Below are 57671 nucleotides of genomic sequence, written 5' to 3' on the forward strand. Positions count from 1 at the left end.
AGAACTGGCTGGTCGCGCTGTCTTTATCGGCAGTACGCGCCATCGCGATGGTGCCGCGCGTGTTGCGCAGGCCGTTGTCGGCTTCGTTTTTAATCGGAGGATTGGGTTTCTTCTGCTGCATCTGTTCAGTGAAGCCACCGCCCTGGACCATGAAGCCCGGAATCACGCGGTGAAACGTGGTGTTGTTATAGAAACCGTTGTTCACATAATCGACAAAGTTTTGCACTGAAACAGGCGCTTTTTGGCTATTCAGTTCCAGTTCAATATTACCTGCAGAGGTTGTCAGCAAAACGTGCGGATCCCCTTTTGCTGCCAACGCCGCGGGAGAGAGAGCAGAAAGGGCGAAAACAGCTGCAACAGCCGCCAGGGTCGATTTGAGCATGAGATTTCCTTTAGGAGAGCGGTAACAAAAGCCAGTGGTTCGATTCTAAAGAGCCTTCAGGGACAAGGCCATCCCTTTACCTAATTTTACGTACCAGAAACATCTGTAACTTTGATAGGTCGGCCAAGAATTGTGATGTTTATCACGCTAAAAATTGCAACACAGCCAGAAGTTGCCAATAAACATTTAAATACATCACTAAAACGCCTAAAATCTGCCCGCCCACAGCGCTGTCAACGCGCTTTACTTCCATTTACAGGCCAGTCATGACTAACAGCAATCGTATCAAGCTCACATGGATTAGCTTTCTCTCCTACGCCCTTACCGGTGCGTTGGTGATTGTCACCGGGATGGTGATGGGAAACATCGCAGAGTATTTCCATCTGCCGGTTTCCAGTATGAGTAACACTTTCACCTTCCTGAACGCCGGTATTTTGATCTCCATTTTCCTCAATGCCTGGCTGATGGAAATCATCCCGTTGAAAACGCAGCTGCGTTTTGGCTTCATCCTGATGGTGCTGGCCGTAGCAGGACTGATGTTCAGTCATAGCCTGGCCCTGTTCTCCGCCGCGATGTTTGTACTGGGGCTGGTCAGCGGGATCACGATGTCGATTGGTACGTTCCTGATTACACAGATGTATGAAGGCCGTCAGCGCGGCTCTCGTCTGCTGTTTACCGACTCCTTTTTCAGCATGGCTGGGATGATCTTCCCAATGGTTGCCGCGTTCCTGCTGGCGCGCAGCATCGAATGGTACTGGGTGTACGCCTGTATCGGACTGGTCTATGTCGTTATTTTCCTTCTGACCTTTGGCTGCGAATTCCCGCCGCTGGGCAAACACGCGCCACAGAGCGACACGCCGGCAGTGAAAGAAAAATGGGGCATCGGCGTCCTGTTCCTGTCCATTGCGGCGCTGTGTTACATCCTGGGCCAGTTGGGCTTCATCTCCTGGGTACCTGAGTACGCAAAAGGGCTGGGGATGAGTCTGAACGACGCCGGCACACTGGTCAGCGATTTCTGGATGTCGTACATGTTCGGGATGTGGGCCTTCAGCTTCATTCTGCGTTTTTTCGATTTGCAGCGCATTCTGACGGTGCTGGCCGCTCTGGCTACCGTGCTGATGTACCTGTTCATCACCGGTACGCCTGAGCATATGCCGTGGTTTATTCTGGCACTGGGCTTCTTCTCGAGCGCCATCTATACCACCATCATCACCCTGGGTTCGCAGCAGACCAAAGTGGCTTCGCCAAAACTGGTTAACTTCGTACTGACCTGCGGCACCATCGGCACCATGCTGACGTTTGTCGTCACCGGTCCTATCGTGGCGCACAGCGGCCCTCAGGCTGCCCTGCTTACCGCGAATGGCCTGTACGCCATTGTCTTCGTTATGTGCTTCATCCTCGGCTTTGTCACTCGTCATCGCCAGCATGGGATACCAGCAGCACAGTAATGTGATTAGCCGGATAACAACGCGTTGCGTCTTATCCGGCCTACGCAGGGCGATCGTTTTTGCCGGCCGGACTAGGCGCAGCCGCCATCCGGCATTTTATCGTTTGTCTCCCCTTCCCCGAACGGCGTAGGCCACCCAATCTCTAGTGGTAGTCCTCCCACGCTAAAAACCCCTCAATTTGTATGTTATTCATACAATCGCGAAAAGTCTGATATTTCCACAACTTAAGAAAATGCAGACAAATCAGCAATATACCCCTTAAGGAGTATATAAAGGTGAATTTGATTTGCATCAATAAGTGGGGTTGCTGAATCGTTAAGGTAAGCAGTAATAGAAAAGAAATCGAGGCAAAAATGAGCAAAGTCAGACTCGCTATTATCGGTAATGGTATGGTCGGCCATCGCTTTATTGAGGACCTTCTTGATAAATCCGATGCCAGCCTGTTCGATATTACTGTTTTCTGCGAAGAACCCCGCAAGGCATACGACCGTGTGCACCTTTCATCCTACTTCTCACATCACACCGCCGAAGAACTGTCTCTGGTCCGCGAAGGATTTTACGAGAAGCACGGCGTTAACGTGCTGGTCGGCGAACGCGCAATTACCATCAATCGCCAGGAAAAGGTTATTCACTCCAGCGCAGGTCGTACGGTTTACTACGACAAGCTGATCATGGCGACCGGTTCCTATCCGTGGATCCCGCCGATTAAAGGTTCCGAAACCCAGGACTGCTTTGTTTATCGCACCATTGAAGACCTCAACGCGATTGAATCCTGTGCCCGTCGAAGCCGTCGCGGTGCAGTCGTCGGCGGTGGTCTGTTAGGTCTGGAAGCGGCAGGCGCGCTGAAAAACCTCGGTGTGGAAACGCACGTGATCGAATTCGCCCCGATGTTGATGGCTGAACAGCTTGACCATATGGGCGGCGAACAGCTGCGTCGCAAGATTGAAAGCATGGGCGTGCGTGTGCACACCAGCAAAAACACCCAGGAGATCGTTCAGGAAGGCACCGAAGCGCGTAAAACCATGCGTTTTGCCGACGGTAGCGAGCTGGAAGTGGATTTCATCGTCTTCTCCACCGGCATTCGCCCACGCGACAAGCTGGCGACGCAGTGTGGTCTTGAGGTCGCACCACGCGGCGGGATCGTGATCAACGATGCCTGCCAGACGTCCGACCCGGATATCTACGCTATCGGTGAATGTGCCAGCTGGAATAACCGGGTGTACGGTCTGGTCGCACCGGGCTACAAAATGGCGCAGGTCGCCGTTGACCATATCCTCGAAAACGAAAACGCCTTCGAAGGCGCGGATCTGAGCGCTAAGCTGAAACTGCTGGGCGTTGATGTCGGCGGTATTGGCGACGCGCATGGCCGCACGCCGGGTGCCCGTAGCTACGTTTACCTCGACGAAAGCAAAGAGGTCTACAAACGCCTTATCGTAAGCTCTGATAACAAAACGCTGCTTGGCGCTGTACTGGTAGGGGATACCAGCGATTACGGCAACCTACTGCAACTGGTGCTGAACGCCATCGAACTGCCGGAAAACCCGGACTCACTGATCCTGCCCGCCCATGCTGGCAGCGGTAAACCGTCCATCGGCGTGGATAAACTACCGGACAGCGCGCAGATTTGCTCCTGTTTCGACGTCACCAAGGGCATGCTGGTCGCCGCCATCAACAAAGGTTGCCACACCGTTGCCGCGCTGAAGGCCGAAACCAAAGCCGGTACCGGCTGCGGCGGCTGTATCCCGCTGGTCACCCAGGTGCTGAACGCCGAACTGGCGAAACAGGGTATTGAAGTGAATAACAACCTGTGTGAGCACTTTGCGTACTCACGTCAGGAACTGTTCCACCTGATTCGCGTGGAAGGCATCAAAACCTTCGAGGAACTGCTGGCGAAACACGGTAAAGGTTACGGCTGCGAAGTGTGTAAACCGACCGTAGGTTCTCTGCTGGCCTCCTGCTGGAATGAGTACATCCTGAAACCGCAGCACACGCCGCTACAGGATACCAACGACAACTTCCTGGCAAATATCCAGAAAGACGGGACCTACTCCGTCATCCCACGCTCTGCCGGTGGTGAAATCACCCCGGAAGGCCTGGTCGCCGTGGGGCGTATCGCCCGTGAATTTAACCTGTACACCAAAATCACCGGTTCTCAACGTATCGGCCTGTTTGGTGCGCAGAAAGACGATCTGCCGGAAATCTGGCGTCAACTGATTGAAGCAGGTTTTGAAACCGGTCATGCCTATGCCAAAGCGCTGCGAATGGCAAAAACCTGCGTGGGCAGCACCTGGTGCCGTTACGGCGTAGGCGACAGCGTGGGCTTCGGCGTTGAGCTGGAAAACCGCTACAAAGGTATTCGTACCCCGCACAAAATGAAGTTCGGCGTCTCCGGCTGTACCCGTGAATGTGCGGAAGCGCAGGGGAAAGATGTGGGGATTATCGCGACCGAAAAAGGCTGGAACCTGTACGTCTGCGGTAACGGCGGGATGAAACCTCGTCATGCCGATCTGCTGGCGGCGGATATCGACAGTGAAACCCTGCTCAAATATCTCGACCGTTTCATGATGTTCTACATCCGTACGGCGGACAAACTGACCCGTACCGCTCCGTGGTTAGACAATCTGGAAGGTGGTATCGAGTATCTGAGATCCGTCATCATCGACGACAAGCTGGGTCTGAACGCCCATCTGGAAGAAGAGATGGCCCGTCTGCGCGAAGCCGTGGTCTGTGAGTGGACGGAAACCGTCAACACGCCGTCTGCCCAGACGCGTTTCAGACACTTCATCAACAGCGATAAACGCGATCCGAACGTCCAGGTGGTACCTGAACGTGAACAGCATCGTCCGGCCACACCGTACGAACGCATTCCGGTTACTCTGGTGGAGGAAAACGCATGAGCCAGTGGACAAACATCTGCCACATTGATGACATCCTGCCAGCAACCGGCGTCTGCGCGTTGTTAGGTGAGGAACAGGTCGCCATCTTTCGTCCGTATCACAGCGACCAGGTGTTTGCGATCAGCAACATCGACCCGTTCTTTGAGTCCAGCGTACTGTCCCGTGGGCTGATTGCGGAACATCAGGGTGAATTGTGGGTCGCCAGCCCATTGAAAAAACAGCGCTTCCGCCTGAGCGACGGCCTGTGCATGGAGGATGAAAGTCATTCCGTGGCGTGCTACGAGGCGCGGGTGAAAGACGGCATTGTGCAGTTGCGCAGCGAATGAATTATAGGGAGGCGCAACGCCTCCCTTTTTTGACGTAATGGGTAGACCTTTTTTTCACAGGACTGATAAGCGTAGCGCCATCCGGCAAATTGCATCAGCGCATTGCCGGATGTCGGCATAAATGCCTTATCCGGCCTACGGTTACGTTTTTATTTTTTCATTTCAAGGATAATCATGTTCACAGATACGATTAACAAATGTGCGGCTAACGCTGCGCGCATCGCACGCCTGTCGGCAAATAACCCGCTCGGCTTTTGGGTCAGCTCAGCGATGGCTGGAGCTTACGTTGGCCTGGGTATCATCCTGATTTTCACCCTTGGAAATTTACTCGACCCGTCCGTGCGTCCGCTGGTGATGGGCGCAACTTTTGGGATCGCCTTAACGCTGGTGATTATTGCCGGTTCCGAACTGTTTACCGGTCACACGATGTTCCTGACGCTTGGCGTCAAAGCGGGCACCATCAGCCAGGGGCAAATGTGGGCAATTTTGCCGCAGACCTGGTTGGGTAACCTGGTCGGTTCCGTGTTCGTCGCGCTGCTGTACAGTTGGGGCGGCGGCAGCCTGCTGCCGGTCGATACCAGCATCGTACATTCGGTCGCGCTGGCGAAAACCACGGCACCGGCAACCGTACTTTTCTTCAAAGGCGCGCTGTGTAACTGGCTGGTTTGTCTGGCAATCTGGATGGCAATCCGTACTGAAGGCGCCGCGAAATTTATCGCTATCTGGTGGTGTCTGCTGGCGTTTATCGCGTCCGGCTATGAACACTCGGTTGCCAACATGACGCTGTTTGCCCTCTCCTGGTTCGGTCACCACAGCGAAGCCTATACCCTGGCGGGGATTGGTCATAATCTGTTGTGGGTAACACTCGGCAATACTTTGTCCGGTGTCGTGTTCATGGGATTAGGTTATTGGTATGCTACGCCGAAATCGGAGCGACCTGCTCCGGCAAAAATCAACCAAACTGAGGCTGCTGCCAATAATTAAGGGGTAATGTCGTGGATCATTTGCCTATATTTTGTCAACTACGTGACCGTGACTGTCTTATTGTCGGCGGTGGTGATGTCGCAGAACGCAAAGCACGGTTACTGCTGGAAGCGGGCGCTCGTTTAACGGTTAATGCGCTGACGTTTATTCCGCAGTTCACCGTATGGGCAAATGAAAACATGTTAACGCTGGTGGAAGGGCCGTTTGATGAAACCCTTCTCGACCCGTGCTGGCTGGCGATTGCCGCGACCGATGATGACGCGGTGAATCAGCGCGTCAGCGATGCCGCACAATCCCGTCGCATCTTCTGTAACGTCGTGGATGCGCCAAAGGCTGCCAGTTTCATCATGCCATCGATTATCGACCGCTCGCCGCTGATGGTAGCGGTCTCCTCCGGCGGCACCTCACCGGTGTTGGCCCGTCTGCTGCGTGAAAAGCTGGAATCCGTATTACCTCAACATTTGGGCCAGGTCGCGCAGTTCGCCGGACAACTTCGTTCCCGGGTGAAAAAACAGTTTGCCACGATGGGCGAACGTCGCCGCTTCTGGGAAAAGCTGTTTGTTAACGACAGACTGGCGCAGTCGCTGGCGAATGCCGACCACAAAGCGGTGGAAGAAACCACTGAGCAGATGCTCCGCGAGCCGTTGGATCATCGCGGTGAAGTCGTGCTGGTGGGCGCGGGTCCTGGTGATGCCGGTCTTCTGACGCTGAAAGGGCTGCAGCAGATCCAGCAGGCCGATGTGGTGGTCTATGACCGCCTGGTTTCTGACGATATCATGAACCTTGTGCGTCGCGACGCCGACCGCGTATTTGTGGGTAAACGCGCGGGCTATCACTGTGTTCCGCAGGAAGAAATTAACCAAATTCTGCTGCGGGAAGCACAACAGGGCAAACGCGTCGTTCGTCTGAAAGGCGGTGATCCCTTTATCTTTGGTCGTGGTGGTGAAGAGCTGGAAACGCTGTGTCACGCTGGTATTCCATTCTCCGTGGTACCGGGGATTACGGCAGCTTCCGGTTGTTCCGCCTACTCCGGTATTCCGCTGACCCACCGGGACTACGCCCAGAGCGTACGTCTGGTTACCGGACACCTGAAAACCGGCGGCGAACTGGACTGGGAAAACCTGGCGGCAGAGAAACAGACGCTGGTGTTCTACATGGGGCTGAATCAGGCAGCCACTATCCAGCAAAAACTGATCGAATTTGGTATGCAGGCCGATATGCCGGTTGCACTGGTTGAGAACGGCACCTCGGTGAAACAGCGGGTCGTGAACGGCGAACTGTCGCAACTGGGTGAACTGGCAACGAAGGTGGCAAGTCCGGCGCTGATCATTGTTGGCCGGGTGGTCGGGCTGCGCGACAAGCTGAACTGGTATTCAAACCATTAATCAGCAACCGATATGACGGACAAAAAAGCCGGGAAAAATTTTCCCGGCTTTTTTATTTTTCGCAGCCGTTACGGCTTAGCGACAAAACCAATCGCTTCGTAGACCGCTTTCAGCGTAGCTGATGCGCGCGCGCTGGCTTTTTCCGCGCCGTCTTTCATCACCTGCTGCAGGAAGGCTTCGTCGTTGCGGAAACGATGATAACGCTCCTGCAGCTCGGTCAGCATGCCGGAAACCGCATCGGCGACTTCACCTTTCAGATGACCGTACATTTTGCCTTCGAAGCTCTGTTCCAGCTCAGGAATGCTCTTGCCGGTCACGGCAGAGAGAATATCCAGCAGGTTAGACACGCCGGGTTTCTCTTTAACGTCATAACGCACAACCGGCGGCTCTTCCGAGTCAGTCATGGCTCGCTTAAGTTTTTTAACCACCGATTTCGGATCTTCCAGCAGACCAATCACATTGTTGCGGTTATCGTCCGACTTGGACATCTTTTTCGTCGGCTCCAGCAGAGACATCACGCGGGCACCTGACTTAGGAATAAACGGTTCAGGAACTTTGAAGATCTCACCATACAGCGCGTTGAAACGCTGGGCGATATCGCGGCTCAGTTCCAGATGCTGTTTCTGGTCTTCACCCACCGGCACCAGGTTGGTCTGATACAGCAGGATATCTGCCGCCATCAGTACCGGATAGTCAAACAGACCGGCGTTGATGTTCTCAGCGTAACGCGCTGACTTATCTTTGAACTGGGTCATACGGCTCAGTTCGCCAAAGTAGGTGTAGCAGTTCAGCGCCCAGCTCAGTTGCGCATGTTCAGGCACGTGGGACTGAACGAAAATGGTGCTTTTTTCAGGATCGATACCGCACGCAAGATAGAGCGCCAGCGTATCCAGCGTCGCTTTACGCAGTTGCTGGGCATCCTGACGAACGGTGATGGCATGCTGGTCAACGATGCAATAGATGCAATGGTAGTCATCCTGCATGTTCACCCACTGACGCAGTGCACCCATGTAGTTGCCAATGGTCAATTCACCTGAGGGCTGTGCGCCACTAAAAACGATGGGCTTAGTCATTTTTCGATTCCTGATTTTCGCTATGCGGAAGCCCGAGAGCGGGCAGTAATTCACTAATGCGGTCGTACATGATGTCTGGCTGGCTCAGCGCGATCGGTTCGCCGTAGTTGTAGCCGTAGGTGAGGCCTACGGACGGGCAGCCAGCGGCTTTTGCCGCCTGAATATCATTACGCGAATCCCCAACGAAGAGCAATTGCTCTGGCGCAATGCCGAGCTTACTTGCCACCAACAGCAGTGGATCCGGATGAGGTTTTTTGTTCTGGACGTCGTCACCGCCGATGACCACGCTGAAATATTTGCCAATATCCAGCGCATCGAGCAATGGCGCAACAAACGGTGTCGGCTTGTTAGTCACCAGACCGAGCGGCAGCCCTTTGGCGTGCAGCGCGCCCAGCGTATCGGCGACATCAGGGAACAGGAACGTCCCCTCTTCAGCAACATCCCCGTAGTAGCGGTCAAACAGCTTACGCAGAATACGGACCTGCTCCTCGGCGGGAATATCATCATCGACCGGCGGTTTGCCCATCGTCTTACGCAATGTCGCGCGTTCCTGACGAGACCAGGTTAACGCACGCTCCATCAAGACATCAGCACCGTTACCAATCCAGGTAATGACGCGCTCTTCACCGGCAACCGGCAGCTCAAGCGCATACAGCGCCATGTCCACTGCGGCGCTCAATCCCGGCGCGCTATCCACCAGCGTACCGTCGAGGTCGAAGGCGACGCCCCGAATATCCTGCAATTTATCCATGACTTACCTTTGCCAGTTCGCTGCGCATGTCATCAATGACTTTTTTGTAGTCTGGCTGATCGAAGACAGCGGAACCGGCGACAAACATGTCAGCCCCGGCTGCGGCGATTTCACCGATGTTGCTCGCTTTCACGCCGCCATCCACTTCGAGGCGAATGTCGTAACCCGACGCGTCAATGCGACGACGGACTTCGCGCAGTTTGTCCAGCGTTTGCGCAATGAAAGACTGACCGCCAAAGCCCGGGTTGACGGACATCAGCAGGATCACATCCAGCTTGTCCATCACGTAGTCCAGATAGCTCAACGGCGTCGCCGGATTAAAAACCAGCCCGGCTTTACAGCCGTGCTCTTTAATCAGTTGCAGCGAGCGGTCAACGTGTTCGGAGGCTTCCGGGTGAAAGGTGATGATGCTGGCGCCTGCGGCGGCGAAATCCGGGATGATTCGGTCGACCGGTTTCACCATCAGATGCACATCGATGGGCGCCGTAATACCGTATTTACGCAGGGATTTCAGGACCATCGGCCCCATGGTCAGATTCGGTACATAGTGGTTGTCCATGACGTCAAAATGCACGACGTCGCCACCGGCAGCCAGTGCTTTCGCGGTGTCCTCACCCAGGCGAGCAAAATCAGCCGACAGGATTGAGGGGGCAATCAAATACTGTTTCATCCGCTTCTCCTTGAGAATTATTTATTCGCGGGTGAAACGACTCCTGGTTTGTACAGAGCCAGCAGTTCGTCCACCTTTTTACGTGTGCCGCCGTTGCTGCTTATACTGCGCCGCACTTTGACCTGAAAATGTTCCGCCGCTTTATACCATTCGCGCGTATCCGGGGTGTCATGGTTCGAAATTAACACTGGGATCCGCTTACTGACCAGCTTTTCGGCCATCTTCGCCAGATGGGCCTGCTCTTTCGGGCTGAAGCTGTTGGTATGATACGCGGTGAAATTCGCCGTCGCTGACAGCGGGGCGTAGGGCGGATCGCAATAGACAACCGAGTTTGAATCCGCACGATCCATACACTCATCATATGAGAGGCAATGGAACTCCGCATTCTGCGCTTTTTCCGCAAAGTGATACAACTCAGCTTCCGGGAAGTAAGGCTTTTTGTAACGTCCAAACGGCACGTTAAATTCGCCACGCAGATTATACCGGCACAGACCGTTGTATCCATATCGGTTCAAATACAGGAACAAGACCGCACGACGGAAAAGATCCTGACTGGCGTTGAACTCTTCACGGAACTGGTAGTAAACCTCAGCCTGATTGGTCTCTGGGCTAAACAGCTCACGGGAAGCCTGCACGTACTCGTCGGTACGGGTCTTCACGATCTTATAGAGACTGATGAGGTCGCTGTTGATGTCGGCAAGAATATAACGAGAAAAGTCGGTGTTAAGAAACACCGACCCTGCACCCACAAAGGGTTCGACCAGGCATTCACCCTGAGGTAAATGCCGTTTGATGTCATCAAGCAGGGGGTATTTCCCCCCTGCCCACTTCAGAAAAGCGCGATTTTTTTTCATGCTGACTAACTAATTACACCTTCTCCGGCTGTGGAGAAAGCTCCGACAGCATCCTGCGCTTTAACATTATTTCAGATCGGCCTGTACCTGATGCAACGGTTTGGCCCACGGATTTTTTGCCTGCACATCGGCTGGCAGCGTGGAAACCGCGCGTTTGGCATCTTCTTTCGAGGCGTACACGCCAGACACCAGAACATACCACGGTTGACCGTTACGCGTCGTCTGATACACCACATAGTTTTTCAGATTCTCTTTCTTCGCCCAACCGTTCAGGTTGTCGTAGTTAGAAGAGCTGCTGAGCTGCAGGGTGTAATGGCTGGACGGTGCTGACTTCAGCGATCCGACGTTACCGGCGCTTTTGCCTCCCGCCGCGCTACTTGTTGCCGCTGGCGCGGTCTGTACAGGCGCTGCCGTCTGTGCTGGCGCAGCCGTCTGTGCCGGTGCGGCGTTGGCCGTCGCTTTCGGTGCTGTGGTGGCAGCAGGCGCTACGGGTTCCGCTCGTTTAGGCTGGGTCGTCGGCTTCGGTTCCGCTGGCGTCGCTTTCGCGGTTGTCTGCGGTTTCTTCGGCTCAATCACAACCTGCTTACGTTCCGGACGCGTGGTGGCCGGGCGCTCGCTGCCAGGTGCCGCAGCCGTCTGGCTCGACGCATTACCATTACGCACTGGTGCAACGGTCGCCGGTTCAGTAGGCAGTGTGGAGTTCACCACCACATTATTCACCTGTTCCTGACCCTGCGGTTGCGTCAGAGCATTATTCAGATCGCCCTGCACTTCTACACGCTGCTGGCCTTCTGCGGTCGCAGGCGCTTGTCCTTGCGTCGGCGTGGAGGAAATTGGCGGCAGAGAAACATCCTGCGGCGTGTTGCCCGCAGTCTGTTCAGCGGAGGTACTTCCCGGAGCCGGTTGGGCACCGTTTGCCTGGTCAGCGGCATTGCCGGAGAGATCGATACTCTTCTCGCCAGACGCCGTTTGTGCGTTTGAAGACGGGGTGGAAGGCGCTTTCAGCGCGGAGCCAATACCGATGATCAACAGCAGCAGAACCAGCACGCCCACGCCCATCATCATGTACTGACGGGAAGCAGGTTTACCGGCGGCTTTTTTACGCTTACGCGGACGACGCTCTACGCGCTCTTCATCCACGAACGCTTCATCATCGGAATCGTAATCTTCTTCCCTCTCTTGCTCATCAAGGCGTTCTTTACGCCCGCGTGCAGGACGGCGATCGTCAGCATCCAGATCAACATCATCAAAGTTGATCTGCGGTTCACCGCGTTCTGAAGATTGACGAGAACGACCAGTACGACGATCGCTGGGATCGGGTTTCAGCTCGTCTTCTGGTTTGAATTCATCCATTTAACACCCCACTCAAAGGCTAATGCTTACGACGTTGCAACTAACCTGAATCTAAATGGCCGATACGTGAGCCGTATCAGTCCGACCTTTCTTGTTGTTACGCCTGCTGGCAATCAGCAATAGCGTTAAGAACGACTTCGTGCGACACACCGCCGCGTACTTCACTTTTCCCTATTGCCAGCGGAAGGACTAAGCGCATTTCTCCCGCTAACACTTTTTTATCACGCAACATATGCGGCAGATAAGCCTGCGCGGACATCTCGCGTGGTCCGTGAACCGGCAAACCGGCACGGTTGAGTAACGTGATGATGCGCTGCGTATCTTCTGGCGCAAACTGCCCCAGACGTTCCGACGTGCGCGCAGCCATTACCATACCTGCTGCGACCGCCTCACCATGTAACCAATTGCCATAACCCATTTCAGCTTCAATGGCATGACCGTATGTATGCCCAAGATTCAGTAAAGCACGTAAGCCGGTTTCGCGCTCGTCTGCGGCGACAACTTCGGCTTTCAGCTCACAACAACGACGAATACACCAGGCCATTGCCGGTCCGTCCAGACGCAATAGCGCATCCAGATTCTCTTCCAGCCAGCTAAAGAATTCGCCATCAAGAATAATGCCGTACTTGATCACTTCCGCCAGACCGGACGCCAGTTCGCGAGCAGGCAGCGTTTTCAGACAGTCGAGATCCACCACCACGGAGGCCGGCTGATAAAACGCGCCAATCATGTTTTTGCCGAGGGGATGGTTTACAGCGGTTTTACCGCCAACGGAGGAGTCGACCTGCGACAGAAGCGTCGTCGGGACCTGGATGAAGCGAACACCGCGCTGATAGCTGGCTGCGGCAAAACCGGTCAGGTCGCCAATGACACCGCCGCCAAGTGCGACCAGCGTCGTATCACGACCGTGTGGTTTTTGCAGTAAGGCGGTGAATACCGTATCCAGCACCGTCAGGCTCTTGTACTGCTCGCCGTCAGGCAGGATGACGCTATCAACATTCACCCCCGCTTGTTCAAGTACGCTGCGAATCTTATCAAGATAAAGGGGAGCCAGGGTTTCGTTGGTGACCAACATAACCTGATCGCCCGATTTCAGCGGTAAGAATGAAGCTGGTTCGTTAAACAAACCAGCCGCGATGGTGATAGGGTAACTACGTTCCCCGAGAGTGACGGTAATCCTCTCCATGACGCGACATCCACCTTAATGACTTATACCCGCTTACCGAGTGTGTATTAAGCCAGAATCAGTTGCTTTCCAGCATATGAATAATCTGGTTTGCAACGACTTTGGCGCTCTGATCATCGGTACGAATGGTTACGTCGGCAATCTCTTCATACAGCGGATTGCGTTCGTCGGCCAACGCTTCCAGAACTTCACGAGGCGGCGCTTCAACCTGCAACAGCGGACGTTTTTTATCGCGCTGTGTACGCGCAAGTTGTTTTTCGATGGTCGTTTCGAGATAAACCACGACGCCACGTGCGGAAAGACGATTACGGGTTTCACGCGATTTTACAGAGCCACCGCCGGTAGCCAGCACAATACCCTGTTTTTCCGTCAATTCGTTGATGACTTTCTCTTCACGATCGCGGAAGCCGTCTTCACCTTCTACGTCGAAGACCCAGCCCACATCAGCTCCGGTTCGTTTCTCAATCTCTTGATCAGAATCGTAAAATTCCATATTGAGTTGTTGAGCTAACTGGCGCCCAATAGTGCTTTTTCCGGCACCCATAGGCCCAACCAGAAAGATATTGCGTTTCTCTGCCATTTTTTCGGTACTACTAAGACTATTCGTTAATGATAAACCCGCGTCGCAGACACTGAGCGCAGCAGGACATGAACTGAAACCTCATAAGATATTGCGAGAGTCAGACTGAAAATTATCTCAATACTCAAGCAGGTTTGGCAACTGAATAAATCATCAAACCAGATTGTAGGCAATCCGAGTCGGCATTGCCGGACGGCGATGAGAAGTACCGACTCTCAAATCGGTACTCCTTGTATGCTAAATAGCTGCGTACGTCAAATCCCTGAAACGAGTTAAGTGCAAAAACAACGGTGTTTCATGCATAAATCATTCTGTCGAGACCAATCTGGGCGTAATAAATACCACCAGCTCGCGACGTTCATTTTCTTTCCCGTCATGACGAAAGAGTTGTCCAAACCAGGGAATGTCACCCAGCAACGGAATACTGTCTTTACCGGTTTTATTCTTGTTTGAAAAAATGCCGCCCAGCGCCAGCGTCTCTCCGCTTTTCACCTCGACCTGCGTTTCAATTTCCTGCTTATCGATAGCCAGCACTTCACCGTCAGCCTGTTGCAGCACCTGCCCCGGCATATTCTGGCTGATGCGCAACTTCAGGCGGATCCGCCCCTTAGGTAAGACCGTAGGGGTGACTTCCATCCCGAGAACGGCCTCTTTAAATTCAACCGACGTTGCGCCGCTTTCGCCGCTGGAAACCTGATAGGGGATCTCACTCCCCTGTTTGATGCTGGCAGGCTGTAGATGGGAAGCTAACAGACGCGGACTGGCGATAATATCGAGCTGCTGCTGTTGCTCCAGCGCGGACAGTTCCAGATCCAGCAGCCGACCATTAATACGACCAATATTAAATCCGATGCGAGTGGTAGCATTTGCGACAGAGAGATCGCTGGCTATCGTCGTCACTTGTCCCACGGCTCCAGCCTTCGTTGCTTCTGCCAGCGTCCATTTCACCCCCAGCTCACGCAGGCTTTTTTCATTGATGGTCACAATATGCGCCGCCAGCTCGACCTGTTCTATTGGCAGATCCATTTGCGCCACCCACTGTTCCACCAGCGCCAGCGTCGGCGGGTTGTCCCTGACCAGCAGTCGGTTGGTGCGCTTATCCACCGTGAGACTGCCTTTGGCACTCAGCAGTTTTCCTCCCGCTTTCGCCAGTTCAGTGGCATCGGCGTAATGCAGTGCAATGTGCCGATTCTCCAGCGGTAAACTCGCCTGGCGTCTCGCCATCTCCGCCTCCTGCCGCACCGCTTCTTCGCTCTGCCAGCTTTCAGAATGCACATGCAAAATCGGTCCTTCCTGACGTAACACCAGTCCGGCGCTCTTCACCACCGTCTGGAGCGCCAGTTTCCATGGGACGTCCGTCAGATGCAGCGACACCACGCCGCTGACATCCGGCGATACCACAAGATTTTTCCGTTCCTGTTCAGCCAGCGCCTGGAGTACCTGCGTGACGGGAACGTCATCCACCACCAGCGTCACGTTCTGAGTTTTTCCGGCCAGAACCGGCTGCATGGCGGCTACCAATAGCACCAGTATCCATTGCTTCATTAACCTCTCCTTGTCTTTGCCACTGCCACTGTGGCGGGTCACACTCTTTACCAGTACTCACGGTTAGCGTCAGAGCGGTGAGTTGCACGATTGTCCAGCCGTTATCCAGAACTTCATGGGGTTCGACACGCCGCCAGCGGTGCAGGCCGTCCTGCACCAGGCCAATGTTGCGCTCACCCCGGCTCACCATCCCCTGATACCGCCATTGGGCCAGCTCTGCCCCATGACAACGATCGTCTGGTTGGCGGAACGGATCGCGCATGCCGGTCAGCATTAGCAATGAAAAGGCCACCAGCAGTCCGTCCCTACCCTTCATGAAAAGACTCCAGAGTGAGCGTCAGCACCCGTTCGTCGTTTTCTGCCTTCAGCGAGAATCCACTCACGGACATCCCTCGCGTCGCCAGATAACCAAATAATGACACCACCGCCTCCCACGGGGCCTTCACCGCAAGTTCCCCCCCTTGCGCCGACGGTTGCCAGTGCAGCAACTGCACATTCGGCACCTGAAGCGAGAGGGGTGAAAATGGCGACGTTTGCGATGTCGATGAAACCTGCGACTCTGTCAGTGCGCCGGAGAGGCGGTACAACGTTGGCCTGAGCTGGCGGTTCGCCGCCCGTTGCAGGTTAAGCGCATCATCGTCCCCCCTTCCCGGAAAGTGCAGAAAAAACATAGCGAGCGCACTTAGCACAGCCACCCAACTTGCCCAGCAGACAACGCGGATGCGAGGAGAAAAGGCACACCAGACGTCAAAGAGGACGATCATGCGCTTCTCTCCATTTCAGCCGGTACTGAAACTGCCAGTATCCCTGCGCATCACGCTGGGTGGCGCCGGTGTGGTTTATCTCAAACAACGGCAAGTCGCGCAGAGCGGTTTCCAGCGCGCTAAGCGCAGAAAAGGTCAGTGCTTTTCCGCTGAGCGTCAGCGTGCTTTGCTGGTAGTCCATGTTGGTCAGCCAGGCCTGCGCGGGTATGCTCAACGCAAGGTTTTCCAGCGCCGACTGCCAGCGACGGGTCTGCTCCCGCAATCTGTCTCGTTGAATGGCCTGCTGCGCCTGACGTTGACGCGCCTCCAGTCGGGGTTTCACTGTCGCCAGAGCGGCTGCAAGCTGCTGCTCTGCCCGCAGTAAGACCACATTCACTCGCCCACTCATGCTGCGAACGGCGTATCCGCTCAGCATTAACGCCAACACAATCGCTGCTGATGCACTGAACAGCCCGCCCCACAAACGCAGACAGGCACTACGCCGCTGTTGTCGCCAGGGCAAAAAATTGACAGGGGATTGCATCAGCGCATTCCCCCTAACGCCAGCCCCAGCGCGACGGCGAAAGCATGACCTTCCACGGGCACGGGAGGTTGACGGATTGAAACCGCCTGCCAGGGGTCAAATCCCTCTTTTGCGCAGAGCGCCACCTCTTCGGGCTGGAGGGAAAGCGCAGCGGCCAGGTCGCAAATATGGCTTATTTCTGTCAGCGATTTTCGTCCCCAGGCGTCGCGCGTCGCCCACAACCACTGCGTGTCATCACGCCATGCCAGGCAGGACTGTTCCGGGGAAAGAAAAGGTAGCAGACGCTGCAATGCGCAGGCATCCGGCGTGATCGCGGTGACATTCACGCCGAGCGTTTTCGCCAGCGTCAACAAGCCTGAAATCTCTTTGTCCTGAGCGGCGGTGACCGTATAGGCCGGGACGAGCGCATCTTCACTATAATCAAATCGCAGTGCAGCCGATTCCATATCCAGTTCACGCGCCATCGACCCTGTCAGCCAGGCGGTTTGTTCGCGCTCGCGAAGTGACATTGACGGACGGGGAAAACGCTTTTGCCGCGTCCGACCTGCGGGAAAAGAGAGGTGAATATGATGGCGCTGCGGCAGTTCGCGACTCCACGGTTGTAACACCGCCACAAGCTGTTCGGCGTCGTGAAAATGTCCGTCGTTGATCGTCTGTTGCGCCAGCGGCAGACGCCACCAGCGCTGTAGATACCAGCCCGACGCGCCGCGAACGACGGCAACCGCCAGGGCTTCATGTGGCTGAATGTGCAGGCCGACTTGCCAGAATCTGAAAGCCATTGCTGATGATCTCCTTATCACCCGTCGCTCTCGCGGGTATATCAATGCGTCTGGCTTGCCTTTATACTACCGCGCGGTTGTTTATAAACTGCCCAAATGAAACTAAATGGGAAATCTCCGGTGAAGTTCGTAAAGTATTTATTGATCCTTGCAGTATGTTGCATCCTGCTGGGAGCAGGCTCGATTTATGGCCTCTATCGCTATATTGAGCCACAGTTACCTGACGTCGCGACGCTTAAAGATGTGCGTTTGCAGATCCCGATGCAGGTTTACAGCGCAGATGGCGAGCTCATCGCGCAATATGGTGAGAAACGTCGTATTCCGGTGACGCTCAGTCAGATCCCGCCGGAAATGGTCAAAGCCTTTATCGCCACAGAAGACAGTCGCTTCTATGAGCACCACGGCGTTGACCCGGTGGGGATTTTCCGTGCGGCCAGCGTCGCGCTGTTCTCCGGCCACGCCTCTCAGGGGGCGAGTACCATCACCCAGCAGCTTGCGAGAAACTTCTTCCTTAGCCCCGAACGCACGCTGATGCGTAAGATTAAGGAAGTGTTCCTGGCAATCCGCATTGAGCAACTGCTGAGCAAAGATGAGATCCTCGAACTCTATCTGAACAAGATCTATCTCGGTTACCGCGCCTATGGCGTCGGTGCGGCGGCGCAGGTCTATTTCGGTAAATCCGTCGACCAGCTTGATCTGAGTGAAATCGCCGTGATTGCCGGTCTGCCGAAAGCGCCTTCCACCTTTAACCCGCTCTATTCGATGGACCGCGCGACCGCGCGCCGCAACGTGGTGCTATCGCGTATGCTGAGCGAAGGGTACATCACCCAGGCGCAGTACGATCAGGCACGTAATGAGCCGATCGACGCCAACTATCATGCGCCAGAAATCGCCTTCTCCGCCCCGTATCTGTCAGAAATGGTGCGTCAGGAGATGTACAGCCGTTACGGCGAAAACGCCTATGAAGACGGTTATCGCATTTACACCACCATTACCCGCAAGGTACAGCAGGCTGCGCAACAGGCGGTACGCAATAACGTACTGGACTACGACATGCGCCACGGCTATCGCGGCCCGGCCAACGTACTGTGGAAAGTAGGTGAAACCGCGTGGGACAGTAAGAAAATCACCGACACGCTGAAAGCGTTGCCAACCTACGGGCCGCTGCTGCCTGCGGTGATCACCAGTGCAAACCCGCAGGAAGCGACGGCGACTCTGGCAGATGGCACCTCGGTCTCTCTGCGGATGGATGGCATTCGTTGGGCGCGTCCTTATCGCTCAGATACCCAGCAGGGGCCGACGCCACGTAAAGTAACCGACGCGGTGCAGACTGGTCAGCAGATCTGGGTGCGGAAGATGGGCGAAGCCTGGTGGCTGGCGCAGGTTCCGGATGTGAACTCCGCGCTGGTCTCTATCAATCCGAAAAACGGGGCCGTGCTGGCGCTGGTCGGTGGCTTTGACTTTAACCAGAGCAAGTTCAACCGAGCCACCCAGGCACTGCGTCAGGTCGGCTCTAACATTAAGCCGTTCCTCTACACCGCCGCGATGGATAAAGGTCTGACGCTGGCGAGCATGTTGAACGACGTGCCTATCTCCCGCTGGGATGCTGGTGCCGGTTCCGACTGGCGTCCGAAGAACTCACCACCGCAGTACGCAGGCCCGATTCGTTTACGTCAGGGGCTGGGTGAATCGAAAAACGTGGTGATGGTACGCGCCATGCGAGCAATGGGCGTGGACTACGCGGCGGAATATCTGCAACGGTTCGGCTTCCCGGCACAAAACATTGTACATACCGAATCCCTGGCGCTGGGCTCTGCATCCTTTACCCCGCTGCAGGTGGCGCGCGGTTATGCGGTGATGTCGAACGGCGGCTTCCTGGTCGACCCGTATTTCATCAGCAAGATTGAAACGGACCAGAACGGTGTGATTTTCGAAGCGAAGCCGAAAATTGCTTGTCCGGAATGCGATATTCCGGTGATTTACGGTGATACGCAGAAATCCAACGTGCTGGAAAACAGCAATGTGGAAGATGTCGCTATCTCTGGTGAACAGCAAAACGCCGCCGTGCCAATGCCCAAGCTGGAGCAGGCAAATCAGGCGTTAGTGGCGCAGACCGGGGCGCAAGAGTATGCGCCGCATGTGATCAACACGCCGCTGGCCTTCCTGATTAAGAGTGCGTTGAACACCAACATCTTCGGCGAACCAGGCTGGATGGGCACCGGTTGGCGTGCGGGCCGCGATCTGAATCGCCACGATATCGGCGGTAAAACCGGGACGACCAACAGCTCGAAAGACGCCTGGTTCTCCGGCTACGGCCCGGGGGTGGTCACCTCCGTGTGGATTGGATTTGACGACCACCGCCGTGATCTGGGACGCACCACCGCCTCTGGCGCGATCAAAGATCAGATCTCCGGTTACGAAGGTGGCGCGAAGAGTGCGCAACCCGCATGGGATGCCTACATGAAAGCGGTGCTGGAAGGGGTTCCTGAAGAGCCGCTGACGCCACCACCAGGTATCGTCACGGTCAATATCGATCGCAGTACCGGGCAACTGGCGAACGGCGGTAACAGCCGTGCAGAATATTTCATCGAAGGCACGCAGCCGACACAGCAGGCGGTGCATGAGGTGGGGACGACCATCACTGACGGTGGTGAGACACACGAGTTGTTCTAAATAAAAAAGGCGCTAAGGCGCCTTTTTTACTGCTGGTATTATCGCCGGATGGCGGCTACGCCTTATCCGGCCTACACCGCTATTTGCCCTACAACCGCCCCTGCCCTTTCAACCATTCGCGCACGAGGAACAATGCGCTCACGTTTCGCGCTTCGGTGAAATCGGGGTCTTCCAACAGATCCATCAGATGCGCCAGCGGCCAGCGCACCTGTGGCAGCGGCTCTGGCTCATCGCCTTCCAGCGACTCGGGATAAAGGTCTTCCGCCACCACGATGTTCATCTTGCTGGAGAAGTAAGATGGCGCCATGCTGAGTTTTTTCAAAAAGGTCAGATCGTTTGCCCCAAAACCGACCTCCTCTTTCAGTTCCCGGTTCGCCGCTTCAAACACGCTTTCACCGGGGTCAATCAACCCTTTGGAAAAGCCCAGCTCATAGGACTCCGTCCCCACTGCGTATTCACGAATCAGGATCATATGATCGTCTACAATCGGGACAATCATTACTGCTTCACGGGTAGAAGGACGCATTCGTTCATAAACGCGACGCACACCGTTGCTGAATTCGAGGTCCACGCTTTCAACGCTAAATAGCCGCGACTGCGCAACCGTTTCGACGTTCAGAATGGTGGGTTTTTGTAATGATTTGCTCATCGTGAGAATCTATGCCGTGAAATCTGTTGTTATTGTGCGGTACGCAACACGGTTTCGGCAATGTGAATTGCCAGTTATTTACATTTATGTAACCTAATAAAAATATAATTCCTGTTTCAAATTAAAAGTCAATAGGTTGAAATAGGTCCAGGAATTTGCTGATATTCCGTTTTTGCAGATTTTGCTATCATCAGCACTCACTGGGATGCGCTGAAAAATGCTCAAGTTCAACTCCATGCTTGCCGATAGCCAACCACGGAATCACGTTTATTGTGACAGGGTGCGACTGACCACGCCTGACAGATTAAGTAAGATGGGGAAAGCATGAGCACCATTCTGATTTTTTTAGCGGCGTTGCTGGCCTGCGCATTGCTGGCCTGGTGGCGACTTAACGTCCGGGCCAGGCGGCGAAAACTGCCGTGGACGAATGCCTTCTCAGAGGCGGCGACGCGCAAGCTTACGCCTGAAGAACGCAGTGCCGTTGAAAATTATCTTGATAGCCTGAGCCAAATCCAGCGGGTACCCGGTCCAACGGGTGCCAGCGCAGCGCCTGTTTCCCTGACGCTGAATGCTGAAAGCAATAGCGTCATCATTCTGACCCACTCGATCACCCGCTACGGCATCACTACGGACGATCCCAATAAATGGCGCTACTACCTCGATTCCGTTGAGGTTCACCTGCCGCCTTTCTGGGAACAGTACATTAACGATGAAAACAACGTTGAACTGATCCACACCGACACGCTGCCGCTGGTTATCTCGCTGAATGGTCACTCCCTGCAAGAGTATATGCAGGAAGCACGCGGCTATGCGCTGCAGCCCACCACGTCCACACAGGCGTCGATTCGCGGTGAAGAAAGCGAGCAGATTGAACTGCTGAATATTCGTCAGGAGACGCATGAAGAGTACGCACTCAGCCGCCCGGCCGGTTTTCGCGAAGCGCTGCTGATAGTCGCCGCCTTCCTGTTGTTCTTTTTCTGTCTGGTCACGCCGGACGTCTTTGTGCCGTGGATGGTGGGCGGAGCCGTACTGTTGCTGGCGGCAGGATTGTGGGGCCTATTCGCTCCGCCGTCGAAAACGGCGCTGCGCGAAATTCACTGTCTGCGTGGAACGCCGCGCCGCTGGGGACTGTTTGGTGAAAATGACCAGGAGCAGATAAACAATATCTCGCTGGGGATTATCGACCTGGTTTATCCAACTCACTGGCAGCCTTACATTGCGCAGGATCTCGGTCAGCAAACGGATATTGATATTTATCTCGATCGCCACGTCGTGCGGCAGGGGCGATTTTTATCCCTGCATGACGAGGTGAGAAACTTCCCGCTGCAACACTGGGTGCGCAGCACGATTATCGCCGGTGGTTCACTGCTGGTGCTTGTCATGCTGCTGTTCTGGATCCCGCTCGATATGCCGATTAAGTTCACGCTGTCATGGATGAAGGGTGCGCAGACTATCGAAGCAACCAGCGTAAAACAGCTCGAACAATCAGGTGTGCGCGTCGGCGACACCCTGAACCTTCGCGGTACTGGCATGTGTAATATTCATGCGCAGGGCACCTGGAGCGCACAAACCAACTCACCGTTTATGCCGTTTGACTGCTCGCAAATCATCTGGAATGACGCCCCCGCGCTGCCGTTGCCGGAATCCGATCTGGTGAACAAAGCCACCGCGCTCTCGCAGGCCGTTAACCGTCAGTTGCATCCAAAGCCGGAAGATGACTCCCGCGTCAGTGCGGCCTTGCGTTCCGCCATTCAGAAGTCAGGCATGGTGTTGTTAGATGACTTTGGCGATATCGTCCTGAAAACCGCTGATTTGTGCGCAGCAGAAGATGAATGCGTGCGCCTCAAAAATGCGCTGGTCAACCTGGGAAACAGCAAAGACTGGAGCGCGCTGGTGAAACGAGCCAACGCAGGCAAACTGGACGGCGTTAACGTTCTGTTGCGTCCTGTCAGCGCAGAATCGCTCGACAACCTGGTCACCACCTCGACCGCGCCCTTTATTACCCGCGAAACGGCCCGCGCCGCCCAGTCGTTGAACAGCCCCGCCCCCGGTGGATTCCTGATCGTCAGCGATGAAGGCAGCGATCTGGTCGATCAACCCTGGCCGACCGTATCGCTGTATGACTACCCGGCGCAGGAGCAGTGGAGTGCCTTCCAGCGACTGGCGCAAATGCTGATGAACACGCCGTTTAGCGCCGAAGGGATTGTCACCAATATTTATACTGACGCCAATGGCACGCAGCATATCGGCCTGCATCGCATTCCCGATCGTTCCGGTTTGTGGCGTTACCTCGGCACCACACTGCTGATGCTGACGATGCTGGCCTGCGCACTCTATAATGGCGTACAGGCATTCCGCCGCTATCAGCGCCATCGCACCCGCCTGATGGAGATTCAGCAGTACTATGAAAGCTGCCTGAATCCGAAGCTCATCAGCTCTCCGGAAAGCCTCATCTGATAACATGTCTGCGGCACCGGGTGTGCTACCCTGTGCCGCATCGCGTTTTATTCTGGAGAGTTCCCATGCATATTGATATTGCCTGGCAGAACGTGGATACCGTTCTGTTAGACATGGACGGCACGCTGCTCGACCTGGCGTTTGATAACTACTTCTGGCAAAAACTGGTGCCTGAAACCTATGGGGCACAGAACGGGATCTCGCCACAGGAAGCGCAGGAACGCATCCGTCAGGAATATCATGCCGTGCAGCATACGCTAAACTGGTACTGTCTTGATTACTGGAGCGACCGTCTGGGCCTGGATATCTGCGCGATGACCACCGCAATGGGGCCGCGTGCCGTGTTGCGTGATGATACAGTCCCCTTTTTAGATGCGCTGAAAGCCTGCGGTAAACGGCGGATTTTGTTGACTAACGCGCATCCGCATAATCTGGCCGTGAAGCTGGAGCATACCGGTCTGGCTTCACACCTTGATTTATTACTTTCTACCCACACATTTGGATATCCCAAAGAGGATCAGCGGTTATGGCGCGCCGTGGCGGATGAGACGGGAATGAGTGCAGAAAAAACGCTGTTTATTGACGATAGCGAACCCATTCTCGACGCTGCCGCGAAGTTTGGTATTCGTTATTGCCTCGGCGTGACTAACCCCGACTCTGGCGTTGCGGAAAAACAGTATGTGCGCCATCCGTCACTGAATGACTACCGTCGACTGATCCCCTCACTGATGTGAAGGAGACGCCATGAAAGAAAAGCCCTCTGTTGAGGTCAGACTGGATAAATGGCTGTGGGCTGCGCGGTTTTATAAAACCCGCGCGCTGGCCCGCGAAATGGTGGACGGCGGGAAAGTTCACTACAACGGACAGCGCAGTAAGCCGAGCAAGATAGTCGAACTGAACGCCACGTTAACGCTGCGTCAGGGCAATGACGAGCGAACGGTGGTGATCAAAGCGATCGCCGAGCAGCGTCGCCCGGCCAGCGAAGCCGTCACTCTGTATGAAGAGACAGCGGAAAGCGTAGCAAAACGCGAAAAAATGGCGCTGGCACGTAAGCTTAACGCCCTGACCATGCCGCACCCGGACAGACGACCGGACAAAAAAGAACGCCGCGACCTGTTACGTTTTAAACACGGCGACAGTGAGTAACTGTCACCCGCAAGAGAGATGATTATGCCGCAACATGACCAATTACACCGCTATCTGTTTGAAAACTTTGCCGTGCGTGGCGAACTGGTAACCGTATCGGAAACCCTGCAACAGATCCTCGAAAACCATACGTATCCGCAGCCAGTGAAAACTGTGCTGGCTGAGTTGCTGGTCGCCACCAGCCTGCTCACGGCAACGCTGAAGTTCGCCGGTGACATTACCGTTCAGCTCCAGGGCGATGGTCCGTTGAGCCTTGCGGTGATCAACGGCAACAACAATCAGCAGATGCGCGGCGTAGCGCGCGTCCAGGGCGATATCCCGGAAGATGCAGACCTGAAAACCCTGGTCGGTAATGGTTATCTGGTGATTACCATTACGCCGGAAGAGGGCGAACGTTATCAGGGCGTTGTCGGACTGGAAGGCGATACGCTGGCGGCATGTCTGGAAAATTACTTCATGCGCTCTGAGCAGTTGCCGACCCGTCTGTTTATTCGCACTGGCGAAGTCGACGGGAAAGCCGCTGCGGGCGGGATGCTGCTGCAGGTAATGCCGGCGCAGGATGCGCAGGCGGATGACTTTACTCATCTGGCTACGCTGACTGAAACCATCAAGTCTGAAGAGTTGCTGACCCTGCCGGCCAACGAGGTGCTGTGGCGTCTGTATCACGAAGAAGAGGTCACCCTTTACGATCCGCAGAACGTTGAGTTCAAATGCACCTGCTCACGCGAGCGCTGTGCCGGCGCGCTAAAAACGCTGCCGGACGAAGAGGTAGACAGCATTCTGGCGGAAGAAGGCGAAATCGATATGCATTGCGACTACTGCGGGAGCCACTACCTGTTCAACGCCATGGATATTGCCGAGATCCGCAATAACGCCTCCCCTGCCGATCCGCAGGTTCACTGATCGACATACTGAACCGGTCGGACGACGCGATGCGTCTCCGACCGTCCGCACTATATTCCGCACTTTTTGCTAAAATTTTCTTTCGTGGTGAATCGATATTCTACATGTAAGCGTTTTGTTAATTTTCCACATGAATGCGATTACACTCACAACATCTCCGTGAAAAATACTATTTTTTAACCTTTTAAGAACATTTTACACAACTAAAAAGTCATTCCTGCCATAATAAGCCCCGCTTCGTGACTGGAGTCACAGCGTTTTCAGTCAATCGTGATTTTGTCCAGATAAGTAAATCTATGAGCCTTGTCGCGGTTAACACCCCAACAAAAACCTTATTATTTCAGGTAATACATATTGGCTAAGGAGCAGTGATATGCGCGTGAAACGATTAACCCCGCAAGATCTCAAGGCTTATGGTATCAGCGACGTTCAGGATATCGTTTACAACCCAAGCTATGAAACCCTTTACCAGGAAGAGCTAGACCCAAGCCTGGAAGGTTACGAGCGCGGTGTGTTGACGAACCTGGGTGCCGTTGCAGTTGATACCGGTATTTTCACCGGACGTTCGCCGAAGGATAAGTACATTGTTCGTGATGATACCACGCGTGACACGCTGTGGTGGTCCGACAAAGGAAAAGGCAAGAACGACAACAAACCGCTGTCCCAGGAAACCTGGCAGCACCTGAAAGGGCTAGTGACCAAACAACTTTCCGGTAAACGTCTGTTTATCGTTGATGCTTTCTGTGGCGCAAACGCCGACACCCGCCTTTCTGTCCGCTTCATTACTGAAGTGGCGTGGCAGGCTCATTTCGTGAAGAACATGTTTATTCGCCCGAGCGATGACGAACTGGAAGGTTTTGAACCTGACTTTATCGTGATGAACGGCGCGAAATGCACAAACCCACAGTGGAAAGAGCAGGGTCTGAACTCTGAGAACTTTGTCGCCTTCAACCTGACCGAACGTATCCAGTTGATTGGTGGTACCTGGTACGGCGGCGAAATGAAGAAAGGCATGTTCTCGGTGATGAACTATCTGCTGCCGTTGAAGGGCATTGCATCGATGCACTGTTCCGCCAACGTGGGTGAGAAAGGCGACGTTGCCGTGTTCTTCGGTCTTTCCGGTACCGGAAAAACCACCCTCTCCACCGACCCGAAACGTCGTCTGATCGGCGATGACGAGCACGGTTGGGACGATGACGGCGTGTTCAACTTTGAAGGCGGCTGCTACGCTAAAACGATCAAGTTGTCGAAAGAAGCGGAACCGGAAATCTACAACGCTATCCGCCGTGATGCGCTGTTAGAAAACGTCACCGTTCGCGACGATGGGACTATCGATTTTGACGACGGTTCGAAAACCGAGAATACCCGCGTTTCCTATCCGATCTACCACATCGAAAACATCGTTAAGCCGATTTCCAAAGCCGGTCATGCCACGAAGGTGATCTTCCTGACCGCTGATGCCTTTGGCGTGCTGCCGCCGGTTTCTCGCCTGACAGCCAACCAGACGCAGTACCACTTCCTGTCTGGCTTCACGGCCAAACTGGCCGGTACTGAGCGCGGTGTCACCGAGCCGACGCCAACCTTCTCCGCCTGCTTTGGCGCGGCATTCCTGTCGCTGCACCCAACGCAGTATGCTGAAGTCCTGGTGAAACGCATGCAGGCCGCAGGCGCACAGGCTTACCTGGTCAACACCGGCTGGAACGGTACGGGCAAACGTATCTCCATCAAAGATACCCGCGCCATTATCGATGCCATCCTGAACGGTTCTCTGGACGATGCGGAAACCTTCAATCTGCCGATGTTTGATCTGGCGATCCCGACCGAGTTGCCGGGTGTGGATACCCATATCCTCGACCCGCGTAACACCTACGGGTCTCCTGAACAGTGGCAGGAAAAAGCCACCGCACTGGCGAAACTGTTCATCGAGAACTTCGAGAAATATACGGATACGCCAGCAGGTGAAGCGCTGGTAAGCGCCGGACCGAAGCTGTAAGTCGAATGAGCCGGATGGCGGCATAAGGCCTGGCACAACACAAACGTAGGCCTGATAAGCGCAGCGCCATCAGGCGATTCAGAAAAACAAAGGGAGGCATTTCGCCTCCCTTTTTTACGCCTCTTTTGTCGTCCCCTGGACGCGGATCACAGGAACGGGTAGCCAGGCGCGAATGGAGAGCCCGCCCCGCTCACTGGTACCAATTTCCAGCATGCCGTTATGGTTATCAATGATACGCTGCACAATCGCCAGCCCTAAACCGGTACCGCTGGTGCTGCGCGCACTGTCGCCGCGCACAAACGGCTGGAACAGGTGTTTACGCTGCTCAGGCTTAATGCCGGGGCCGTCATCTTCCACCTGGAACCAGGCCCGATGAGGTTCTGTCCCGCTGCTGACTTTGATCCATCCGTTGCCATAACGCGCCGCGTTAACCACCATGTTGGCTACCGCACGCTTGATGGACAGCGGGTGCATTTTCACCTGAATACTGCCCGGCTGTAGCGCCGTATCAATTTCACGTTCATAGCCGCTTTCTGCCGCCACCACTTCACCCAGCACAGCGTTGAGATCGGCCATCTCCATCGGCATCTCCTGTCCGGTACGCAGATAGTCGATGAACTGCTCAATGATCGCGTTGCACTCTTCAATATCTTTGTTGATGGACTCCGCCAGATAACCATCCTGTTCGCCCATCATCTCCGTCGCCAGACGAATACGCGTCAGCGGCGTGCGGAGATCGTGACTGACCCCCGCCATCAGCAGCGTTCGGTCATCCGCTAGCTGCTTCACTCCGGCCGCCATATGGTTGAAGGCACGGGTCACCGAGCGCACCTCAGACGCGCCATACTCACGCAGCGGCGGCGGAATAATGCCTTTCCCTACCTGTAGGGCAGCATGCTCAAGATCCACAAGGGGTCGGTTTTGTATACGAATAAACAGCCACGCCCCCCCTATCGCCAGAAGCATGATAGCCAGCGTATAGCGGAACAGCGGGGAGAAGTCGCCCTGATGAATTTCCGTTAACGGAACGCGTACCCAGATATTGGGTGACAGCCAGGTTTTCAGCCAGACGACCGGCGAGCTTTTGTTGACCTCTACGCGCACTTCCGTCGGGCCGCCCAACTGCTGCGCCATCTGATGGCTTAAGAATTCATAGTGTTGCGCCCAACGCAGTCCTGCCTCTTCAGCGGCTTCGTTGGAATAGAGAGAAATCCCCAGTTCACGGTAAATTTCCCGACGAAAAGCGGGAGGCACCACCAGTTGCGTGCCGTCCTCCAGTTGCAGTTTATCGGTCATCAGCATACGCACTTCGTAGGCCAGGACCTTATTAAACTGCTGGAGACTCGGCAGAATCGCAAAGTTCAGCACCACCAGATAGGTCGTCACCAGGCTGACAAACAGCAAAGTGACGATGAGCAACAGCGTGCGGGCAAATGAACTTCGTGGCGAGAAGCGCATTCGCCTCATGCTTTAGAACCGTCCGGTACGAAGACGTAGCCCAGACCCCATACGGTCTGAATGTAACGCGGATGCGCGGGATCTTCTTCGACCATACGGCGCAGACGGGAAATCTGTACGTCGATGGAACGTTCCATCGCGGAATACTCGCGGCCACGCGCCAGGTTCATCAGCTTGTCACGGGACAGCGGCTCACGTGGGTGGCTTACCAGCGCTTTCAGCACGGCAAACTCACCGCTGGTGAGCGGCATCGGCTCGTCTTCGCGGAACATTTCGCGAGTACCCAGGTTCAGTTTGAACTTACCAAAAGCAATGACGGCCTCTTCCTGAGAAGGTGCGCCCGGCAGTTCGTTCGCCTGACGACGCAGCACCGCGCGAATACGCGCCAGCAGTTCACGTGGGTTAAACGGTTTCGGGATATAGTCATCAGCGCCGATTTCCAGGCCGACAATGCGGTCAACTTCTTCCCCTTTCGCCGTGACCATGATGATCGGCATCGGGTTACTCTGGCTGCGCAGACGGCGGCAAATAGACAGCCCATCTTCACCCGGCAGCATCAGATCCAGTACCATAAGGTGGAAAGATTCACGGGTTAGCAGACGATCCATTTGCTCGGCGTTAGCGACGCTTCGAACCTGGAAGCCCTGCTCGGTCAGATAACGCTCCAGCAGCGCGCGCAGGCGCATGTCGTCATCGACCACCAGAATTTTATAGTTCTCTTGCATTGTTTGTACTCCCAAAGGTTCGCAACAATTGAAGATATGTATTCTTAAAAAAGCTTACGTTCGCCACCAGCAAATTCTGGTATGAATTCCAGGCTAAATTGTTACAAAGCATATTTAACAGCAGCTTAAGTATACAATGAAACGCGCGGCACATTATTTATTCTGTTAGCAGGGTGACGTAATACGAATTGTGCGCATCGTCACAGACTTAAAGGTAATCAATAAGATGAAAACGCCTCTGATCACCCGGGAAGGGTACGAAAAACTCAAAAGCGAGCTCAATTACCTCTGGCGTGAAGAACGCCCGGAAGTCACTAAGAAGGTGACCTGGGCGGCAAGTCTGGGTGACCGCAGCGAGAATGCTGACTACCAGTATAATAAAAAGCGGCTACGTGAGATCGACAGGCGCGTCCGCTATCTGACCAAATGCATGGAGAATTTGAAGATTGTCGATTACTCCCCGCAGCAGGAAGGCAAAGTGTTTTTCGGCGCATGGGTCGAGATCGAAAATGACGATGGCGACATCCGCCGCTTTCGGATTGTCGGCTACGATGAAATTTTCGGTCGCAAAGATTATATCTCCATCGATTCACCTATGGCGCGCGCGCTACTGAAAAAAGAGGTCGGCGATCTCGCGGTGGTCAACACGCCTGGTGGGGAAGCGAGCTGGTATGTGAATGCGATCGAATACGTAAAATGAGCAGGAACAATCCGAAGCCCCGCTCTATGACTGGCGTTTTTGCCCGTCAATCCGTATAACTGTTCCCTGATTTTTTACTCAGTAGATGAAGCCAATCCATGATGAATGATTCTTTCTGCCGCATTATTGCGGGTGAAATTCAGGCCCGGGCCGACCAGGTCACCGCAGCCGTTCGCCTGCTTGACGAAGGGAACACCGTGCCGTTTATCGCACGTTACCGTAAGGAAATCACCGGCGGCCTGGACGATACGCAACTGCGTAATCTGGAGACCCGACTGGGCTATTTGCGTGAACTGGAAGAACGCCGTCAGGCTATTCTCAAGTCCATTTCCGAGCAAGGCAAACTGACCGATGAGCTGGCCAACGCCATCAACGGCACGTTAAGTAAGACCGAACTCGAAGACCTTTATCTCCCGTATAAACCCAAACGCCGTACCCGTGGGCAGATAGCGATTGAAGCCGGTCTGGAACCGCTGGCCGACCTGCTGTGGAACGACCCCTCACACGATCCGGAAACCGAAGCGGCGAAGTATATCGATGCCGGAAAAGGTGTCGCTGACAGCAAAGCCGCGCTCGATGGCGCGCGCTATATCCTGATGGAGCGCTTTGCCGAAGACGCCGCGTTGCTGGCGAAGGTACGTGACTATCTGTGGAAAAATGCCCATCTGGTTGCCAGCGTGATCGGCGGCAAGGAAGAAGAAGGCGCGAAATTCCGCGACTACTTCGATCATCACGAGCCGATCGCATCCGTGCCTTCTCACCGCGCGCTGGCGATGTTCCGGGGTCGTAATGAAGGCGTGTTGCAGCTTTCGCTGAATGCCGATCCGCAGTTTGATGAGCCGCCGAAAGAGAGCCACTGCGAACAGATCATTATGGATCACCTCGGCCTGCGTCTGAACAACGCGCCGGCAGACAGCTGGCGTAAAGGCGTGGTGAGCTGGACGTGGCGCATCAAGGTGTTAATGCACCTCGAAACTGAGCTGATGGGAACCGTCCGCGAACGCGCGGAAGACGAAGCGATCAACGTATTCGCCCGTAATCTGCACGACCTGCTGATGGCGGCACCGGCGGGTCTGCGCGCCACCATGGGCCTCGATCCGGGTCTGCGAACCGGCGTGAAAGTCGCGGTGGTGGATGGCACCGGTAAGCTGGTCGCCACCGATACCATCTATCCCCATACCGGTCAGGCGGCGAAAGCGGCCGTGGTGGTAGCGGCGCTATGCGAAAAATACAACGTGGAACTGGTGGCGATTGGTAACGGCACCGCCTCGCGCGAAACCGAACGCTTCTTCCTCGACGTACAGAAACAGTTCCCGAAAGTGACGGCGCAGAAAGTGATCGTCAGCGAAGCCGGGGCGTCAGTCTATTCCGCGTCTGAACTGGCAGCCCAGGAGTTCCCGGATCTCGACGTCTCGCTGCGCGGCGCGGTTTCCATTGCGCGTCGCCTGCAGGATCCACTCGCCGAGCTGGTGAAAATCGATCCGAAATCGATCGGGGTTGGTCAGTATCAGCATGATGTCAGCCAGACGCAGCTAGCCCGTAAGCTGGATGCGGTGGTGGAAGACTGTGTAAACGCCGTCGGCGTCGACCTGAACACGGCATCGGTTCCGCTGTTAACCCGCGTGGCCGGTCTGACCCGCATGATGGCACAGAATATTGTGGCCTGGCGCGATGAGAACGGTCAGTTCCAGAATCGTCAGCAACTGCTGAAAGTCAGCCGTCTGGGGCCGAAAGCCTTCGAACAGTGTGCGGGCTTCTTGCGCATTAACCACGGTGATAATCCGCTGGATGCTTCCACGGTTCACCCGGAAGCGTATCCGGTCGTGGAGCGTATTCTGGCGGCAACTCAACAGGCCCTGAAAGACCTGATGGGCAACAGCAGCGAACTGCGCAATCTGAAAGCCGTCGATTTTACTGACGACAAGTTTGGCGTCCCGACCGTCAGCGACATCATCAAAGAGCTGGAGAAACCGGGGCGCGATCCGCGTCCGGAGTTCAAAACTGCGCAGTTTGCCGATGGAGTGGAAACCATGAACGATCTGCAGCCGGGGATGATTCTCGAAGGCGCAGTCACCAACGTCACCAACTTTGGCGCGTTTGTGGATATCGGCGTTCACCAGGATGGTCTGGTCCACATCTCATCGCTGTCGAACAAGTTCGTCGACGATCCGCACACCGTGGTGAAAGCAGGCGATATTGTGAAGGTGAAAGTGCTGGAAGTTGACCTGCAGCGCAAGCGTATTGCCCTGACGATGCGCCTGGACGAACAGCCGGGTGAAACCAATGCCCGTCGTGGCGGCGGCGGAAACGACCGTCCGGCAGCGAAAGCAGCAAAACCGCGTGGTCGTGAAGCGCAACCCGCAGGCAACAGCGCGATGATGGATGCGCTGGCGGCAGCAATGGGTAAGAAACGTTAAGTCTGAATTGTGCGCCGGATGGCGGTGGCAACACCGTATCCGGCATATTTACACGGTTCCCTCTCACCACCTCACTCTATTTTTCACCTCATTAACAGATGAAACCTTAATTAAACATTAACAACGTTAATTTATTAAGAATTCAAATCATTTCACCTGGCGGTTATTATTTTTGAGCCATATCAAAAATGGCGCAGATTATTATTCAAACCAACATTCCGTCACATTTAATCGGTTGAAGATAAAAACCATTCTCATTATCATTGTATTGTAGAATATTTAGTCTTTCCTTCGTTGACTAATCATCTGGTCTCATGCCGCACCACTTTGCCCCATGAGGTAAACATCCAGTTAGCAAGAAACAAGTAGGTTCTTATGCAATTTACTCCAGATACTGCGTGGAAAATTACCGGCTTTGCCCGTGAAATAAGTCCTGCATACCGTCAGAAACTGCTTTCCCTCGGCATGCTTCCGGGTTCCTCATTTAACGTGGTCCGCGTCGCCCCCTTAGGCGATCCTGTTCATATTGAAACGCGTCGCGTCAGCCTGGTATTGCGTAAAAAAGACCTGGCATTATTAGAAGTGGAAGCGGTTTCCTGTTAATACAGTGAGTCTATAACGATGAAAAAATTAACCATTGGTTTAATTGGTAATCCAAATTCCGGTAAGACGACTCTGTTTAACCAACTGACCGGCGCCCGACAACGCGTAGGCAACTGGGCCGGGGTCACCGTGGAACGTAAAGAGGGACAATTCTCAACCACGGATCATCAGGTCACGCTGGTCGATCTGCCCGGCACGTATTCGCTCACCACCATCTCTTCGCAAACCTCTCTGGATGAACAGATTGCCTGCCACTACATTCTGAGCGGCGATGCTGACCTGTTAATTAACGTGGTGGATGCCTCAAACCTTGAGCGTAACCTTTATCTGACGCTGCAACTGCTTGAATTGGGCATTCCCTGCATTGTCGCACTCAACATGCTCGACATCGCGGAAAAACAACAAATCCGGATTGATATCGACGCCCTTTCAGCCCGTCTTGGCTGCCCGGTCGTCCCGCTGGTTTCCACTCGCGGACGCGGTATCGAAGCGCTGAAGCTAGCGATTGACCGCCACAGTGAAAATGAAAACGTCGAACTGGTGCATTACGCCCGGCCGCTGTTGCGTGAGGCCGATAAACTGGCGAACGCAATGGCAAAAGAGATGCCAGCACAACAGCGTCGCTGGCTCGGTCTGCAAATGCTGGAAGGGGATATCTACAGCCGGGCATACGCCGGTGACGCTGCGGCGCAGCTGGAGATTTCTCTGGCGCATCTGAGCGATGAGATGGACGACCCGGCGCTGCACATCGCCGATGCGCGTTACCAATGCATTGCGGCGATCTGCGACGTGGTGAGCAACACCCTGACGGCAGAGCCCAGCCGCTTTACGACGGCAGTGGACAAAATCATCCTCAACCGTTTTCTGGGTCTGCCGATCTTCCTGTTTGTGATGTACCTGATGTTCCTGCTCGCCATTAACATTGGCGGCGCGTTAGCCCCGATTTTTGATGCCGGCTCTGTGGCGATCTTTATTCACGGCATTCAGTGGATCGGCTATACCCTTCACTTCCCGGACTGGCTGACCATCTTCCTCGCACAAGGGCTTGGCGGCGGGATTAATACCGTTCTGCCGCTGGTCCCGCAGATCGGCATGATGTACCTGTTCCTCTCGTTCCTCGAAGACTCCGGCTACATGGCGCGGGCGGCGTTTGTGATGGACCGTCTGATGCAGGCGTTGGGGCTGCCGGGTAAATCGTTCGTCCCGCTGATTGTCGGCTTTGGCTGCAACGTACCGTCGGTGATGGGTGCCCGCACCCTGGATGCGCCACGCGAGCGTCTGATGACAATCATGATGGCACCGTTTATGTCCTGTGGTGCGCGACTGGCGATTTTCGCCGTGTTTGCTGCGGCTTTCTTCGGGCAAAATGGCGCGCTGGCGGTATTCTCGCTATACGTGCTGGGCATTGTGATGGCGGTACTCACCGGTCTGATGCTCAAACACACCATCATGCGTGGCGAAGCCTCTCCGTTTGTCATGGAGCTTCCGGTTTATCACGTCCCGCATATCAAGAGTCTGATTATCCAGACCTGGCAGCGCCTGAAAGGATTTGTGCTGCGCGCGGGTAAAGTGATCGTCATCGTCAGCATCTTCCTGAGCGCGTTTAACAGCTTCTCGCTGAGCGGCAAGATTGTCGATAACATCAACGATTCAGCGCTGGCCTCCGTTAGCCGCGTCATCACGCCCATCTTCAAGCCTATTGGCGTTCACGAAGACAACTGGCAGGCAACGGTCGGGCTGTTCACGGGCGCGATGGCAAAAGAAGTGGTGGTCGGTACGCTCAATACGCTCTATACCGCAGAAAATATTCAGGATGAGGCGTTTAATCCGGCTGAATTTAATCTGGGTAATGAACTGCTGAGCGCGCTGGATGAAACCTGGCAGAGTCTGAAAGATACCTTTAGCCTGAGCGTGCTGGCGAACCCTATCGAAGCCAGCAAAGGCGACGGCGAAATGGCGACCGGCGCAATGGGCGTAATGGATGCGAAATTTGGCAGCGCGGCAGCGGCCTATAGCTACCTGATTTTCGTCCTGCTGTACGTTCCGTGCATCTCGGTAATGGGGGCAATTGCCCGTGAATCCAGCCGTGGCTGGATGGGTTTCTCCATTCTGTGGGGCCTGAACATCGCCTACTCGCTGTCGACCGTGTTCTATCAGGTTGCCAGCTACAGCGAGCACCCGCGCTACAGTCTGGTCTGCATCCTGGCCGTGGTCCTGTTTAACGTTGTGGTCCTGGGTCTTCTGCGTCGGGCGCGGAGCCGGGTGAATGTCAATCTGTTGGCTACGCGGAAAAATGCCAGCGACTGCTGCGCCAGCGCGACCACCGGCGATTGCCACTAGGGTGTCGCAATGGCTTCGCTAATTCAGGTTCGCGATTTACTGGCCTTACGGGGACGCATGGAGGCAGAGCAAATCAGCCATACATTGCATACGCCGCAGCCGATGATCGACGCCATGCTCAAGCAACTGGAGACGATGGGTAAAGCGATGCGGATTCAGGAAGAGCCTGGCGGCTGTCTCTCCGGAAGCTGCAAAAGTTGCCCGGAAGGCAAAGCCTGCCTGCGCGAATGGTGGGCGCTGCGTTAAGTTTATGCCGGATGGCGCGGTGAACGTCGCCATCCGGCATTTTGCGTGCCGGATTCCACAACACTAAATCACGTTCAGCAAGACAACGATTTCCTCCTGCCTTGTTCGCATCGTTAACAACTGGGAGATGCTTTCTCCTCTCCTGCCAGATAGAGTCACGCCATCTTTTATTCCGGTGAGGGATCGCCATGAATACGGCCTCCAGCGCGACACCGCACGATGCGATATTCAAAACATTTTTGAGCCACCCGGCGACCGCGCAGGATTTTCTTCAACTCCACCTTCCTGCCTCCTTGCGTGCGCTTTGCGACCTGCAGACGCTGAAACTGGAACCGACGAGTTTTATTGAGGAAGAGTTGCGCGCGTACTATTGCGATGTGCTGTGGTCACTAAAAACCCGCGAAGGAGAGGGGTATATCTACGTCGTCATTGAACATCAGAGCACCGCCGATCCGCATATGGCATTCCGTCTCATGCGCTACGCCATTGCGGCAATGCAACGACATCTGGATGCCGGCCACCAGACGCTCCCCCTGGTGATACCTATGCTGTTTTATCACGGTACGGTCAGCCCCTACCCCTTTTCACTCTGCTGGCTGGACGAATTTGATGACCCGGAAGCCGCACGACGACTGTATGGCGCAGCGTTACCACTGGTGGATATTACCGTCGTTCCTGATGACGAGATTATGCAACATCGTCGTGTGGCACTACTGGAACTGGTGCAAAAGCATATCCGTAAGCGGGATTTAATGGGATTAGTGGAAAAACTGGCGACGCTGCTTATTACGGGGCACGCTAATGACAACCAACTGAAAGCCCTGTTTAATTATCTGCTGCAGGCGGGTGACACCGATCGCTTTCGCGATTTTATACATGGCATGGCCGAACGATTACCCGAACACAAGGAGAGCTTGATGACTATTGCCGAGAGATTACGTCAGGAAGGGCATTGTAATGGTCTTCAGGAGGGTCATATCAATGGATTACAAGAAGGCCTGGAAAAGGGCTTGCAGCAGGGTAAACGCGAGGAAGCACTGCGCATCGCTACCACCATGCTGACTGATGGCATCGACCGCCAGACCATTCTCAGAATCACCGGGCTTACCGCCGATGACTTGATCACGCAGAACCATTAATCGCACGCCCGGCAAGGGGTTCACTTTCCGGGCGTTTTTCATTGTGTTATAACTTTTGTTTCAGCGCCACCAGCGCCTGACAAAACGCATCAGGATGCGAAATAAACGGGGCATGCGCCGCCTTTGCAAAAATCAGCGACTCGCTCTCTGGCCACAGCGCATCAAGCAGTGGTACGACCTTGCGGGGAACAAGTCCGTCCAGATAGCCGTATAATCGCAGGAACGGTACTGTCAGCGATGTCATCGACTCGCGCAGATCAACTGTCTTGAGGATCTCCAGCCCCCCGTTCAGTACAGTCACCGGCGGCATTGGCAGCGCCAGTACGGTTTTCTTCAGCGCGCGGGCATCCTGACGCGCCGTTTCCGTCCCCATCGTTTGTAATGCCAGAAAACGCTCTACTGTCCGCTGAAAGTCTTCGCTGAGCTGTTGCTGGAATCCTGCCAGGACATCGGGTTTGATCCCCGGCCACGCGTCACGTGCGCTGAAACAGGGTGAGGACGCTACGGTCACCAGTGCCTGAACGCGCTCGGGATGGGTTAATGCCACCTGGCTTGCCACCAATCCACCAAGACTCCAGCCAAGCCAGATAGCTTTCTCTGGTGCCTGATCCAACACATGCTCTGCCATCTCTCCAAGCGTCATGGCCCCAAACCCCTGGCTGCGGCCAAAACCTGGTAAATCGACCAGATGAAGCGTGAAATGCGAGCTCAGTTCCTCGCTAATGCAATGCCATACTTCGGCGTTAAGTCCCCATCCGTGCAGCAGCACAAGATGACAATTTCCCTCACCACGGGTCTGCCACCAGATGTCATTCATCAGTTACTGTTCTCTTTTCGCCAACAAGGATGAACCTATGCTAACAGTACCGGGATTATGCTGGCTATGCCGAATGCCGCTGGCGCTCAGTCGTTGGGGGATCTGTTCCGTCTGTGAACGCGCAGTGCGTCGGCATGAACCGCTCTGCCCACGATGTGGACTCCCCTCCGTGCATCCCACGCTTCCCTGTGGACGCTGTCTGCAAAAACCACCGCCCTGGCAGCGACTGATTACCGTCAGCGACTACACCCCGCCGCTCAGTACACTTATCCATCAGCTTAAGTTCTCCCGACGCAACGACATCGCCCCCGCGTTGTCACGCGTTCTATTGCTGGAGGTGTTACAGGCGCGCCGTATGACCAGGCTGCCCCTGCCGGACAGGCTGATCAGCGTCCCACTCTGGCAACGCCGCCACTGGCGCAGAGGATTTAATCAAAGCGATCTGTTGTGTCAGTCGTTGTCTCGTTGGTTAGGCTGTCCCTGGGACAGTCGGAGCGTCACGCGCATTCGCCCCACCGCCACTCAGCACCATCTCAGCGCCAGATTGCGCAAGCGTAACCTGAAAAATGCCTTTCGCCTTGAATTGCCGGTGAAGGGACTCCATATGGTCGTTGTGGATGATGTCATCACGACCGGGAGTACCGTCGCGGAGATCGCGCAGCTGCTTTTACGCAACGGCGCGGCGACAGTCCAGGTATGGTGCCTGTGTCGAACCTTGTAGAGCCTCGATGATGGGCGTATTATAACCAACTAAAATAGTCAACTATTAGGCCATTACTATGATCCGTATTTCCGATGCTGCACAAGCGCACTTTGCCAAACTGCTGGCAAATCAGGAAGAAGGGACACAAATCCGTGTATTTGTGATTAATCCCGGTACGCCTAACGCTGAATGTGGTGTTTCTTATTGTCCGCCGGACGCCGTGGAAGCAACCGACACCGCCCTGAAATTTGACCTGCTGACCGCTTATGTTGATGAACTGAGTGCGCCCTATCTGGAAGACGCTGAGATCGATTTTGTGACCGATCAGTTGGGTTCTCAACTGACGCTGAAAGCGCCGAACGCGAAAATGCGTAAAGTGGCTGACGATGCGCCGCTGATGGAACGCGTGGAATATATGCTGCAATCGCAGATTAACCCGCAGCTTGCCGGTCACGGCGGTCGTGTTTCTCTGATGGAGATAACCGACGAAGGCTATGCGATTCTGCAGTTTGGCGGCGGCTGTAATGGCTGTTCCATGGTCGACGTGACCCTGAAAGAAGGGATCGAGAAGCAGTTGCTGAACGAGTTCCCGGAGCTGAAAGGCGTTCGCGACCTGACCGAACACCAGCGCGGCGAACACTCTTACTACTAAGTTCTCTGCGCGTGTATTGCCCGATAAGCGCAAGCGCCATCGGGCAATATGCAATCTCGCGCCGCCCTCTCAACATATTCTGCAACATCCTCTCCGATAATTTGACCTGCCTCGCATAATTTAAATTTTGCCTGTCGAGGTGATTCTCAATCACCCTATGTTACCCGTATCATTCATATGGGCACCAAACACACACTTAACATCCGACTAAACTAGACAGTTTTAAGGGTAATCCGTCGAGGTGCTGTTACGTCGCTGTTCCCGGTTGGGACAAACGTAGTTTGTCGTCAAAACATTGACGTTACCCATAACAAATTGAAAGGCCAGGTAAATCATGCCATTAGTCATCGTTGCTATCGGTGTAATCTTGTTATTACTCCTGATGATCCGCTTCAAAATGAACGGTTTCATCGCTCTCGTCCTGGTGGCGCTTGCTGTTGGATTGATGCAAGGAATGCCGCTGGATAAAGTCATTGGCTCCATCAAAGCTGGCGTTGGCGGCACCCTGGGGAGTCTTGCCCTGATTATGGGTTTTGGCGCCATGCTGGGCAAAATGCTGGCAGACTGCGGGGGTGCGCAACGTATCGCCACCACGCTGATTGCAAAATTTGGTAAGAAACACATTCAGTGGGCCGTAGTATTGACAGGCTTCACCGTCGGTTTTGCACTGTTCTATGAAGTGGGCTTCGTGTTGATGCTACCGCTGGTCTTTACCATTGCGGCCGCCGCCAACATTCCGCTGCTGTATGTCGGTGTACCGATGGCCGCAGCGCTCTCCGTGACGCACGGTTTTCTGCCGCCGCACCCGGGTCCAACCGCTATCGCCACCATTTTCCATGCGGATATGGGTAAAACCCTGCTGTTCGGTACGATTCTGGCGATCCCGACCGTAATTCTGGCGGGTCCGGTCTTTGCCCGCTGCCTGAAAGGCATTGATAAACCTATTCCGGAAGGTCTGTACAGCGCGAAAACCTTCACTGAAGAAGAGATGCCGAGCTTTGGCGTCAGCGTCTGGACTTCACTGGTTCCCGTTGTGCTGATGGCGATGCGCGCCATTGCAGAGATGATCCTGCCGAAAGGCCACGCCTTCCTGCCCGTTGCCGAGTTCTTCGGTGACCCTGTGATGGCAACCCTGATTGCGGTGTTGATCGCTATGTTCACCTTCGGTCTGAACCGCGGTCGTTCGATGGATCAGATTAACGATACGCTGATCTCTTCCATCAAAATTATCGCGATGATGCTGTTGATCATCGGCGGTGGCGGCGCGTTCAAGCAGGTACTGGTCGACAGCGGCGTGGATAAATACATTGCGTCCATGATGAACGAAACCAACATCTCCCCGCTGCTGATGGCGTGGTCTATCGCTGCCGTTCTGCGTATCGCGCTGGGTTCGGCTACCGTTGCCGCCATTACCGCGGGTGGGATTGTCGCACCGCTGATCGCCACTACCGGCGTCAGCCCTGAGCTGATGGTTATCGCCGTTGGTTCCGGTAGCGTCATCTTCTCTCACGTGAACGATCCAGGCTTCTGGCTGTTCAAAGAGTACTTTAACCTGACGATCGGCGAGACCATCAAGTCCTGGTCGATGCTGGAAACCATTATCTCTGTCTGCGGCCTGATTGGGTGTCTGCTACTGGGAACGGTGGTTTAACCGAAACGCCTTGTAGGCCGGATAAGGCAAAGCCGCCATCCGGCAATATTCACCAGAATGGCCTGATGACGCTGCACTTATCAGGCCTACATGTTGTCACCATAAAAAAGCCGGGGAAATCCCCGGCTTTTTCATTTCTTCTTCGCAGCCGCTTTTCGCCGCTTATCCAGATCCTTAATCAGCTTGTTCACCCGTTCATCGGCAAACATCGCTTCAAGCGTGGCGGAAAGCTTACGACGCCAGTTTTTGTACTGCGAACTGGTCCCCGGAATGTTGACCGGCTCCGCCATATCCAGCCAGTCTTCCGGCTGCAACCCTAATAACGCGCTGTTACTGTCGGCAATATAACGCTGCATACCCCGATTGAGCGTCGGCGTCATCGCCATCAGCGAGGCCTTATGTCCGACCCGTTTTGGCAGACAGCCGTACTTATGCAGCGCATCTAATAGCCCCTGCTTCGCCCGCTCACGGTCCTGATACAGTCCGCGCAGCACCACGTCATCAGGGTAGAGTCCCAGCGCTTTGCCGAGCGTCAGGTCGCCGCTGTCCCAATAACCTTTGAGCGTAGGAAGATCATGCGTCGTCGCGACAGCCATTGATTGTTCCGGATACGCTTTCGGCGCACGGTAGTTCTTCTCATGGTCGTTCTCGAAATAGAGCACTTTGTAAGAGTACACGCCGCAGGTTCGCAGCTTGCCAACAATCTCCACCGGAACGGTACCCAGATCTTCACCAATCACCATGCAGTGATGACGCTGACTTTCCAGCGCCAGAATCGACAGCAGGTCGTCAACCGGATAGTGAACATAGGCGCCGTGGTCGGCGGTTTCACCGTAGGGGATCCACCACAGGCGCAGCATCGACATGACGTGGTCGATACGCAGCGCGCCGCAGTTTTGCATATTCGCCCGCAGGAGTTCGATAAACGGCTCATAGGCGCGCGCCGTGATGATATGCGGATCCATCGGCGGCAGCCCCCAGTTCTGACCAAGCGGGCCGAGGATATCCGGCGGCGCGCCAACGGAGGCTTTCAGGCAATACAGCTCACGATCGCACCAGGTTTCCGAGCCACCTTCCGCCACGCCCACCGCCAGATCGCGATACAGGCCAATCGGCATCTTAAAGCCCTGACTGGTCTCCCAGCAGGCGGCAAACTGAGTGTAAGCCAACCACTGCAGCCAGAGCCAGAAATCCACCTCATCACGATGCGCGTGACAGAATTTTTTCACCTCCGGCGAATCAATCGACTGATAAGCCTTCGGCCAGACCGGCCAGCCCCAGCGCAGTTCGTCCTCTTTCACCTGATGAGCATGCAGCGCATCAAACGCCGCCTGCCAGTACAGGCTATCGCCTTCCTGAGCCACGAACGCCCGGAACGCCGCCATCTGCTCATCGTCGCGCGCGGCAAATCCTTTCCACGCCATGCGCAGCGCCGTCATTTTCAGCGCGGTGACGGTGGAATAATCAACCCATTCAGCGTCCCGCGCCTGTTGCAACGCTTGCTGCGTGGCGGGTTTCTGCCACCAGGCCTGCGCCTCTTTGCTCAGGCGAAAATCGTCTACGGCGTTCACGTCGATGTAAATGACGTTCAGCCAGCGGCGCGAGGACGGGCTGTACGGACTGGCGCTCTCCGGGTTTGCCGGATAGAGCGCATGGATCGGGTTGAGGCCGATAAACGCCCCCCCACGCTTTGCCACATCTACCAGCATCGACTTCAGATCGCCGAAGTCACCAATCCCCCAGTTGCGCTCCGAACGCAGCGTATACAGCTGAACACAGGCCCCCCAGAGTTTCTGACCGTTCAGCAGCGCCTGCGGCTCGTAGCAGCGTTTTGGCGCCACAATGACGCGGCAATGGTGTCGCTGCTCATCCTGCGTCAGGGTCAGCGTGTGATAGCCCAGCGGCAGCTTTGTCGGCAGAGTAAAGGATTTACCGCCAGTGGCATGCCCCTTAAACTGCTCCCCCTCTTCGGTGGTCAACAGCCAGTTGAATTCACCGTGTCCTTCCACCGCCAGCGGCATCTTTTTGCCTGCGATGTAGACCATCACATTCGGCACCGGCGTCACCGCCACTTTTGTGGCGGCGGTACGGTGCATAGCATCCAACAAACGTCGCTTGGTTTCGGCACCAATTGACTGCGGTTTGCCGTGGGCATTGATATAATTGGGACTGATCCCGGCCGCCAGCGCGGCATTATCCAGACGTTTGTTATCCATCGCGCTTCCTTAGCGTTTCGCCTGCCAGATTCGGGTCTGATAATCGCGAATGGAGCGATCCGAGCTGAACATACCGCAGCGCGCGGAGTTCAGGATCGCCGCACGCGTCCAGGCCTCCTGGTCACGATACAACACATCCACCTGTTTCTGCGCCTCAACATAGGCCGCAAAGTCCGCCATCACCAGATACGGATCGCCACCCTGTTTGCCCATACTGTGCAGCATCTGGTCAAAGGCGTGCTTATCACCGCCGCTGAATTTCCCGCTTTCCAGTTCTTTCAGCACGGCATCGAGCACTTTATCCTTCTTGCGCCATTTCAGCGGATCGTAACCTTTGGCTTTCAGCGCCTTCACCTGTTCCACGGTATGACCAAAGATAAAGATATTCTCGTCACCCACTTTCTCGGCGATTTCCACGTTCGCGCCGTCCAGCGTACCGACCGTTAGCGCGCCGTTGAGCGCCAGCTTCATGTTTCCGGTACCGGAAGCCTCTTTCCCCGCCGTGGAGATCTGCTCGGAGATATCCGCCGCCGGAATCAGCATTTCTGCCGCCGACACGCAGTAATCCGGCAGGAACACCACTTTCAGCTTGTCGCCGACTTTCGGGTCGTTGTTGATGGTTTCTGCCACCTTGTTAATGGCAAAAATGATGTTTTTCGCCAGGTAGTAACCCGGAGCCGCCTTCGCGCCAAACAGGAAGACGCGCGGCACGCGGTCTGCCTGCGGGTTTTCGCGGATCTCTTTATACAGCGCCAGGATATGCAGCAGGTTCAGGTGCTGACGCTTGTACTCGTGCAGACGTTTAATCTGAATGTCGAAAATCGCCTGCGGGTTAATCTCAATCCCGGTGCGGACCTTCACAAACTCAGCCAGACGCACCTTATTCGCCTGCTTGATATCACGCCAGGTCTTGCGGAACCTGGCATCGTCGGCGTATTTCTCCAGGTTGATCAACTGGTCGAGATCGTTCGCCCACTCTTTCTTCAGCGTTTTATCAAACAATGCGGCCAGTTCCGGGTTGCACTGCTTGATCCAGCGACGCGGCGTGATGCCGTTGGTCACGTTATGGAACTTGTTCGGCCACAGCTTGTGATATTCCGGGAACAGATCCTTCACCACCAGATCGGAGTGCAGCGCAGCAACGCCATTGACCGCAAAGCCGCTGACCACGCACATGTTCGCCATGCGCACCTGTTTGTCGTGGACCACCGCCAGCTTCGCCCAAACCTGTTTGTCGCCAGGCCAGGTTTTATCGACCCGCTTCTTAAAGCGATCGTTAATCTCTTTGATGATCTGCATGTGGCGCGGCAGCAGCGCTTTCACCAGTTTCTCATCCCAGCACTCCAGCGCTTCTGGCATCAGGGTGTGGTTGGTATAGGCGAAGGTTTTGCTGGTGATTGCCCAGGCGTCATCCCAGCTCATCTGGTGTTCGTCAAGCAGCACACGCAGCAGTTCCGGAATTGCAATCGTCGGGTGAGTATCGTTCAGTTGAATGACTTCGTAATCCGCCAGTTCATGCAGCTTGCGGCCGGCCAGATGATGGCGACGCAGAATATCGGCCACCGAACAGGCGCACTGGAAGTATTGCTGCATCAGACGCAGCTTCTTACCCGCCGTGTGGTTGTCGTTCGGGTAAAGCACTTTAGTCAGTTTATCGGCATCGATCCCCTGCTGTTCCGCACGCAGGAAATCGCCGTCATTAAATTTAGTCAGGTTAAACGGATGCGCATGAGTGGCCTGCCACAGACGCAGCGGTTGCGCCACGCCGTTACGGTAGCCCAATACCGGCAGATCCCACGCCTGCCCGGTAATCACAAAGCCGGGTTCCCAGCGACCGTCTTTTGTCACCTTGCCGCCAATGCCGACCTGCACATCAAGCTGCTCGTTATGACGGAACCACGGATAGCTGCCGCGATGCCAGTCATCCGGCGCTTCCATTTGCTGACCATCGGCAAACGACTGACGGAACAGGCCGTACTGATAGTTCAGACCGTAACCGGTGGCAGATTGACCCACCGTCGCCATCGAGTCCAGGAAGCAGGCGGCGAGACGACCCAATCCCCCGTTGCCCAACGCCGGGTCAGTCTCCTCTTCCAGCAGATCGGTCAGGTTGATGTCGTGCGCTTTCAGCGCGTCGCTCACCGCCTGATACCAACCCAAATTAAGCAGGTTATTCCCCGTCAGACGACCAATCAGGAACTCCATAGAGATGTAGTTCACATGGCGCTGGTTTTTCGCCGGTTTCGCCACAGGTTGCGCACTGAGGAGTTCCGCCAGTGCACCACTGACGGCGTGCCACCATTGACGGGTCGTCATCTCGTGAGCTGACAGTAAACCGAAATGCTGCCACTGACGCGTCAGGGCTGCCTGAAATTGCTCTTGATTGAAGGTAGGCTGTGACATAGGAATTCCGGGTCCTTTGGTAAAAAACAACGTTATCGCTAGTTTGCCAGGCTCAATGTTGACCTTCCTCATCCCACTCTTGATTAGGCAGGGAGGAGTAGTGGGGATGAGCGAAAAAGTGTGATCGCCGCCACTTAAAGGTAGCGTACGGAATGAGGATTGGTGACGATTTCGCCGCACTAAAGATAAGGTTAACGCCGGGCAACGGCAAATTTCAGAAAGCACTCATCAGGTATATGTTAATGGAGAAATAGTTTCTAACCTGAAATATCAAAAGGCTGTCGGAATAATCGTACTGATATTAAATTCCTGTCGCGTTATAGGGCCACTTTCGCTAAAAAAGGCAAAGAGCGTAGGGATAAAATGACCCTATTTAACACCGTAGAATCTCCCCTCCAACCCAGACTGTTTGCGCCTTGCGCGCGATTGAAAGCGGTTTCTGTCAGAGTTATAAAGATTTGTGACAGAGTGCAAATTCAGAAACACAAAAAGACCTCTTAACTTGCAATAAGGTGTTTTCTGGCCGACCTTATATCTATTAATTACGAAGCGCAAAAAAAATCGCAGTCCCCCATTTTCCACAGTGAAGTGCTAACTATGTTGATTCCGTCTAAACTCAGTCGTCCGGTTCGACTCGACCATACGGTGGTTCGTGAGCGCCTGTTGGCTAAACTTTCCGGCGCGAACAATTTCAGGCTGGCTCTGGTAACAAGTCCTGCAGGTTATGGGAAGACCACGCTCATTTCACAATGGGCTGCCGGGAAAAGTGAGCTCGGCTGGTACTCGCTGGATGAGGGAGACAACCAGCAGGAGCGTTTTGCCAGCTATCTGATTGCCGCGGTACAGCAGGCCACCAACGGTCATTGCACCACCAGCGAAGTGATGGTGCAAAAACGTCAGTATGTCAGTCTGACCTCGCTTTTCGCGCAGCTCTTTATTGAGCTGGCGGAGTGGCATCGCCCGCTGTATCTGGTCATCGACGATTACCACCTGATCACTAACCCGGTGATTCATGAATCCATGCGCTTCTTCCTGCGCCACCAGCCTGAAAATCTCACGCTGGTGGTGCTGTCGCGTAACTTGCCGCAGTTGGGGATTGCCAACCTGCGCGTGCGCGATCAGCTTCTGGAGATAGGCAGTCAGCAACTGGCCTTTAATCACCAGGAAGCAAAACAGTTTTTTGACCGCCGTTTATCCTCCCCCATCGAAGCCGCCGAAAGCAGTCGGATGTGTGACGATGTGGCGGGCTGGGCGACAGCATTACAGCTCATCGCCCTCTCTGCGCGGCAGAACAACCACTCTGCGCACCAGTCGGCACGCCGTCTGGCAGGCATTAACGCCAGCCATCTCTCGGATTATCTGGTCGATGAAGTGCTGGACAGCGTCGATGTCAGCACCCGTCTCTTCCTGTTGAAAAGCGCGGTGTTACGCTCAATGAACGACGCGCTGATCGTTCGTGTGACCGGTGAAGAGAACGGTCAGATGCGACTGGAAGAGATTGAGCGCCAGGGGCTTTTCCTGCAACGGATGGATGACACCGGCGAATGGTTCAGCTACCACCCGCTGTTTGGCAGCTTCCTGCGTCAGCGCTGCCAGTGGGAACTGGCGACAGAGTTACCTGATATCCATCGCGCCGCCGCGGAGAGCTGGATGGCGCAGGGCTTCCCCAGTGAAGCCATCCACCACGCGCTGGCGGCGGGCGATGCGCATATGCTGCGTGATATCTTGCTTAACCACGCGTGGGGATTGTTTAACCACAGCGAACTGGCACTGCTGGAAGAGTCGTTAAAAGCGCTGCCGTGGGAAAGCCTGCTGGAAAATCCGCGTCTGGTGTTGCTTCAGGCCTGGCTGATGCAGAGCCAGCACCGCTACAGCGAAGTGAACACCCTGCTGGCCCGTGCTGAACAAGAGATTCAGGGGGTGATGGACAGCACGCTGCACGCCGAATTTAACGCGCTCCGCGCTCAGGTGGCGATCAACGACGGTAATCCTGATGAGGCCGAGCATCTGGCAAAACAAGCGCTGGATGAGCTGCCCATCGCCTTGTACTACAGCCGTATTGTGGCGACCTCGGTACACGGTGAAGTGCTGCACTGTAAGGGCGATCTCTCTCGTTCTTTAACGCTGATGCAGCAGACCGAACAGATGGCGCGTCATCATGATGTCTGGCACTACGCGCTCTGGAGTTTGATCCAGCAAAGTGAAATTCTCTTTGCCCAGGGATTTTTGCAGGCCGCCTGGGAAACTCAGGAGAAAGCGTTCCAGTTGATTAAAGATCAGCATCTGGAACAGTTGCCCATGCACGAGTTCCTGGTGCGCATTCGTGCCCAACTGCTGTGGGCGTGGGCGCGACTGGACGAATCGGAAGCCTCTGCGCGCAGCGGCATCGAAGTGCTCTCCGCCTTTCAGCCGCAGCAGCAGCTACAGTGCCTGGCGCTGCTGGTGCAGTGCTCGCTGGCCCGTGGCGATCTGGACAATGCCCGCAGCCATCTTAACCGTCTTGAGAATCTGCTTGGCAACGGTCACTACCATAGCGACTGGATCTCAAACGCCGACAAGGTTCGGGTGATCTACTGGCAAATGACCGGCGATAAAAAGTCGGCCGCCAACTGGCTGCGCCAGACACCGAAACCGGAGTTTGCCAACAACCACTTCCTGCAAGGCCAGTGGCGCAACATCGCCAGAGCGCAAATTTTGCTGGGCGAATTTGAACCCGCAGAGATAGTCCTGGAAGAGCTGAATGAAAACGCGCGCAGCCTGCGTCTGATGAGCGACCTGAACCGTAACCTGCTGCTGCTTAACCAGTTGTACTGGCAGGCCGGACGCAAAAATGACGCTCAGCGCGTACTGCTTGATGCCCTGCAATTAGCCAATCGCACCGGATTCATCAGCCATTTCGTGATTGAAGGTGAGTCGATGGCGCAACAGTTACGCCAGCTTATTCAACTGAATACATTGCCGGAACTGGACCAGCACCGCGCACAGCGCATTCTGCGTGAAATCAACCAGCATCACCGCCACAAGTACGCCCACTTTGACGAAGGCTTTGTGGAGCGCCTGCTGAATCATCCGGAAGTGCCGGAGCTTATCCGCACCAGTCCGCTGACGCAGCGAGAATGGCAGGTTCTGGGACTGATTTATTCTGGCTACAGCAACGAACAAATCGCTGGCGAACTGGCGGTGGCGGCAACCACTATCAAGACGCATATCCGTAATCTGTATCAGAAACTCGGCGTGGCGCACCGTCAGGATGCGGTACAACACGCACAGCGACTGCTGAAAATGATGGGTTATGGGGTATAGCGCCACCGGTTTTTCACTGGCGTTAACCTCACATATGTTCTGACGCGAACTGGTGCGCCTGGCAGGTAATGAATTCCGCAAACGCCGTGACGCCAGGTGCAGGATGCCGTCCCTTCGGGGTCACCAGATAAATTGCCCGTTCCAGCGCCAGATCTTCAAACGGCAAAATCACGATATCTTTATGGTTGAACTGGAACAGGGTTAAGCCGGTCGTAATACTGATCCCGTAATTGGCAGCAATCAGGCCCATCATCGTAGTGAGCTGTCGAACTTCCAGTTGATAATCAAAACTCATGGCCAGATTTTCACAGAGCTTATCGGTGTACTGCCGAATACTGGTCCCAACGCTGAAAGCAATAAAGGGATAATCGCAGACCTGACTGAGCGATACCGAAGATTGTTGTGCCAGAGGATGTTCGCGATGGCAGAGCAGATAAAATTTATCCGAGAACAATAGCGTCGAATCGAACGTGGTCAACGAGGGTTGCCCGGCGGTTAATGCCATGTCCGCCTGACCATCCAGCAATGCCTTCAGACAACGATCCCACTGGGTGTCGATCAGTTTCACATTACTTTGTGGCACCTTCTTACTGTATTTCACCAGGATTTCAGGTAGCCACTCCACCGCCAGCGAAGGCAACACCGCGAGGGTGATATCGTTGCTGTTTCCCGCCACCCGGTCTTTGATTTCACCCACGGCATCGTCGTGGCTCTGAACAATATTGCGCGCCAGATCGAGAAAATGAATGCCATCCGCATTCAACAATACTCGCCGCGTATCTCTGTCGAATAGCCGGTAGCCAATTTCCTCTTCCAGTGATGCAATCAGGGTACTAAACGCGGGCTGAGAAAGGTTAAACCGCCGGGCCGCCTGAGTAAAACTATCAGCCTCACTTAATATTAAAAAAGCCCTGAGTTGCTTAATCGAAAGATTCATTTCACACTCCTGCCATCGGAATCATTAATTATTTTATCGGTTTTTAAAATGAATAAAAGGCAGTTAATTTCTTTTTATGACCCACCCCACATTAACCACATTTTAATTTCGATAAACGAGTTCACCCCCACTAAAGTCGTTTAAGCATAACAAACTCAACGCCCTAAATAACCCTCTGTTTATAAGGTTATTTTTATATCCAAACAAAATTGCTATAGCGTTATTTTTATTTCAAATAATAGCATTAAGCCTTGCGTCAAATGACTCCATCGGATTTACAAATTAGTACCACCTGGCACACTGTGATAAAAATTAATGCACTGATAAAACATATAACCCTCTGCACATAGTTAACATTGTATTTACTTTCATACATTCCGAAGCAGATAAATTTATAAAAATATTAAGGAGAAACACATGCTGGCGCTAATAGGTGTGCTTACCATAGCCACCTTATTATTTTTTATCATGTCTAAAAGGATGTCACCTCTGGTTGCCCTGATCGTCATTCCGGTGATTGGCGCGCTGGCTGCAGGCTGCGGAACGGATACGGCAAAATATGTGGTCGAAGGCATCACAAAACTGGCCCCGATGGCGGCGATGTTTGTCTTTGCGATCGCTTTTTTTGGCGTCGTGACGGATGCCGGGATGTTTGACCCTATCGTGCGCGGCATTTTGCGCTTTGTAGGGACCAACCCGGTTAAAATCATCATCGGAACGGGTCTTCTGGCGCTTATCGCCCACCTTGACGGCAATGGCGCGGTAACCTTTTTAATTACGGTCCCCACCATGCTGCCGCTGTTCAATCGCCTCGGCATGGACAAACGGATCCTGCTTGGCATTGTTGCGCTCAGCGCCGGGGTCAACTTTTTACCCTGGACCGGCCCGATGATTCGCGCCTCTGCCGCGTTGAACGTTACCACCCATGACCTCTTTATCCCGCTCATTCCGGCGCAGCTCGCGGGCCTGGGTTTTATGGTCATGATGGGCTGGTATTGGGGTAAGCGCGAAGAGAAACGTCTTGGCGCAGCCCACTTTGCCGCTGCCGCAGGCGATTTCTCGCATCATAAGGAACTGACCGAGCAGGAAAAAGTCCTGCGTCGCCCGCATCTTTTCTGGGTCAACATCGCGCTGGTTATCGCCGTGATCGGCACGATGGTCTTCACCCGTATCTCCCCCACCGTCGCCTTCATGATCGCCCTGACGCTGGCGCTGATGATCAACTATCCGAATGTTGAAATGCAGAAAGAACGGATCAACGCCCACGCCAAAGCCGCGCTGATGATGGCCAGCATCCTGTTCGCAGCAGGGGCATTTACCGGGATCATGGGCGGCGCGGGCATGCTTAAAGCGATGTCTCACGCGGCGGTGGAGTTTATGCCTGCGGCGCTGGCGTCCCATATTCCGTTCATCGTCGGCCTTATCTCGATGCCGCTGTCGCTGATTTTCGATCCCGACTCTTACTACTTCGGCATTATGCCTGTCGTCGCGCATACCGTGGACATCATGGGTATCCCCGCCATTCAGGTCGCTCAGGCATCGGTGCTGGGTCAGATGACCACCGGCTTCCCGGTCAGCCCACTGACCCCCGCGACCTTCCTGTTGGTCAGCCTTGCCGGTGTCGACCTCGCGGATCACCAAAAATTCTCCATCCCGGTCCTGTGGGCAGCCAGCGTCATTATGACCTTTGCCGCCGCCCTCACCGGCGTCTTCCCGATTTAACAGCACATTTCTTGTGACGAATTAAGGAAATAGAATGAAAACAATTCGAATTGGTTCCGGAGCAGGCTACGCAGGCGATCGCATTGAACCTGCGGTTGAACTGGCCGAAAAAGGGGAACTGGATTATCTGGTGTTTGAATGTCTGGCAGAGCGCACCATCGCCATTGGACAAAAACAGAAGCAACAGGATCCGAACAAAGGCTATAACGAACTGCTCGACGCGCGGATGCGCGCGGTGTTACCGACCTGTCACGCTAAAAGCGTGCGGATCATCTCTAACATGGGTTCCGCCAACCCGGTCGCCGCCGGAAAAGCAGTGCTGAAGATAGCCCAGGAGCTGGGTCTGCATGGCCTTAAAGTCGCGGTAGTCACTGGCGATGAGGTGTTGTCACTTATTCAGTCGATGGACCTGACGCTGGATGAAGCCGGCGTCCCCGTCTCTCGCTTTGAAAAAACCTTACTTTCTGCAAACGCGTATTTAGGTGCCGCGGGGTTACTGGAAGCGCTTGATTCCGATGCGGATGTAGTGATTGCCGGACGCGTCGCGGACCCTTCTCTTTTCCTTGCGCCGATGATGCATGAGTTCAACTGGGCCGCTGATGACTGGCAGCATCTGGGCCTGGGGACCTGTATCGGTCATCTTCTGGAATGCGCCGGACAAATCACCGGCGGATATTATGCCGATCCGGGAGTGAAGGATGTCCCTCGTCTGGCACATCTCGGTTTCCCGCTGGCTGAAGTCAGTGAAGATGGCAACGCCACCATTACCAAAGTGGCCGGTTCCGGCGGACGGGTCACCGAAGACACCTGCAAAGAGCAACTGCTGTACGAAATCCACCGGCCGGATCGTTATCTCACCCCTGACGTGGTCGCTGACTTTAGCCATGTGCGTTTCAGCCAGTGCGGTCCGGATGCCGTGCGGGTTACCGGCGCGACGGGCGCGCCACGCACCGAAACGCTGAAGGTTTCCGTCGGTTATCAGGATGGCTTTATCGGTGAAGGTGAAATTTCCTACGCCGGTCCGGGCGCGGTAAATCGCGGCCGTCTCGCTCTCGATATCGTGCGTGAGCGCTTTGCCATTTGCCACGTCAATGCCGAAGAAACGCGTTATGACCTCATTGGCGTCAATGCGCTGCATGGTGAAACGCGCGGTCAGTACAGCGATCCTTATGAAGTGCGCGCCCGCGTTGCTGCCCGCTGCGCCACCCGCGCGCAGGCGGTTACCGTCGGTAACGAAGTGGAAACGCTCTATACCAACGGTCCTGCGGGCGGCGGCGGCGTCATGAAATCCGTAAAAGAAATCCTGGCGATGGATTCCACGCTTATTCCGCGTCAATGCGTTCAACACCACGTTACCGTACTGGAGAATAAATAATGAAATTACGTGAAATCGCTCATTCCCGTACCGGAGATAAAGGAAATATTTCCAATATTTCATTAATTGCCTGGCGCCCGGAAGATTATGCCACGCTGGCAGAACAGGTCACCGCCGAAAAAGTCAAAGCCTGGTTTGGCGATATCGTACAGGGCGAAGTGATTCGTTATGAATTACCGGAACTCGGCGCGCTAAATTTCGTGATGCATAAAGCGCTGGGAGGTGGTGTCACTCGCTCACTGGCGCTCGATATGCACGGCAAAGGGCTAAGCTCTGCGTTACTGGATATGCCCATTTAATTTTTCGGACACCAACATCCTCACGCTTCGGCGGGATTTCATTATCCCGCCAGAGGATCCCTGTCCTCAAAACAGCAAGTACACCATTATGCAAAACAAAAGAATAACGGCGGATAAATTCCGCGAATTATTACATGACGGCATGAGCATTATGTTTGGCGGCTTCATGGGCGTCGGGACGCCGGAATATCTGGTGGCAGAAATTATGCGTTCCGGGGTGAAAGAATTAACGCTTATCGGCAATGACACCGCATTTGTCGATAAAGGTATTGGTCCTCTGATTTCTAACGGCCAGGTCAAAAAAGTGATCGCCTCTCATATTGGCACCAACCCGGAAACCGGTAAAAAAATGATTTCCGGCGAACTCGATGTTCAGTTAGTGCCGCAAGGAACGCTCGCCGAACAGATCCGCGCGGGCGGCGCCGGACTGGGGGGATTCCTCACGCAAACCGGACTGGGCACGGTGGTGGAAGAAAATAAACAAACGCTGCTGGTCAATGGTGAGAAATGGCTGCTGGAGCAACCTCTGCGCGCCGATCTCGCCATTCTTCTTGCCAGTCATGCCGATGAGGCCGGCAATCTCACCTATGACCTGACCGCCCGCAACTTCAACCCGGTGATGGCCCTAGCCGCCGATGTGGTCGTGGCCGAAACCCGCGACATCGGCGCGTTGGGAAGTATTCCTCCTGTGCACGTCATCACCCCCGGTGCGCTGGTGGATCATCTGTTCATGGAGGCCCAGTAATGAACGCAAAAGAACTTATTGCCCGCCGCGTGGCGCAAGAGTTACACGACGGCGACGTCGTTAATCTGGGCATTGGCCTGCCGACGCAGGTCGCGAACTACCTGGCCGAGGATATTCAGGTCACGTTGCAGTCGGAAAATGGTTTTCTTGGCCTCGGCCCTCTGGACGAAGTGAATGCCTGTCTCGTCAATGCAGGCGGTCAGCCGTGCGGCATGATCCCAGGCGCGGCAATGTTCGACAGTTGCTTCTCTTTCGCTCTTATTCGCGGGGGACATGTTGATGTCTGCGTGCTCGGCGGTTTGCAGGTCGATGAACGCGGAAATCTCGCCAACTGGATGGTGCCCGGAAAAATGGTGCCAGGCATGGGTGGGGCAATGGACCTCGTGGCTGGTGCAAAAAAAGTCATCATTGCGATGGAGCACTGCGCTAAAAATGGCGAGCCAAAGCTGCTACACCGCTGCAGTTACCCCTTAACGGCGGTTGGCAAAGTCAGCAAAGTCATCACCGAACTCGCCGTATTCAGCTTTGTGAACGGCGAAATGATCCTCGACGAAATCAGCGACACCCTCACGCTTGATGAACTTCGTGCGCGTACGGAAGCACACTTCCGTGTTTGTGCACACCTGAAAACACTGCAGCCCGTGGAGGCTCTGGCATGAACGACTCCATTGTTATTGTGAGTGCGAAACGCACCCCTATTGGTAAATTTGCCGGCAGCCTGGCAGACGTCCCGGCGGTGATGCTGGGCGCGACCAGCGTGCGGGCGAACCTGCTGGACCTTCCGTCAGATATCAACATTGACGAGGTGATCCTCGGCAACGTGTTACAGGCCGGATTAGGGCAAAACCCGGCCCACCAGGTGACGCATCATGCGGGCTTAGCGGAGAGCGTGCCGTCATTCACGGTCAATAAAGTCTGCGGCTCTGGCCTGAAAACCGTCGTGCTGGGCGCGCAGTCCATTTTGAGTGGCGATAATCAGACCTGTATTGTCGGCGGGATGGAAAACATGAGCGCCGCCCCTTACCTACTGGCCCGCGCGCGCCAGGGGTATCGTATGGGCAACGGTGAACTGACAGACGTGATGATCCACGACGGGCTCTGGTGCGCCTTCAATGATTACCACATGGGGATCACGGCGGAAAATATTGCCAAACGCTATCGCTTAAGCCGCGAAGAGCAGGACCAGGTAGCGCTGGCATCGCAGCAAAAAGCGATAGCCGCGATCAACGCCGGCTATTTCAGGCAGGAGATCGTGCCGGTAACCCTGAAGCGTAAAAAAGAGGTCTGTCTGTTTGATACCGATGAGTTTCCACGCCCGGAAACCGATGCCGGTTCGCTGGCGAAACTGCGTCCGGCCTTTGAAAGTACGGGAACCGTCACCGCAGGCAATGCCTCCGGCATCAATGACGCGGCGGCGACGCTGGTCCTGATGTCCGAGCGCGCTGCGCGTGCGCGTGGGATTACACCGTTAGCGCGCCTGAAGAGTTGGGCTTCGGCCGGGGTTGACGCCAGTATGATGGGACTCGGCCCAATACCAGCGACAAAACGGGCGCTGGAAAAAGCCAAAATGACGGTCAGCGATCTGGATTTAATCGAAGCCAACGAAGCCTTTGCCGCACAGTATCTGGCGGTTGCCCGCGAACTCGACTTCCCGGAAGAGAAAGTGAACGTCAACGGCGGCGCGATCGCGCTGGGACATCCTATTGGCGCAAGCGGCGCACGGATTCTGGTGACGCTAGTTCACGCGTTGCAGCAGCGCAATAAATCCACCGGGCTGGCAACGCTGTGCATCGGCGGGGGTCAGGGGATCGCCGTGATTGTTGAGCGTCTGTAAGCGCGTCATCCGCACGTCCCCGGCACGCCGGGGACGGTTTCAGCCAGCACGTCTAGCACAGTTCAAGTTGAATATGGTTCTCGGTAATCACCTGGAGCACACCCGCCGGCGGCAGAATGTCGGTATACACTGCATCCACCAGGTTGATGCTGCCCATGTTCACCATCGCATTACGGCCAAACTTCGAATGATCCACCACCAGCATGACGTGGCGGGAATTCTCGATAATCGCACGCTTGGTGCGCACCTCATGATAGTCGAACTCCAGCAGCGAGCCGTCGCTGTCGATGCCGCTTATCCCCAGAATGCCAAAATCCAGGCGGAACTGGGAAATAAAGTCGAGCGTCGCTTCGCCAATAATGCCGCCGTCACGGCTGCGAAGCTCGCCGCCCGCGAGAATAATGCGAAAGTCCTCTTTTACCATCAGCGTGTTCGCGACGTTGAGGTTGTTGGTCACGATACGCAAATTACTGTGGTTGAGCAGCGCGTGCGCCACGGCCTCTGGCGTTGTCCCGATATCAATAAACAGCGTTGAACCGTTGGGGATCTGCGTGGCGACTTTGCGCGCAATGCGTTCTTTTTCCGCCGTCTGCGTAGCTTTACGATCGTGCCACGGCGTGTTGACTGAACTGGACGGCAGCGCCGCGCCGCCGTGGTGGCGCAGAATCATGTTTTGATCGGCCAGGTCGTTGAGATCCCGGCGAATGGTTTGTGGGCTGACGGAGAAATGCTCCACCAACTCTTCCGTACTGACGTATCCCTGTTTTTTTACCAGCTCAATGATTGCATCATGTCGTTGTGTTTGTTTCATTGTTATTCCCTGGAACTATGTTCGTTTTCGCGCATTTAAAGTATCCGCGAACGCCATTGCCAACCCAACTGCCAGCCCGGCGATATGTGCGCCATTGGCCATCGACATCCCAAACAAATCAAACCATCCGGCGACGATCCAAATCAGCGCGAAAATAATCAACCCGCGTTGCAGATAGATCCCGCTTTGCGGATCGCGCTCACCGCGCAGCCAGACGTAGCCCATCAGCGCGTAGACGACACCGGAAAGCCCGCCGAACCACGGGCCGCTAAACTTGTGCTGTACATATCCGCTCAGCAGGGCGCTGATGACCGTAATCACAATCAGTTTGCCGCTGCCTAAACGTTTTTCAACCGCACCGCCAAGATACCACCACCACAGCAGGTTGAAGAGAATGTGCATCAGTGAAAAGTGCATGAAGGCGTGCGTGAAGTAGCGCCAGACATCAAACTGTAATGACGGGTCGAACGGCCAGGCCAGCCACATCATCACGGTTTGATCGCCAACGATGTTCATGACGATAAACACCAGAATGCAGGCTGCCATTATCAGCCAGGTGACCGGACCAGCCCGCTCACGCAGTGTGGCTAAAAACGGGAAACGGCGGTAATGAAGTCCACTGCCGGTATGACCGGACTGCCAGCTGGCCGCGAGATAACGCGGATCGCCGGGATTCTCCAGAAAACGCGCCAGCTCCGCATGCACACGTTCGGCCTGCGTTTCATCCGCCAGCCAGACATCGCTTTGATGATGTTGTTGAATGGTCAGGATAACGCCCTGCGTCGCCATGTAATCAACAAAGGCCTGCGCCACGCGGGGGTTAGCAAAAGAGGTAATCATCAACATTGTTGCTGTCGCTTAATCCGTACAAAAGAGGACAGTATAAAGGCTTACGAGCCGTATGCCACCTCTGCGGGAAAATGACGATGCCAGGCGTCAAATCCGCCATCTATGCTGTAGACCGCGTCATAGCCCTGCTGGAGCAAATATTGCGCCGCGCCTTTGCTGCTGTTGCCGTGGTAGCACATGACCATGACCACCGTATCGAAGTCATGATCGCGCATAAATGAACCCAGCGTGTCGTTCGTCAGATGAAATGCCTGGGGAGTATGACCCATTGCAAAACTTTGCGGATCGCGGATATCCACCAGTACCGCCGCGCCCCGATGCAGCTTCTGGTGCGCTTCTTCAACATTAATACATTCAAACTGTTCCATACATTCTCTTCTTTATAGTGCAGGTGAGACGTTTTCG

The 57671-nt window shown here is 54.8% G+C and carries 51 protein-coding genes (1 of these 51 only partly in view); 27 read left to right on the plus strand and 24 right to left on the minus strand.

Going from position 1 to position 57671, the window contains the following annotated elements; translation table 11 throughout:
• Window positions 1-382 carry the 5' portion of a peptidylprolyl isomerase A gene (ppiA, locus tag GBC03_02515; protein ID QFS69158.1) on the minus strand. It extends 191 nt beyond the left edge of the window, so 382 of the gene's 573 nt are visible here — the first part of the coding sequence; the start codon lies at window positions 380-382; its stop codon lies beyond the left edge, outside the window.
• A gap of 266 nt (window positions 383-648) precedes the next feature.
• On the opposite strand from ppiA, the gene tsgA reads away from it, so the two are divergent.
• Complete coding sequence (tsgA, locus tag GBC03_02520) at window positions 649-1830, plus strand: MFS transporter TsgA (GenBank protein QFS69159.1); 1182 nt, start codon at window positions 649-651, stop codon at window positions 1828-1830.
• Between the two features lie 142 nt (window positions 1831-1972).
• Here the strand turns inward: tsgA and GBC03_02525 are convergent, their stop codons facing one another.
• Entirely contained in the window at window positions 1973-2191 is a 219-nt protein-coding gene (locus tag GBC03_02525; protein ID QFS69160.1) for a hypothetical protein, read from the minus strand.
• Between GBC03_02525 and nirB the strand changes: the two genes are divergently transcribed.
• From nirB to cobA, 4 genes are all read left to right on the plus strand, one after another.
• Window positions 2184-4727 carry a nitrite reductase large subunit gene (gene nirB, locus GBC03_02530; GenBank protein QFS69161.1) on the plus strand — a complete coding sequence of 848 codons (2544 nt, stop codon included), beginning with the start codon at window positions 2184-2186 and terminating at the stop codon, window positions 4725-4727. The genes GBC03_02525 and nirB overlap by 8 nt on opposite strands.
• Entirely contained in the window at window positions 4724-5053 is a 330-nt protein-coding gene (nirD, locus tag GBC03_02535) for a nitrite reductase small subunit NirD (GenBank protein QFS69162.1), read from the plus strand. The genes nirB and nirD overlap by 4 nt, the downstream gene beginning before the upstream one ends.
• A 174-nt stretch (window positions 5054-5227) precedes the next feature.
• Window positions 5228-6037 carry a nitrite transporter NirC gene (nirC, locus tag GBC03_02540; protein ID QFS69163.1) on the plus strand — a complete coding sequence of 270 codons (810 nt, stop codon included), beginning with the start codon at window positions 5228-5230 and terminating at the stop codon, window positions 6035-6037.
• Between the two features lie 11 nt (window positions 6038-6048).
• On the plus strand, window positions 6049-7422 hold the full coding sequence (gene cobA, locus GBC03_02545) for a uroporphyrinogen-III C-methyltransferase (protein QFS69164.1): 1374 nt from the start codon (window positions 6049-6051) through the stop codon (window positions 7420-7422).
• 68 nt (window positions 7423-7490) lie between these two features.
• Here cobA and trpS read toward each other — a convergent pair whose 3' ends face one another.
• From trpS to GBC03_02605, 12 genes are all read right to left on the minus strand, one after another.
• Window positions 7491-8495, minus strand: a complete 1005-nt coding sequence (trpS, locus tag GBC03_02550; GenBank protein ID QFS69165.1) for a tryptophan--tRNA ligase — start codon at window positions 8493-8495, stop codon at window positions 7491-7493.
• Window positions 8488-9246: a phosphoglycolate phosphatase gene (locus GBC03_02555; protein QFS69166.1), complete on the minus strand. Its 759-nt coding sequence runs from the start codon at window positions 9244-9246 to the stop codon at window positions 8488-8490. The genes trpS and GBC03_02555 overlap by 8 nt, the downstream gene beginning before the upstream one ends.
• Window positions 9239-9916: a ribulose-phosphate 3-epimerase gene (locus tag GBC03_02560; GenBank protein ID QFS69167.1), complete on the minus strand. Its 678-nt coding sequence runs from the start codon at window positions 9914-9916 to the stop codon at window positions 9239-9241. The genes GBC03_02555 and GBC03_02560 overlap by 8 nt, the downstream gene beginning before the upstream one ends.
• A 17-nt stretch (window positions 9917-9933) precedes the next feature.
• Window positions 9934-10770 carry an adenine-specific DNA-methyltransferase gene (locus tag GBC03_02565; GenBank protein QFS69168.1) on the minus strand — a complete coding sequence of 279 codons (837 nt, stop codon included), beginning with the start codon at window positions 10768-10770 and terminating at the stop codon, window positions 9934-9936.
• A 66-nt stretch (window positions 10771-10836) separates the two neighbouring features.
• Window positions 10837-12123: a cell division protein DamX gene (gene damX / locus GBC03_02570; GenBank protein QFS69169.1), complete on the minus strand. Its 1287-nt coding sequence runs from the start codon at window positions 12121-12123 to the stop codon at window positions 10837-10839.
• A 97-nt stretch (window positions 12124-12220) separates the two neighbouring features.
• Window positions 12221-13309, minus strand: coding sequence for a 3-dehydroquinate synthase (gene aroB, locus GBC03_02575; protein ID QFS69170.1), 1089 nt, complete (start codon window positions 13307-13309; stop codon window positions 12221-12223).
• Between the two features lie 58 nt (window positions 13310-13367).
• Entirely contained in the window at window positions 13368-13889 is a 522-nt protein-coding gene (aroK, locus tag GBC03_02580) for a shikimate kinase AroK (protein ID QFS69171.1), read from the minus strand.
• Window positions 13890-14195: 306 nt separating this feature from the next.
• Window positions 14196-15434 carry a DNA uptake porin HofQ gene (gene hofQ, locus GBC03_02585; GenBank protein ID QFS69172.1) on the minus strand — a complete coding sequence of 413 codons (1239 nt, stop codon included), beginning with the start codon at window positions 15432-15434 and terminating at the stop codon, window positions 14196-14198.
• A complete protein-coding gene (locus GBC03_02590) occupies window positions 15346-15750 on the minus strand; it encodes a DUF2531 family protein (protein QFS69173.1) in 405 nt (134 codons plus the stop codon). Before GBC03_02590 ends, hofQ begins: the two co-directional genes overlap by 89 nt.
• Window positions 15740-16198, minus strand: a complete 459-nt coding sequence (locus GBC03_02595) for a DNA utilization protein HofO (GenBank protein QFS69174.1) — start codon at window positions 16196-16198, stop codon at window positions 15740-15742. Before GBC03_02595 ends, GBC03_02590 begins: the two co-directional genes overlap by 11 nt.
• Window positions 16182-16721, minus strand: a complete 540-nt coding sequence (locus GBC03_02600) for a DNA utilization protein HofN (protein ID QFS69175.1) — start codon at window positions 16719-16721, stop codon at window positions 16182-16184. The genes GBC03_02595 and GBC03_02600 overlap by 17 nt, the downstream gene beginning before the upstream one ends.
• Window positions 16721-17500 carry a DNA utilization protein HofM gene (locus GBC03_02605; GenBank protein QFS69176.1) on the minus strand — a complete coding sequence of 260 codons (780 nt, stop codon included), beginning with the start codon at window positions 17498-17500 and terminating at the stop codon, window positions 16721-16723. Before GBC03_02605 ends, GBC03_02600 begins: the two co-directional genes overlap by 1 nt.
• Before the next feature lie 96 nt (window positions 17501-17596).
• Between GBC03_02605 and mrcA the strand changes: the two genes are divergently transcribed.
• Window positions 17597-20173 (plus strand): peptidoglycan glycosyltransferase/peptidoglycan DD-transpeptidase MrcA, encoded by a 2577-nt coding sequence (gene mrcA, locus GBC03_02610; GenBank protein ID QFS69177.1) that lies wholly within the window; start codon window positions 17597-17599, stop codon window positions 20171-20173.
• Window positions 20174-20261: 88 nt separating this feature from the next.
• Here mrcA and nudE read toward each other — a convergent pair whose 3' ends face one another.
• Complete coding sequence (nudE, locus tag GBC03_02615; GenBank protein ID QFS69178.1) at window positions 20262-20822, minus strand: ADP compounds hydrolase NudE; 561 nt, start codon at window positions 20820-20822, stop codon at window positions 20262-20264.
• 324 nt (window positions 20823-21146) lie between these two features.
• On the opposite strand from nudE, the gene igaA reads away from it, so the two are divergent.
• The 5 genes from igaA (at window position 21147) to pckA (ending at window position 27321) form a co-directional block, all read left to right on the plus strand.
• Window positions 21147-23279, plus strand: coding sequence for an intracellular growth attenuator protein IgaA (gene igaA / locus GBC03_02620; GenBank protein QFS69179.1), 2133 nt, complete (start codon window positions 21147-21149; stop codon window positions 23277-23279).
• 65 nt (window positions 23280-23344) lie between these two features.
• Entirely contained in the window at window positions 23345-24013 is a 669-nt protein-coding gene (locus GBC03_02625) for a GMP/IMP nucleotidase (GenBank protein ID QFS69180.1), read from the plus strand.
• Window positions 24014-24023: 10 nt separating this feature from the next.
• Window positions 24024-24425: a ribosome-associated heat shock protein Hsp15 gene (hslR, locus tag GBC03_02630; GenBank protein ID QFS69181.1), complete on the plus strand. Its 402-nt coding sequence runs from the start codon at window positions 24024-24026 to the stop codon at window positions 24423-24425.
• Between the two features lie 24 nt (window positions 24426-24449).
• On the plus strand, window positions 24450-25328 hold the full coding sequence (locus GBC03_02635) for an Hsp33 family molecular chaperone HslO (GenBank protein ID QFS69182.1): 879 nt from the start codon (window positions 24450-24452) through the stop codon (window positions 25326-25328).
• A gap of 373 nt (window positions 25329-25701) precedes the next feature.
• Complete coding sequence (gene pckA, locus GBC03_02640; protein ID QFS69183.1) at window positions 25702-27321, plus strand: phosphoenolpyruvate carboxykinase (ATP); 1620 nt, start codon at window positions 25702-25704, stop codon at window positions 27319-27321.
• Between the two features lie 114 nt (window positions 27322-27435).
• Here the strand turns inward: pckA and envZ are convergent, their stop codons facing one another.
• Both envZ and ompR read right to left on the minus strand, forming a co-directional pair.
• Window positions 27436-28788 carry a two-component system sensor histidine kinase EnvZ gene (gene envZ, locus GBC03_02645; GenBank protein QFS69184.1) on the minus strand — a complete coding sequence of 451 codons (1353 nt, stop codon included), beginning with the start codon at window positions 28786-28788 and terminating at the stop codon, window positions 27436-27438.
• Window positions 28785-29504, minus strand: coding sequence for a two-component system response regulator OmpR (gene ompR / locus GBC03_02650; GenBank protein ID QFS69185.1), 720 nt, complete (start codon window positions 29502-29504; stop codon window positions 28785-28787). Before ompR ends, envZ begins: the two co-directional genes overlap by 4 nt.
• Before the next feature lie 226 nt (window positions 29505-29730).
• Here ompR and greB point away from each other — a divergent pair, with 226 nt between their 5' ends.
• The 6 genes from greB (at window position 29731) to GBC03_02680 (ending at window position 36949) form a co-directional block, all read left to right on the plus strand.
• Entirely contained in the window at window positions 29731-30204 is a 474-nt protein-coding gene (gene greB, locus GBC03_02655) for a transcription elongation factor GreB (GenBank protein QFS69186.1), read from the plus strand.
• Between the two features lie 98 nt (window positions 30205-30302).
• Window positions 30303-32621: a S1 RNA-binding domain-containing protein gene (locus tag GBC03_02660; protein QFS69187.1), complete on the plus strand. Its 2319-nt coding sequence runs from the start codon at window positions 30303-30305 to the stop codon at window positions 32619-32621.
• 375 nt (window positions 32622-32996) lie between these two features.
• A complete protein-coding gene (feoA, locus tag GBC03_02665) occupies window positions 32997-33224 on the plus strand; it encodes a ferrous iron transporter A (protein QFS69188.1) in 228 nt (75 codons plus the stop codon).
• Between the two features lie 18 nt (window positions 33225-33242).
• Complete coding sequence (gene feoB, locus GBC03_02670; GenBank protein QFS69189.1) at window positions 33243-35564, plus strand: Fe(2+) transporter permease subunit FeoB; 2322 nt, start codon at window positions 33243-33245, stop codon at window positions 35562-35564.
• Between the two features lie 9 nt (window positions 35565-35573).
• Complete coding sequence (gene feoC, locus GBC03_02675; protein ID QFS69190.1) at window positions 35574-35810, plus strand: [Fe-S]-dependent transcriptional repressor FeoC; 237 nt, start codon at window positions 35574-35576, stop codon at window positions 35808-35810.
• A 188-nt stretch (window positions 35811-35998) separates the two neighbouring features.
• Window positions 35999-36949: an Rpn family recombination-promoting nuclease/putative transposase gene (locus GBC03_02680; protein QFS69191.1), complete on the plus strand. Its 951-nt coding sequence runs from the start codon at window positions 35999-36001 to the stop codon at window positions 36947-36949.
• Between the two features lie 46 nt (window positions 36950-36995).
• Here GBC03_02680 and bioH read toward each other — a convergent pair whose 3' ends face one another.
• Window positions 36996-37766, minus strand: coding sequence for a pimeloyl-ACP methyl ester esterase BioH (gene bioH / locus GBC03_02685; protein ID QFS69192.1), 771 nt, complete (start codon window positions 37764-37766; stop codon window positions 36996-36998).
• A 37-nt stretch (window positions 37767-37803) separates the two neighbouring features.
• Here bioH and gntX point away from each other — a divergent pair, with 37 nt between their 5' ends.
• The 3 genes from gntX to gntT all read left to right on the plus strand — a co-directional run bounded on the left by gntX (window position 37804) and on the right by gntT (window position 40772).
• Window positions 37804-38487, plus strand: a complete 684-nt coding sequence (gntX, locus tag GBC03_02690) for a DNA utilization protein GntX (protein QFS69193.1) — start codon at window positions 37804-37806, stop codon at window positions 38485-38487.
• A gap of 58 nt (window positions 38488-38545) precedes the next feature.
• Window positions 38546-39121, plus strand: coding sequence for a Fe-S biogenesis protein NfuA (gene nfuA, locus GBC03_02695; GenBank protein QFS69194.1), 576 nt, complete (start codon window positions 38546-38548; stop codon window positions 39119-39121).
• A gap of 334 nt (window positions 39122-39455) precedes the next feature.
• The gene (gene gntT, locus GBC03_02700; protein ID QFS69195.1) at window positions 39456-40772 is read left to right on the plus strand and encodes a gluconate transporter; all 1317 of its coding nucleotides are present in this window, start codon (window positions 39456-39458) and stop codon (window positions 40770-40772) included.
• A gap of 131 nt (window positions 40773-40903) precedes the next feature.
• On the opposite strand, the gene malQ is transcribed toward gntT, so the two are convergent.
• Both malQ and malP read right to left on the minus strand, forming a co-directional pair.
• Window positions 40904-42988 carry a 4-alpha-glucanotransferase gene (gene malQ, locus GBC03_02705; GenBank protein ID QFS69196.1) on the minus strand — a complete coding sequence of 695 codons (2085 nt, stop codon included), beginning with the start codon at window positions 42986-42988 and terminating at the stop codon, window positions 40904-40906.
• Window positions 42989-42997: 9 nt separating this feature from the next.
• Complete coding sequence (gene malP, locus GBC03_02710; GenBank protein ID QFS69197.1) at window positions 42998-45391, minus strand: maltodextrin phosphorylase; 2394 nt, start codon at window positions 45389-45391, stop codon at window positions 42998-43000.
• Window positions 45392-45988: 597 nt separating this feature from the next.
• Here malP and malT point away from each other — a divergent pair.
• Window positions 45989-48694, plus strand: a complete 2706-nt coding sequence (gene malT / locus GBC03_02715) for an HTH-type transcriptional regulator MalT (GenBank protein QFS69198.1) — start codon at window positions 45989-45991, stop codon at window positions 48692-48694.
• A gap of 28 nt (window positions 48695-48722) precedes the next feature.
• Here the strand turns inward: malT and GBC03_02720 are convergent, their stop codons facing one another.
• On the minus strand, window positions 48723-49631 hold the full coding sequence (locus tag GBC03_02720; GenBank protein QFS69199.1) for a LysR family transcriptional regulator: 909 nt from the start codon (window positions 49629-49631) through the stop codon (window positions 48723-48725).
• A 417-nt stretch (window positions 49632-50048) separates the two neighbouring features.
• Here GBC03_02720 and GBC03_02725 point away from each other — a divergent pair, with 417 nt between their 5' ends.
• The 6 genes from GBC03_02725 (at window position 50049) to GBC03_02750 (ending at window position 55606) form a co-directional block, all read left to right on the plus strand.
• Window positions 50049-51353 (plus strand): citrate transporter, encoded by a 1305-nt coding sequence (locus GBC03_02725; GenBank protein QFS69200.1) that lies wholly within the window; start codon window positions 50049-50051, stop codon window positions 51351-51353.
• Between the two features lie 34 nt (window positions 51354-51387).
• On the plus strand, window positions 51388-52728 hold the full coding sequence (locus tag GBC03_02730) for an acyclic terpene utilization AtuA family protein (protein ID QFS69201.1): 1341 nt from the start codon (window positions 51388-51390) through the stop codon (window positions 52726-52728).
• Window positions 52728-53027: a hypothetical protein gene (locus tag GBC03_02735; GenBank protein QFS69202.1), complete on the plus strand. Its 300-nt coding sequence runs from the start codon at window positions 52728-52730 to the stop codon at window positions 53025-53027. Before GBC03_02730 ends, GBC03_02735 begins: the two co-directional genes overlap by 1 nt.
• 88 nt (window positions 53028-53115) lie before the next feature.
• Complete coding sequence (gene atoD / locus GBC03_02740; protein ID QFS69203.1) at window positions 53116-53772, plus strand: acetate CoA-transferase subunit alpha; 657 nt, start codon at window positions 53116-53118, stop codon at window positions 53770-53772.
• Complete coding sequence (locus tag GBC03_02745; GenBank protein ID QFS69204.1) at window positions 53772-54431, plus strand: 3-oxoacid CoA-transferase subunit B; 660 nt, start codon at window positions 53772-53774, stop codon at window positions 54429-54431. The genes atoD and GBC03_02745 overlap by 1 nt, the downstream gene beginning before the upstream one ends.
• Complete coding sequence (locus tag GBC03_02750) at window positions 54428-55606, plus strand: acetyl-CoA C-acyltransferase (protein ID QFS69205.1); 1179 nt, start codon at window positions 54428-54430, stop codon at window positions 55604-55606. Before GBC03_02745 ends, GBC03_02750 begins: the two co-directional genes overlap by 4 nt.
• A gap of 52 nt (window positions 55607-55658) precedes the next feature.
• Here GBC03_02750 and GBC03_02755 read toward each other — a convergent pair whose 3' ends face one another.
• The 3 genes from GBC03_02755 to glpE are packed head-to-tail and all read right to left on the minus strand — an operon-like array spanning window position 55659 to window position 57634.
• Entirely contained in the window at window positions 55659-56417 is a 759-nt protein-coding gene (locus GBC03_02755; protein QFS69206.1) for a DeoR/GlpR family transcriptional regulator, read from the minus strand.
• A 15-nt stretch (window positions 56418-56432) separates the two neighbouring features.
• Window positions 56433-57263: a rhomboid family intramembrane serine protease GlpG gene (gene glpG, locus GBC03_02760; GenBank protein QFS69207.1), complete on the minus strand. Its 831-nt coding sequence runs from the start codon at window positions 57261-57263 to the stop codon at window positions 56433-56435.
• Between the two features lie 44 nt (window positions 57264-57307).
• The gene (gene glpE, locus GBC03_02765; GenBank protein QFS69208.1) at window positions 57308-57634 is read right to left on the minus strand and encodes a thiosulfate sulfurtransferase GlpE; all 327 of its coding nucleotides are present in this window, start codon (window positions 57632-57634) and stop codon (window positions 57308-57310) included.
• Window positions 57635-57671: the final 37 nt, after the last annotated feature.

It is taken from the genome of Citrobacter telavivensis (genome assembly GCA_009363175.1).
Classification (GTDB): domain Bacteria; phylum Pseudomonadota; class Gammaproteobacteria; order Enterobacterales; family Enterobacteriaceae; genus Citrobacter_A; species Citrobacter_A telavivensis.

Excerpts from the sequence above, each read along its gene's own strand:
- gntX (QFS69193.1), top strand. The coding sequence starts at position 37,804 with ATGCTAACAGTACCGGGATTATGCTGGCTATGCCGAATGCCGCTGGCG.
- GBC03_02725 (QFS69200.1), top strand. The coding sequence starts at position 50,049 with ATGCTGGCGCTAATAGGTGTGCTTACCATAGCCACCTTATTATTTTTT.
- nirB (QFS69161.1), top strand. The coding sequence starts at position 2,184 with ATGAGCAAAGTCAGACTCGCTATTATCGGTAATGGTATGGTCGGCCAT.
- GBC03_02605 (QFS69176.1), bottom strand. The coding sequence starts at position 17,500 with ATGGCTTTCAGATTCTGGCAAGTCGGCCTGCACATTCAGCCACATGAA.
- feoA (QFS69188.1), top strand. The coding sequence starts at position 32,997 with ATGCAATTTACTCCAGATACTGCGTGGAAAATTACCGGCTTTGCCCGT.
- envZ (QFS69184.1), bottom strand. The coding sequence starts at position 28,788 with ATGAGGCGAATGCGCTTCTCGCCACGAAGTTCATTTGCCCGCACGCTG.
- malQ (QFS69196.1), bottom strand. The coding sequence starts at position 42,988 with ATGGATAACAAACGTCTGGATAATGCCGCGCTGGCGGCCGGGATCAGT.
- GBC03_02625 (QFS69180.1), top strand. The coding sequence starts at position 23,345 with ATGCATATTGATATTGCCTGGCAGAACGTGGATACCGTTCTGTTAGAC.
- GBC03_02565 (QFS69168.1), bottom strand. The coding sequence starts at position 10,770 with ATGAAAAAAAATCGCGCTTTTCTGAAGTGGGCAGGGGGGAAATACCCC.
- nirC (QFS69163.1), top strand. The coding sequence starts at position 5,228 with ATGTTCACAGATACGATTAACAAATGTGCGGCTAACGCTGCGCGCATC.
- pckA (QFS69183.1), top strand. The coding sequence starts at position 25,702 with ATGCGCGTGAAACGATTAACCCCGCAAGATCTCAAGGCTTATGGTATC.
- GBC03_02555 (QFS69166.1), bottom strand. The coding sequence starts at position 9,246 with ATGGATAAATTGCAGGATATTCGGGGCGTCGCCTTCGACCTCGACGGT.
- aroB (QFS69170.1), bottom strand. The coding sequence starts at position 13,309 with ATGGAGAGGATTACCGTCACTCTCGGGGAACGTAGTTACCCTATCACC.
- bioH (QFS69192.1), bottom strand. The coding sequence starts at position 37,766 with ATGAATGACATCTGGTGGCAGACCCGTGGTGAGGGAAATTGTCATCTT.
- feoB (QFS69189.1), top strand. The coding sequence starts at position 33,243 with ATGAAAAAATTAACCATTGGTTTAATTGGTAATCCAAATTCCGGTAAG.
- malP (QFS69197.1), bottom strand. The coding sequence starts at position 45,391 with ATGTCACAGCCTACCTTCAATCAAGAGCAATTTCAGGCAGCCCTGACG.
- GBC03_02720 (QFS69199.1), bottom strand. The coding sequence starts at position 49,631 with ATGAATCTTTCGATTAAGCAACTCAGGGCTTTTTTAATATTAAGTGAG.
- GBC03_02635 (QFS69182.1), top strand. The coding sequence starts at position 24,450 with ATGCCGCAACATGACCAATTACACCGCTATCTGTTTGAAAACTTTGCC.
- GBC03_02560 (QFS69167.1), bottom strand. The coding sequence starts at position 9,916 with ATGAAACAGTATTTGATTGCCCCCTCAATCCTGTCGGCTGATTTTGCT.
- gntT (QFS69195.1), top strand. The coding sequence starts at position 39,456 with ATGCCATTAGTCATCGTTGCTATCGGTGTAATCTTGTTATTACTCCTG.
- nirD (QFS69162.1), top strand. The coding sequence starts at position 4,724 with ATGAGCCAGTGGACAAACATCTGCCACATTGATGACATCCTGCCAGCA.
- trpS (QFS69165.1), bottom strand. The coding sequence starts at position 8,495 with ATGACTAAGCCCATCGTTTTTAGTGGCGCACAGCCCTCAGGTGAATTG.
- GBC03_02735 (QFS69202.1), top strand. The coding sequence starts at position 52,728 with ATGAAATTACGTGAAATCGCTCATTCCCGTACCGGAGATAAAGGAAAT.
- aroK (QFS69171.1), bottom strand. The coding sequence starts at position 13,889 with ATGGCAGAGAAACGCAATATCTTTCTGGTTGGGCCTATGGGTGCCGGA.
- glpE (QFS69208.1), bottom strand. The coding sequence starts at position 57,634 with ATGGAACAGTTTGAATGTATTAATGTTGAAGAAGCGCACCAGAAGCTG.
- nfuA (QFS69194.1), top strand. The coding sequence starts at position 38,546 with ATGATCCGTATTTCCGATGCTGCACAAGCGCACTTTGCCAAACTGCTG.
- nudE (QFS69178.1), bottom strand. The coding sequence starts at position 20,822 with ATGAGCAAATCATTACAAAAACCCACCATTCTGAACGTCGAAACGGTT.
- tsgA (QFS69159.1), top strand. The coding sequence starts at position 649 with ATGACTAACAGCAATCGTATCAAGCTCACATGGATTAGCTTTCTCTCC.
- GBC03_02750 (QFS69205.1), top strand. The coding sequence starts at position 54,428 with ATGAACGACTCCATTGTTATTGTGAGTGCGAAACGCACCCCTATTGGT.
- malT (QFS69198.1), top strand. The coding sequence starts at position 45,989 with ATGTTGATTCCGTCTAAACTCAGTCGTCCGGTTCGACTCGACCATACG.
- feoC (QFS69190.1), top strand. The coding sequence starts at position 35,574 with ATGGCTTCGCTAATTCAGGTTCGCGATTTACTGGCCTTACGGGGACGC.
- GBC03_02745 (QFS69204.1), top strand. The coding sequence starts at position 53,772 with ATGAACGCAAAAGAACTTATTGCCCGCCGCGTGGCGCAAGAGTTACAC.
- hslR (QFS69181.1), top strand. The coding sequence starts at position 24,024 with ATGAAAGAAAAGCCCTCTGTTGAGGTCAGACTGGATAAATGGCTGTGG.
- GBC03_02590 (QFS69173.1), bottom strand. The coding sequence starts at position 15,750 with ATGAAGGGTAGGGACGGACTGCTGGTGGCCTTTTCATTGCTAATGCTG.
- ompR (QFS69185.1), bottom strand. The coding sequence starts at position 29,504 with ATGCAAGAGAACTATAAAATTCTGGTGGTCGATGACGACATGCGCCTG.
- GBC03_02600 (QFS69175.1), bottom strand. The coding sequence starts at position 16,721 with ATGCAATCCCCTGTCAATTTTTTGCCCTGGCGACAACAGCGGCGTAGT.
- GBC03_02680 (QFS69191.1), top strand. The coding sequence starts at position 35,999 with ATGAATACGGCCTCCAGCGCGACACCGCACGATGCGATATTCAAAACA.
- igaA (QFS69179.1), top strand. The coding sequence starts at position 21,147 with ATGAGCACCATTCTGATTTTTTTAGCGGCGTTGCTGGCCTGCGCATTG.
- GBC03_02660 (QFS69187.1), top strand. The coding sequence starts at position 30,303 with ATGATGAATGATTCTTTCTGCCGCATTATTGCGGGTGAAATTCAGGCC.
- GBC03_02755 (QFS69206.1), bottom strand. The coding sequence starts at position 56,417 with ATGAAACAAACACAACGACATGATGCAATCATTGAGCTGGTAAAAAAA.
- atoD (QFS69203.1), top strand. The coding sequence starts at position 53,116 with ATGCAAAACAAAAGAATAACGGCGGATAAATTCCGCGAATTATTACAT.
- GBC03_02595 (QFS69174.1), bottom strand. The coding sequence starts at position 16,198 with ATGATCGTCCTCTTTGACGTCTGGTGTGCCTTTTCTCCTCGCATCCGC.
- mrcA (QFS69177.1), top strand. The coding sequence starts at position 17,597 with ATGAAACTAAATGGGAAATCTCCGGTGAAGTTCGTAAAGTATTTATTG.
- greB (QFS69186.1), top strand. The coding sequence starts at position 29,731 with ATGAAAACGCCTCTGATCACCCGGGAAGGGTACGAAAAACTCAAAAGC.
- damX (QFS69169.1), bottom strand. The coding sequence starts at position 12,123 with ATGGATGAATTCAAACCAGAAGACGAGCTGAAACCCGATCCCAGCGAT.
- GBC03_02730 (QFS69201.1), top strand. The coding sequence starts at position 51,388 with ATGAAAACAATTCGAATTGGTTCCGGAGCAGGCTACGCAGGCGATCGC.
- glpG (QFS69207.1), bottom strand. The coding sequence starts at position 57,263 with ATGTTGATGATTACCTCTTTTGCTAACCCCCGCGTGGCGCAGGCCTTT.
- hofQ (QFS69172.1), bottom strand. The coding sequence starts at position 15,434 with ATGAAGCAATGGATACTGGTGCTATTGGTAGCCGCCATGCAGCCGGTT.